Origin of the sequence: Nocardia thailandica NBRC 100428 (assembly GCF_000308795.1) — a bacterium.
Classification (GTDB): domain Bacteria; phylum Actinomycetota; class Actinomycetes; order Mycobacteriales; family Mycobacteriaceae; genus Nocardia; species Nocardia thailandica.
Genome location: NZ_BAGK01000097.1, coordinates 1 through 46,803, shown reverse-complemented (window position 1 = coordinate 46,803; position 46,803 = coordinate 1). Strand labels below are relative to the sequence as shown.

Below are 46,803 nucleotides of genomic sequence, written 5' to 3'. Positions count from 1 at the left end.
ACCACAGTTCGGCGCCGAGCAGCCGGCGGGCTGCGGTGGCGGGATCGGCGACGAGTTCGGATGCGCTCACCGCGCCATTGTCACCGATGCCCGTTCAGGCGTAGGAGCTGTGCTGCCCGGCGCGCAGGGTGAGCCGGTCGTCGGCGATGACCGCCGCGTAGGCGACCGCGACGAGGGCCGCCAGCTGCGCCCAGGCCACGCCGTAGACGCCGACCGGGACGGTCACCAGCACAGCGGCCGCGCTCGCCGCGCGCACCCAGGCCCGCGGCAGGCCCAGCGTGCGGCGGAAGAAGTACTGGCCGGCGAAGAACAGCGCGACCCCGCCGGAGAGCGCGGCCGCGGCGGCGGGCTCGGCCCGTTCGCCGCCGTGCGCGATGCTCATCTTGATCCCGGCCGCGGTCAGGATGATGCCGACCAGCAGCGGGTAGAGCGCGTACCCGTAGGCGTGCAGGGCGGGTCGCACCCGCTCGCGGTCGGGCACCGCCGCCAGCGCGTGCTCGCCGCGCTCATCGTCGAAGCCGAAGTAGGCCCACCACAGCACGTAGGCCAGGCACAGGCCGAGCGCGACCATCGCGACCAGCCCGACGGTCACCGCCTCCCCCGCCAGGCCCGCGCCGATGGCCACCACCGACTCGCCGAGCGCGACGATGACGACCAGCCCGTGCCGCTCGCAGAAGTGCCCGGCACGGACGACGAAGTCGCCGGTGTCGACCAGATACGGTCCGCCGACCTGGACCAGCAGCGCCAGCGCCCAGCACCCGTACTGCGCGGCGCCGTGGGCGAATCCGCCGCCGAGCACCAGCAGCGCGGCGAGGCCGTTGAACGGGCCGATGTGGCGGATCGCGGTCCGCACGCTGCCGCCGCCGCTGGTGGCGAACAGCGCGGTGTGCACCGCCGTGACCAGGACGTAGCCGAGGCCGAAGGCGATGCCGGTGCCGTGGAAGGCGTCCGGGATCGCCATGGCCAGCACGAAGAAGGCGAACATGCCGATCAGCAGCCAGGTGCGGCGGGCCGAACTGTTCGGCGCCACTTCGTTGGTCAGCCAGACGTAGCCGGAGTACATCCACCAGACCAGGCCGAACAACAGCGCGACCTGCAGCAGGGCCTCCCACCCGGGATGGTGGGTGAAGACGTGGGTGAGCTGGGTGATGGTGAGGACGAAGACCAGGTCGAAGAACAGTTCCAGGGTGGAGACCCGGACCTGGCCGCCGTCGGCCGCCGGTTCGATCGTGTTTGACTCGCTGAGCACGCGACGAGCGTAGGGGCAGGCCGCGTTCCGCGCGCGGTGGACCTTTCAGACCAGGTCGGTCCCCGCCCGCAGTCCGGCGACCTTGTGGGGGTTGACCTGGAAGCGCAGGTTGTGGATGTGGCCGCCGGACAGGTCGTAGGTGAACGCGCCGATCGAATGCTCCCCGAGCCGGGCCACCGCGCCCAGCTCGCCGTTGACGTACGCCGGTTCCAGCACCACCCCCGCGGACTCCGGCTTGGCCAGGACCCCGAGGATCCAGCGCGCGACGTGATCGGGTCCGTGCAGCGGCCTGCGCGCGGCGGTCACCACGCCACCGCCGTCGGACCAGCAGGTCACCTCGGGGGCGAGCAGGTCGAGCAGCGCGTTGAGATCGCCGCCCGCGCAGGCGGACAGGAACCGGCTGGTCACCTCGGCGCGGGACCGCTCGTCGGTGTCGAAGCGCGGGCGGCGCGCCTCGACGTGGTTCTTGGCGCGATGCGCGATCTGGCGCACGGCGGTGTCGGTGCGGCCGACCACGGAGGCGATCTCCGCGTGGCTGTACCCGAACACCTCCCGGAGCAGGAAGACCGCGCGCTCGACCGGGGTCAGGGTTTCCAGCACGACCAGCATGGCGGTAGAGACGGTGTCGGCCAATTCGGAGTCCTCCGCGATGTCGGGCGAGGTGAGGATCGGTTCGGGCAGCCAGGGCCCGATGTACTGTTCGCGGGTCGCCCGGGCCGAGGTGAGGCGGTTGAGCGACAGGTTGGTGACCGTGCGCACGAGATAGGCCTTGGGGTGGTCGACGCCCGCGCGGTCGGTGTCGTGCCACTTGATCCAGGCGTCCTGCAGGACGTCCTCGGCGTCGGTGACCGTGCCGAGCATCCGGTACGCGGTGGCGAACAGCAGCCGCCGGTGTTCGGTGAAGGGGTCCGGAAGCTCGGCTTCGGCGCTCACGCGAGATCTCCTGATTCGGGCGGGTGCGGGGGCGTGCACCATGGTGACGGGTCAGCCGCGACGGCGGGTGGCCCGCCCGCCCTTCGACAGCTGGACCGTCATGGGCATCCGCCTGCTCACCCGGAACGCGGTCAGCGGGCTCGACGACACGGTCTCCTTGTAACGGCACGCCGCCCAGCCGGTCAGCACGAAGCGGCCGGGGGTGTCGTCGGCGCGGGTGAACTGGATGACGGCGTCGCGGCGGCCCAGGCTGACGGGCTGGTGAAAGTAGCCGAACCGGAAGGGCCGCACCGTCTTCCCGCGCAGCTCGCGGGCGATGAGATCGGCGGTGTAGGCGGCGGTCGGCAGCCCCGACTGGCAGGTCCCGTGGACCGCTCCCCACGCCTGGCGGACCGCGGCCGCGTCACCGATCGCGTGGATCTCGGGGTGGGACACCGACTTCAGGGTCTCGTCGACCACGACGAGACCGCGGGCGTCGGTCGCGATGCCCGACCGGGCGGCGAGCGGCGAGACGCGCACGCCGGTGGTCCACAGCGTCAGATCCGCCGCGACGACGGCGCCGTCGGCCAGTTCCACGCCTGCGGGCAGCACCCGGACCACCCGCTGCCCGAGGTGGCGGACGATGCCGAGCCGGTCCAGCGCGCGGCCGAGGTGGGCGCGGGCCGACACGCCCATCATGGCGCCGGGTTCCCCCGCGCTGATCAGCACGACCCGCACGCCCGGGTGGCTCTCGGCGATCTCGGTGGCTGCTTCGATCCCGGTCAGCCCGCCGCCGCAGACCGCGACGGTGCCGCCGGTCGCGGCGAGTCCGGCCAGCCGCACGGCGAAGTCGTGGGCGGCGGGTCCGCCGTTCAGGGTCCAGGCGTGCTCGGCGGCGCCGGGGACCGTCGCGGTGTCGGTGGCCGAGCCGAGGGCGTAGACGAGTTCGTCGTAGGCGAGGTCGCCGTGGCCGTCGACGCGGACCGTGCGGGCGGCGGTGTCGATCGCGCTCGCCCGGCCGCGGACGAAGGTGACGCCGGTGCCCGCGAGCAGGTCCGGGATGCGGTGGACGGCGAGTTCCTGCCCCGCGGCGACCTGGTGCAGACGCAGCCGTTCGGTGAACCGGTCCGACGGATCGACCAGGGTGATCGCGACGTCGAGGCGCCGGGTGCGTTGCGAGAGGCGGATCGCGGCGAGCAGACCGGTGTAGCCGGCGCCGAGGACGACGATGCGGTGGGTGCTCATGGTGGCTCCTTGTTCCCGAGGGTGGTTCTGCACGAGGGACAAGCCGGGCGGCCGGAACGTGACAACTGTGAGCCGGATCACCACGGAGACGGGGGCGGTCTCGGGGACGGCTCGGGCGGATCTCCTGGCCGGGACCGGGGTTTCACCCGATGTGGGCGGCGCCGGGCGCCACCTACCGTGCCCGCATGTCTTCGAAAACCCGGCGCGCCTCCGTGTGGCGCCGTCTGTTGCTCGGCGCGGGCGCGCTGCTCGTCGTCATGGTTTGCGCGATCGCGGGAGCGGTCTACTTGACGTACGCGACCGCCGACGTGCGCGCGGCGGGCACGACGGAATTCGTGCGCCCCCTGGCGATCCCCCCGCTCGCGCCGTCCCGCCTCGCCGCGGACGGCACCCGGGAGTTCGACCTCACCCTGCGCGCGGGCACCCGCGAATTCCGTCCCGGGCAGGCCACCCGGACCTGGGGTTTCGACGGGGACTATCTGGGCCCGACGCTGCGGGCCGCGCGCGGGGAACGGGTCAGGGTGCACGTGCGCAACACCCTGCCCGAGTCCTCGACCGTGCACTGGCACGGCATGCACCTGCCCGCCGCCATGGACGGCGGCCCGCACCAGATGGTCGCGGCGGGCGCGGACTGGACGCCGGAGTGGACGGTGGACCAGCCCGCCGCCACGCTCTGGTACCACCCGCATCCGCACGGCGCGACCGAAGACCACGTCCGCAGAGGGCTGGCCGGGATGTTCCTGGTCGACGACCCGGCGAGCGCGGCGCTGCCGCTGCCGCGCGCCTACGGCGTCGACGACCTGCCGGTGATCGTGCAGGACGTGCGCCTGCGCGGCGACCGTCTCGACGGCGCGCACGCCGCCTTCCGCGACGTCGGGTTCCTCGGCGACGAGATCCTGATCAACGGCACCCTCGCCCCGTATGCCGAGGTCGGCGACGAGCTGGTGCGGTTGCGGCTGCTCAACGCCTCCACCGCGCGGATCTACACCTTCGGTTTCGCCGACGACCGCGAGTTCGCGCTGATCGGCACCGACGGCGGTCTGCTGCCCCGGACCGCGACACTGCGCGAGGTCCGGCTCTCTCCGGGTGAGCGCGCCGAGATCGTGGTCCGGGTGCGCCCGGGCGAGCGGGCGGTGCTGCGCAGTACCGAACTCGAGGCGGGACTGGACTTCTGGACCCAGCGCTTCGCCGGCGGTGACGACACCTTCGACATCCTCGAACTGCGGGCCGCGCCGGTCCTGCGCCCCTCCCCCGCGCTGCCCACCGAGCTCGTCCCCGCCGAGACGCCCGACGGGTCCGGCGCGGTGACCGAGCGCGCGTTCGAGCTGGAGTTCGGCCGGATCAACGGCGCGCCGATGGCGATGGACCGCGTCGACGCGGCGGTCACCCGGGGCAGCACCGAGATCTGGTCCGTGCGCAACGCCGACGGCGGACCGCACAACTTCCACGTCCACGACGTGCAGTTCCGGGTGCTCGACGTCGACGGCGCCCCGCCGCCGCCTGCCCTGGGCGGCCCCAAGGACACCGTGTTCGTGGCGCCGGATCAGACCGTGCGGCTGGCGCTGCGCTTCGACGGGCCCGCCGATCCGGACACGCCGTACATGTATCACTGCCACCTGCTCTGGCACGAGGACCTGGGGATGATGGGCCAGTTCGTCGTCGTGGAACCGGGGCGGGCGCCCGGCGCGCCGCCGCCGGGTCATCACCACTAGACGGACTCACCGGCCGCCGCCCCTTGCCCGGGGCGGCGGCCGCGCGCATAATTCATCACGTAGTGAATTCAACACTCGATGAATTGAGTCGCCATGACGCACTCTCCCACCGCGGCGCCCGCGGTCGCCGCCGCCGATCTCGTGGTTCGGCGCGGGAAATCCACAGTCCTGCACGGACTCTCCCTCGACATCCCCCGCGGGCGGATCACCGGGCTGCTCGGCCCGTCCGGCTGCGGCAAGACCACGCTGATGCGCGGCATCGTCGGCACCCAGATCGTCGAATCCGGCACGGTGACCGTGCTGGGCCTGCCCGCGGGCGACCCCGCGCTGCGCCGGCGCATCGGCTACGTCACCCAGGCGCCGAGCATCTACGCCGACATCTCCGTGCGCGAGAACGTCGCCTACTTCGCCGCGCTCTACGGCCGCGACCGCGCCGCGGTCGCCGACGCCCTGGACGCCGTCGGGCTCACCCGCTTCGCCGGGCAGCGCGGCGACGAACTGTCCGGCGGGCAGAAGACCCGCGTCTCGCTGGCCTGCGCGCTCGTCGCCCGGCCCGAGCTGCTGGTCCTCGACGAACCGACCGTCGGCCTCGATCCGGTCCTGCGGGTCGAGCTGTGGCAGCAGTTCCACGCCCTCGCCGACGCGGGCACCACCCTGCTGGTCTCGAGTCACGTGATGGACGAGGCCGAGCACTGCGACCGGCTGCTGCTCCTGCGCGAAGGCAGGCTGCTCGCGCAGCTCACCCCGGCCGAGCTGCGCGAACGCACCGGCGAGCAGAACCTGGAGACCGCCTTCCTCACCCTCATCACCGCCGGAGAGCCCGCATGACCACCCTGCGCCCCTACGCCGCCACCACCGGCCGCATCCTGCGCCAGCTGCGCAACGACCACCGCACCGTCGCCATGATCCTGGTCGTGCCCGCGGTCCTGATGACCCTGCTGTACTTCATCTACCGCGACACCCCGCGCTCGCCGCTGAATCCGCTGACCGTGTTCGACCGGGTCGGCATCACGATGCTCGGGATCCTGCCGTTCATCGTCATGTTCCTCATCACCGCCATCGCCATGCAGCGCGAACGGACCTCCGGGACGCTCGAGCGCCTGCTGACCACACCGTTGAGCAAGCTCGACCTGCTCGGGGGCTACGGCACCGCGTTCTCCCTCGCGGCCGCCGCGCAGGCCGCGGTCGCCTGCCTGGTGTCGTTCGGGCTGCTCGGCCTCGATGCCGCGGGCAGCCCGGGCTGGGTGGTGCTCATCGCGGTGGTCGACGCCGTGTGCGGGGTCGCGCTGGGACTGCTCGCGAGCGCCTTCGCGCGCACGGAATTCCAGGCCGTGCAGTTCATGCCGGTGGTCGTCGCGCCGCAGATCTTCCTGTGCGGCCTGCTCGTCCCGCGTGATCAGCTGCCGGACTGGCTCGAGAAGATCAGCGACGTGATGCCCCTCAGCTACGCCGTCGATGCGCTGCAACAGGTTTCGCGCTATCCCGAGCCGACCGCGGCCATGTGGCGCGACCTGGCCGTGGTGGCCGGTTTCGCGATCGTGGCGCTGGTCCTCGGCGCGGCGACGCTGCGCAGGCGGACGGCGTGAGTCCCCGATCCGGTCGCAGGCCGGGCAGTTCCGGTGCGCGCCAGGCGATCCTGGACGCCGCGCGCGCCCGGTTCGCCCGGGGCGGCTTCGACAAGACCTCGATCCGGGCGGTCGCCGCCGACGCGGGCGTCGACCCGGCCCTGGTGCACCACTACTTCGGCACCAAACAGGAACTGTTCGCCGCCGCGGTCGAACTCCCCATCGATCCCGAGGCGACCCTGCGCGCCGTCGACGCCGTGCCGGTGGACCGGATCGGGGAGACCCTGCTCTCGGGGGTGCTGCACGTCTGGGCCTCGCCCGCCGGGCCCGGCCTGGTCGCCGCCGCCCGGCGGATCCTGGGCGGCGGCGAGGTGGAGCTGGCGCGCAGCTTCCTGCTGCAGGTGGTCCTGGAACGCGTGCGCACCCGCATCGCCACCCCCGAGGACGACGGCCGCGAACGCGTCGCGTTGGTCGCCTCGCAGATGGCGGGGATTCTGGTGGCCCGCGAGATCATCGGGCTCGAGCCGCTGGCCTCGATGCCGATCGAGCGGGTCGTTGCGGCCGCCGGGCCGACGCTGCAGCGGTACCTGACCGGGGACATCGGCGCCGAGGCGTGAGCTTCCGGCTCGACGCGGGGCCGAGCGGGCTCAGCGGGCTCGGCGGGCTCAGCCCTGCGCGGTGAAGGCCTCGTGCTCGGCGTCGTCGACGTCGCGGGCCTCGTCGACCAGCAGCACCGGGATGCCGTTGTCGATCGGGTACGCGCGGCGCAGGCGCGGGTTGTACAGGACGCTGTCGCCACCGGCGGTGCGGACCAGGTGCAGCGGGCCCTTGTCCTGCGGGCAGGCCAGCAGGCCGAGCAGGGTGGCGTCCAGGGTCGTTTCGTTGGCCATGACCGACAACTTACCGGCCGCCGGCGGCGGTCGCGGTGGCCGGTCGCCTGCGGAACGAGATGTAGCGGTGGCCGAAGAAACTCAGCACCGCGACCAGGCCCATGACCACGACCGACGAGGGCGCCGCGGGCAGGCCGAACCCCGTCACCGCCAGCTCGAGCAGCACCACGTTGAGCAGCAGGCCGCCGGAGTTGACGCCGCAGAAGGCGACGAAATCGCGCAGCACGTGGCCGCGCACCCGGAACACCAGCGTGCGGTGCAGGACGAAGGCGACGGTGGTGCTGATCGCGTAGGCCAGCACCACCGCGAGGCCCGGCCGCCCGTCGCCGAGCACGGCCAGCCACGCGACCGTCAGCGCCATGCCGAGCAGCGTGTTGAACCCGCCGACCAGCGCGAAGGCCAGCTCCTGACGCTTGACCACCCGCAGCAGCGGGCCCGGCGTCTCGTGGACGCCGGGCGCCTGCTCGGTCCTCGTCACGGCCGCGCCTCGGCCAGGTCGGCGGCGGTCTCGTCGTCGGGCGCGCGCTCGTCCCCGGCCGCGTCGCCCTCCTCGTCGGGGCGGCGGCCGCGCAGGTACAGCCACTGCAGCACGCCGAGCCCGACCAGGCTCGCCGCGATCCCGGCCGCGCCGATCTTCCAGCCCGGCGGCCGCCAGGTCACCGCCAGGTCGCCGTTCACCGTGCCCGCGGGGATCTTCACCGCGACGAACGACTTGGCCACCACCTCGAACGGCACGTCCCTGCCGTCGAGGGTCACCCGGTAGCCCGGCCAGGCGAGGCGGGCGAACACGACCCGGCCGCCGGACTCGGAGCTGACCCGCACGCGGCTGGTCGTGTCGCTCTCCGACACCGAGGTCGCGGTGCCGCCCTCGACCGCCGAGACCCGGCCGTTGCGGGTGGACAGCAGCCCGGCGTCGCGTTCGAGCACGGCGATGTAGCGGGCCTTGTCCGGGTAGTCGGCCCAGTGCCAGCCCTCCGGCGCCTGCTCGGTGCCCGCGTTCGGATACAGCGCCTTCTGCAGCACGACCCGGTCGACGTTCATCAGGTCGACGATCGGCTTGCCGGTCGACGGCTCCACGGCGAAGGCCCGCCGGAACGCGTCGGGGCACACGCTGGTGTCCCAGCGCATGCACAGCATCTCGCCGAACCAGAAGTGCCCGTTGGGGGTGTAACCGCTGACGTAGGTCTTGTCCAGGTCCTTGGCGTAGTTGCCGAACACCAGCGCGCCGTAGGCGCCGTCGAGCGTGCGTTCGCCGGGCTGGATCAGCGCGCGGTCACCCAGCTGCAGGGTGGTGCCCGCGAACTCGGGGAAGGCGGCCTCGGCGGCGGCGCGGTCGCCGGGCAGGTTCCAGCTCATCGGGGTCGGCTGGGCGCGCTCGACCTGGATGTAGGCGATGGGCGCGACCGCCACGATCGCCAGCGCCACCGCGGCGCTCACGCCCCGGGTCCGGGCCAGCCACACCACCGCCGCGCCCAGCAGCGCGATGGCGACCGCCGCGACGACGTGCGCGAGCACGTGATGCGGGTCGGCGGAGAACGAGCGCACCCACACCACCGCGATCAGCACACCCGCGGCGACCGCGCGCGGCCGCCAGTCCTTGAACGTGGCGAACCGGCCGAGCAGCACGCACACGAGCAGCAGCAGGCCGAGCGCCACCATGGGCAGCACCCGGGCGGGCCAGCGCAGCGGGCCGATGGTGCCGGGCCCGGCGGTCCACATGACCGCAGCGAGGGCGAACAGCCCGATGGCGGTGAACTCGCGCCACGCCTGCCGCGCCCGCCCCCAGTCGACGAACGCCAGGGCCGGGATCAGGAACCACGCGATGTAGACGACCGGCATCGGCTGCACGTAGCCCCACCACGAGGTGAACGCGGGCAGGGTCGAGGGCAGGCTGCCGTTGAGCGATTCCGACCACGGGACCGTGAGGAACTGGTCGTTGTTGATCTGGGCGGTGCCCCGCCAGGTGACCTTGGCCGAGTACATCGACGGCAGATAGGTGGCGAGGCCGGCCAGCGCGGCCAGGCCCGCGACCACGGTCAGCCGCAGCGGGCCGCGCCAGGCCTTCTGGAAGACCAGTTCGCCGACGATGACCGCGCCGATCATCAGCCCGGCCTCGACGGCGGGGAAGATGTACTGGACGGAGATGGCCAGGTACAGGAAGACGAAGGTCGGGACCGGCCCGGAGTTGCCGCGCGCGTACTTCACCGCCGACGCCCAGGCGTGCACCGCCCACGCGGTCCCGGTGAACGCGGTCATCCAGCTGGCCTCGTCGAAGAACAGCAACCAGCCGGTGAACGGGAACGACACCCCCGCCAGCGCCGCCCACTGCACCCGCGACCCGTACACCAGGCAGACCCGGTAGACGCCGAGCCCGGCGATCACGGCGAAGATAAGCTTCACCACGGTCGCGTAGAGCACCAGGTTGTCCACCGACGGCGCGATCAGATCGATCAGCAGCTGCGGCGGATTCAGCAGGCCCGCTTCCTCGATGGCGTAGTTGCCCGCCATCCAGTGCTCGGGCACCAGCACCGGCAGGTCACCGTCGCGCAGCCGACGGCCGAGCATCTGCCACAGCGGCACGTACTGCGATTCCGTGTCGTCGGTGTAGAAGTGGCGAGAGTTGGCCAGCAGCACGGCGATATAACCGGCGATCACGCCGAGCGAGGTGTACAGGCCCCACAGGTAGACCTCACGACGGGCAGGGGTTCTACTTTCCACCACGAGCACCAGACCCTACAGGTAGCGCACGCGCTCGGCATCGTCCGCCGGTCCCCCGCGCTGGGGGCGACCGCGCCGCGTCGCGGTGTTAGAGTTCGCGGGTTCTCACCAGCACACATCGAACAGACCTCAGGGGCCGGCCCACATGCCTATCGATTCCGCTCGCAGCTCCGGCAACGGTCACGCGCATTCGGTGTCGGTGGTCGTGCCGGTCTACCGCGGCGAGCAGACCATCGCCGCGCTGGTCGCCGAGCTCGACCGGCTCGGCGGTCCGCAGACCACGCCCGGCGGCATCCGGTACGCGGTGCAGGAGATCATCCTCGTCCACGACAACGGCCCCGACCGTTCCGACGTCGTCATCGGCGAGCTGGCCGCCGCCTACCCCCAGGTGCGTCCGCTGTGGCTGAGCCGCAACTACGGGCAGGACGCCGCGACCATCGCGGGCATGGCCGCCGCGCGCGGGGACTGGATCGTCACCATGGACGAGGACGGTCAGCACGATCCCGCGTTCGTCGCCGACTTCCTCGACGCCGCCCTCGCCTCGCGGGCCGACCTGGTCTACTCCAAGCCGAGCAACACCCGCCCGCACGGCTTCCTGCGCAACCTGACCTCGCGGGGCGCCAAGCTGGTGCTGGCGACGGTGTTCGCCTTCCCCGACTCGACCCGGTTCGAGAGCTTCCGGCTCATCCGCGGCGACATCGGCCGCCAGCTCGCCGAGGTGGCCGCCAACGGCGTCTATCTCGACGTGGCCCTGACCTGGGTGGTCGGCCGGACCGTGTCGGTGCCGGTGGTGCTGCGCGCCGAGGGCCGCGACGAGTCCGGCTACAACTACCGCCGCCTGTTCTCGCTGTTCTGGAAGATGGTGCTGTGCAGCGGCACCCGCGGCCTGCGGCTGGTGAGCATGCTCGGGGTGACGCTCGCGCTCGTCGGCGTGGTCTGGGCCGCGGTCATCGCCGTGCAGGCGCTGACCCAGGACAACCACGATCCCGAGGGCTGGGCCTCGATCATCGTGGCGGTGCTGCTGTGCTCGGGCGCGACCCTGTTCTCGCTCGGGCTGATCGCCGAGTATCTCGGTGTGGCCCTGCACATCCTGGTCGGCAAGCCGCTCTACCTCACGGTGGACTCGCCGACGCCGCGGCCCGATACGATGCCCTCGCCGGCCCAGAACCGACGAGTCGACGCCGCGGTACCGGCAGCCGCGTCGGAGAAGGGCCGTCCGGAGTGACCGACCGCATCATCTTCAGCAGGCCGTTCCGCGCCGCCGCCGAGCGCGCGAACCTCTCGGCGGTGCTGGACTCCGATCACAGCCACGGCGACGGGCAGTTCACCCGCTCGGCCACCGCGCGGATCAAGGAGATCACCGGCGCCCCGCACGCCCTGCTGACCACCTCGTGCACGCACGCGCTGGAACTGGGCGCCCTGCTGCTCGAGCTGGGCCCCGAGGACGAGGTCATCGTCCCGTCGTTCGCCTTCACCTCCGCGGCCACCGCGATGGCGCTGCGCGGATCGACCTGCGTCTTCGTCGACATCGACGACAGCACCGGCAACATCGACCCCGCCGCCGCGGCGGCCGCGGTCACGCCGCGCACCAAGGCGATCGTGGTCATGCACTACGGTGGCGTCGGCGCGGACATGGCGCCGCTGCTGGCCCTGGCCCACGAGCACGGCCTCGCCCTGATCGAGGACAACGCGCACGGCCTCGGCGGCACCTGGCAGGGCAGGCAGCTCGGCACCATCGGCACGCTGGGCACCCAGAGCTTCCACGACACCAAGAACGTGCACTGCGGCGAGGGCGGCGCGCTGCTGCTGTCCGACGAGATCCTCATGGGCCGCGCCGAGATCATGCGGGAGAAGGGCACCGACCGGGCCCGCTTCCTGCGCGGCCAGGTCGACAAGTACTCGTGGCAGGACATCGGCTCGAGCTACCTGCCCAGCGAACTCAACGCCGCGGTCCTCGACGCCCAGCTGGCCGAGTTCGACACCATCCAGGCCCAGCGCCACCGCGTCTGGGACTTCTACGCCGCCGCGCTGCCGGACTGGGCCGCCGCCAACGACGTGCGGCTCATGACCGTGCCCGCCGACCGCGGCCACACCGCGCACCTGTTCTATCTGCGCATGCCCACCGAGGACAGCCGCGACGGTCTCATCGCGCACCTGGCCGAGCGCGGCATCGTCGCCCCGTTCCACTACATCCCGCTCGACTCGAGCCCCGCGGGCCTGAAGTACGGCCGCACCCCGGTCCCGTGCACCCGTTCGGCGCGCTTCTCGGCCACCATCGTGCGGCTGCCGCTGTGGCCGATGCTCGGCGCGGAACAGCTCGACCGGGTCGTCGACGCGGTCCGCGCCTACCGCGCCTGAGGCGCGAACGGCGAGGGCCCGGTGATCGCTCACCGGGCCCTCGCCGTTTCCGTCAGTTCCCGCCGTACAGATCCTGGGCGACGGCCTCCGTGAGGACCTCGTAGGCGTCGGATTCGGCGTTGTACCACCAGGTGTCCGGGCCCGGCGCGGGCAGGCCGCGGGCCTGGATGGCGACGGCCGACGGGCGGAAGCTGGGGCTGCGCGGGATGTCGTCGACGACGTGGACCAGGTCGGGTCGCTGCGCCCTCGGCAGCGCCCGCAGCGCTTCGGTCACGTCGTCGGGTTCGATGTCGAAGCCCTCGCGCACGCTCAGCGCCGCCACCGCCAGGGTGCGCCCGCCCGCGTCGAGGCCGTAGACCACCTCGAGATCGACCGGGGTGATGTCGTTGAGCACGTCGGTGACGGGCTGGGTGAACACCGGGCCGCGCGGGGTGCGGATGACGGTGTCGCGGCGGTCGACCAGCCAGTAGTCGCCGTCACCGTCGCGGCGGAACAGGTTCTCCGTCGGCCACCACGCGTCGCCCGCGTGGAAGACCCCGCGCAGGCCGCCGTCGGAGATGTCCCCGCCGTCGACGGCCTTGCCGAGCAGCAGGCCGGGCTCGTTGTCGGCGCAGCGGCGGGCGAACCCGTCGTCGCCGACCAGGATCTGCTCGCTGACCGGGTCGTAGGCGACCAGCTCGACCTTGGCCGTGCCGGGCACCGGCCTGCCCTTGGATCCGATCTTGATGCCGGGCACGTTGGCCAGCACGACGTCGCCGTCGATGGAGGCGTAGAACTCCAGCACCCGCGCGGGGGCGAACTGCTCGGTCGTGCGACGCCACAGGCCCGCGGGCATGCCCGACCCGATGAACAGCCGGATCGGGTGCGTGCGCCCGGCCGGGAAGACCTCGGCGTCGAGCAGGTCGCGCAGCATGGTCCAGGTGTAGGTGACGACCGTGACGCCGTAGCGGTGCACCTCCTCGGCGAACCGGCCGGGCCCCGAGGGCCGGGCCAGCGCGATCCGGCTGCCGCCCGCCACCGCGCCGCCGAGACTGACCAGCAGTCCCGAGGAGTGGTGCAGCGGCGCCAGGCAGTACACGGTGTCGCGGTGGTCGAGGTCGGCGGCCGAGGCGGTACCGAAGGCCGACAGCGCCCAGCGGTGGTTGGTGATGTACTTGGCCTCGAGGCGGTCGCCGGTACCCAGCACCAGCACGAACGCCAGTTCGCGGGCCAGGCCCGGGTTGGGCCGGTACCAGGCGGGCACGCGGACCTTGGCCGGGTCGATCTGCTCGAGGTCGACGATCCGGTCGCCGGTGGGCAGGTCGAGGGTGCGGGCGTCGCCGCCGCCGAGCACCAGGACGCGGCTGCCGGTGGCCGCGGCGGTGCGCAGGTTCTCCGGGTCGGTGATCAGAGTCTTGACCCCGGTCAGCTCGATGGCGCGATGCAGCTCGGCGCCGGGGGCGAGCAGGACCGCGACCGCGCCGAGCCGGGAGAGCGCCGCGACGGCGGCCAGGGCCGAGGGCCGGGTCTCCATGACCACGCCGACCCGGGTGGCCGGGCGGATCCCCACCGAGATCAGCCCGCGGACCACGTTGTCGATGCGCACGTCGACGGCGGCGTGGGTGTGCACGCGGTCGTCGAAGAGGAACAGGTCCTTCAGGGGGGCGCGCCGCGCGTGCTCGGCCAGCAGCTTGCCCAGCGAGATGCGGGTGTGCGGCTGGATCAGGCCGAGCCGGGTCAGGCGCGGCAGCGCCCGCGCGGCCTCGCCGGCGATCTCGATCGAGCCGCGGATCGTGTTGCCCGCGATGCCCTCGAGGGCCTTGCCGACCCCGACCCCCGCCTCGGCGAGGCTGGCGGCGGTGTGGATGACCCGGGTCGCGGCCGTACGCGGCGCCGAGCTCGCGGTGTGCTCGGCCATCGGCACGATCTCCTCGGGCAGCGGCCCCGCGCCCTCGAGCCAGCCCACCCAGTCCCGGACCAGCGGCCAGGTGTGCCGGGTGGCCATGCTGCCCGCGACCAGGCCGAAGTGCCCGGCGACCAGGCTGGCCTCGAACACCTCGGCGTTGGGGGCCGCGCGCACGATGCCGCGCACGGCGGCGGGCTGGCCGATGTCGTCGACCTCGCCGACGAAGGCGAGGATCGGGCAGCGCAGCTCGGCCAGGGAGATGGGGTGATCGCGGATCACGAAGCCGCCCAGCATCATCCGGTTGTGCGCGACGAACTGCTTGAGCAGGTCGGCCGCGGCCGGACCGGCGTAGCCGACCCAGCCGTCGCTGTTGAGGAAGCGGCGCTGGCGCTCCTTGGGCAGCAGCGCCTCGCGGTCGTGCAGCTGCAGGAGGAAGTCGACCCGGGACTTGGCGGTCTTGACCGGATCGAGCATCTGGAAGCCGAGGCGCACCATCGAGTCGGTGATGGGCAGCCGGTTGACCACGTGGTCGGCCAGGAAGTCGGCCACGTCCGAGACCAGCCCGTAGGGGAGGCCGAACGGCATGCCCGCGACGATGTCGACCGGGCTGCCGAAGGTCACGATGGAGGCGACGCCCTTGCCGTAGCGGTAGGCCGCGGCCTGGTAGGCGAACATGCCGCCCTGCGAGTACCCCATCAGGTGCAGCTGGGCCCCGGTGGCCTCGCCGACGGTGTCGATGGCCGCGTCGACGGCGAGCACGTGGTCGGCCAGGTCACGCTGCCAGCCGCCCTCCTCGCTGGCCGGCGACCCGAAATCGATGACCCAGCAGTCGATCCCGCCGGCGTGCAGGATGCCGACCGCGCCCTCGGCGGCGTTCACGTCCCAGATGTCGGCGTTCACCATGAGCGGCGGGATCAGCAGGGCGACCGGGCGGCCCGGCGTCGTGTCGTCGGGGAAGTAGTGGCGCAGCCGGTACATGCGCCTGCGCTCGACGACCTCGAACGGCGAGGACTCGACATCGTGTGACAGCCCGCCGAAGCGGATCACCTCCAGCCCGTTCTGCGCGGTCGCGAGCAACCGCTGCACCGAACCGGCCACACCTTTTGGACTGAAATCCACCGTTCCCACCTGGCCCACCTTCAAGACAGTGACGCACCTCACACACCCCGATGTGTTCTCCAGAGCTAACCACACCGGGACTCCATTATGTGTCGGCTGTGACTGGTCCCATGTTCCGGCGATTCGGGTCACACCGGGCGCGTCGCCCGGGCGGCGGCACGCGGCACCGACGGAACGGTCACCCGGGGCCGGTCCGGGGCCGGCGCATATTAACGGGGCGCCGCGGCACCGCGCCCGGAATCGCGATTTCCGGCACGATTCACCGGCACCTCGGCCCGGCATTCCGACACCCGCCCGATCACCGGCACCATTCATCCCACGACCCCGGAAGAATTGTTCGCATAGGCCGCAATACGTTGCGCGGCAAGCGGACCGGGGCCTACCATCGTTGTCGTCCGGAACACATTGCGTCACCGCACTTCTCGTGTACCGAGTTCTCTCTTCAGATGGCACATCCTTTCCGTCCGGCATCGCTGCCGGCGTGAATCGTCGTGCCTTCCGGACGGATTCGTCATGCTCTGCCGCTCTCCATCGTCGCGTCCAACGCACGACCCCGACCCGCCGGCCGATCGCCGGCTCGCATCGAGGTGAGGATCGCCCATGACCATCGAACTGCCGTTGCCCACCGAGACGGCTCCGCGCAAGAGCCTCAGTACCTCCGCCGCCGCCCAGCTGGCGCACACCACCAAGTCCGAGCCACAGATGCAGGGCATCAGCTCTCGCTGGCTGACCCGCATGCTGCCGTGGGTGCAGGTCAACGGCGGTGTGTACCGGGTCAACCGCCGCCTGACCCACACCGTGGGCAACGGCGAGGTCGAGTTCGTCATCGACGGCTCGACGGCCCGCGTCATCCCGCTGGAACTCCAGGAACTGCCGCCACTGCGCGGCTTCGACGACGAGGAGGTGCTGCGCTCGCTGGCCGACCGCTTCGTCCAGCTCGACATCGAACCCGGCACCGTCGTCGCCGAATTCGGCAATCCCATCGACCAGGTCCTGCTCGTCGTCCACGGCAAACTGGCACGGATGGGCTCCGGCGAATTCGGGGAGACCACCAAACTCGGCATGCTCACCGGCGGCGATCATTACGGCGCGGAAATGCTGACCGAGCCCTCGGCCATCTGGGACGTGACCGTCAAGTCCGTCACCCGGACGACCTTGCTCGCCCTGCCCCGGCAGGCGCTCGACGAGATTCTGGAGAATTCTCCGGAATTGAGCGAGCAATTGCAGGGTGCCTCGTCGGCGAATTCGCACGCGCAGAATTCCAAGGGCGAGGCGAATATCGAGATCTCCTCCGGGCACTACGGGGAGCCGCTCCTCGAGGGCACCTTCGTCGACTACGACGCGAGCCCTCGCCAGTACGAGCTCAGCCTCGCCCAGAGCGTGCTGCGCGTGCACTCGCGGGTGGCCGACCTGTTCAACGATCCGATGAATCAGGTCGAGCAGCAGCTGCGCCTGACCGTCGAGGCGCTCTACGAACGGCGCGAGAACGACCTGGTCAACAACCCCGAATTCGGCCTGCTCAACAACTGCGACCTCAAGCAGCGCATCACCACCGAGTCCGGCCCGCCGACCCCGGACGACATGGACGAGCTGCTGAGCATGCGCCGCAGCACCGCCTTCTTCCTCGCCCACCCCAAGGCCATCGCCGCCTTCGGCCGGGAATGTTCGAAGCGCGGCCTCTACCCCGACCCGGTCGATCTCGACGGGCACCGGGTGCCCGCCTGGCGCGGGGTGCCGATCCTGTCGTGCGGCAAGATCCCGGTGAGCGACACCGCGACGACCTCGATCCTGGCCATGCGCATCGGCGAGAAGAACCAGGGCGTCGTCGGCCTGCACCAGACCGGCATCCCCGACGAGTACGAGCCGAGCCTCAACGTCCGGTTCAAGGGCATCGACGACCAGTCGATCATCTCCTACCTGGTCAGCTGCTACTACTCGGCCGCCGTGCTGGTCCCCGACGCGCTGGGCGTGCTCGACAACGTCCTGGTCGCGCGCCAGGCCGACTGAGGGCGGCGAGGTGTCCGTGCTCCGCCGCGCGGCCGCGCCCGCCGCCGCCGGCGACCTGGCCGCGATCGTCGCGGCGCTCCTGCGAACCACCCACTCCACCGCTCCCCCGACGCTCTTCCGCCCCGCCGGACCGGCCACCGCGGCCACCATGACGGCGGGGACCGTGCCGCGCGGCCTGCTCGGGCCGAGCGGCCTGGGCAGCGCGGGCTTACGGCTGCCCCGGCCCGCCGGATCCCCGGCGGTAGGCGACGGCGTGCCCGCGGGTCCTCCCACCGGACGGCAGGCCCCCTCGTTCGCCGCGGGGCTGCATCCGCCGAGTCCCGTGGCCCGGCGGCACGCCCCGGACGGCGCGGGCGAGCGGGCGACGCGGTCCGGGCAGCGGATTCCCCCGCTGTACTGCCCGCCGCCCGAACGCGACGACCCGGCGTTGGCCGAGGCGGTCAATGTCGGACTGCTGGCGTGGGCCCGCGACATCGGGCTCTACGCCGGGCGGCTCGACGAACTGGAGAAGGCCGACTTCGGCCGGCTGATCATGCTCGCCCACCCCGACTGCGACGACCCCGATCCGCTGCTGGCCGCGGCCAAGGCGGCGGTGTCGGAGTGGTCGGTCGACGACTACTACTGCGAGGAGGACGCCGACGACACCGCTCCCGACGGCACCCCGTCCAGCGCCGAGGCCGAACTCGGCCCCCGGCTCGAGCTGGCGGCCGCCGCCATCGACCCCGTCCACCTGCCCGCCCGCTACGCCGCCCAGCTCGAGACGGCCATGCAGGCGGACCCGATCCTGCGTGCCTTCCGCACCTCCTTCGCCCATCTCGGCACCTTTTCGACCCCGCAGCAGCTGGGCCGCCTGCGCACCGAGATCGCGGGCTGGTTCATCGCGCTCGGTGCCGAGGCGGGCTGGCGGGCAGCGGGGCGGATGCCGCCGGTGTGGGAGTACCTGACCAACCGCCAGCCGCACAGCTTCCTGCCGTGCATGGCGCCCATCGACGCCGTCGGCGGCTACGAGCTCGGCGCCCCGGAGTACACCGACCCGGCCGTGCGCCGGGTCACCACCACGGCGGCCCTGGCCGCGCAGATGGTCAACGACCTGTATTCGATGGCCCGCGAGGACCTGTCGAACGGGCGCGAGTTCAATCTGCCGACCGTGCTGGCCGCCGAGGAGCGGTGCAGCCGCGCCGACGCGGTGGTCCGCACCGCCGAGGTGCACGACGAGCTGATGCACCGGTTCGAGCGGGAGGCGGCGCCGCTGGCGGCCGCAGGCTCGCCCGAACTCCGCCGGTTCCTGGCCGGCCTGTGGGCCTGGATGGGCGGCAACCGCGCCTGGCACGCGGACAGCCGCCGCTATCACGACGCCCCGAACGACGAGACCCCGTCCACCGATCCCCGTCCCCGAGAGGATGTGTCCGCATGACCACGATCGACCCGCAGGCCGACACCGTGCTGCGCACCAGCTACCAGCGTTCCGTCGCAGCGTACTGGAACGACAATCCCAACGACGACCGGGTCAACACCAAGCTCGGCGAGGTCGATGGGCTCTACCACCACCACTACGGCATCGGCGCGCCCGACTGGACCATCCTGGAGGGTCCCGAGGAGGGCAAGCAGGACCGCCTGGTCAAGGAGCTGCACCGCCTGGAGACCGACCAGGCCGACCTGCTGCTCGATCAGCTGGGCGACGTCCGCCCCGGCGACCGGCTGATGGACGGCGGTTCCGGCCGCGGCGGCACCAGCATCATGGCCAACCAGCGCTTCGGCTGCCGGGTGGACGGCGTGACCATCTCCGAGTACCAGGTCGGTTTCGCCAACGAGCAGGCCGAGCACCGCGGCGTGAGCGACAAGGTCCGCTTCCACTTCCGCAACATGCTCGACACCGGCTTCGAGTCCGGGTCGATGCGGGGCATCTGGACCAACGAGACCACCATGTACGTCAACCTGTTCGACCTGTTCGCCGAGTTCTCCCGGCTGCTGGAGCCGGGCGGCCGCTACGTGTGCATCACCGGCTGCTCCAACGACGTCACCGGCGGCAAGTCGGCCTCGGTCAGCTGGATCGACGCGCACTACGGCTGCATGATCCACCCGCGCAGCGAGTACTTCCGGGCGCTGTCGGAGAACGGGCTGGTCCCGATCCACGTGCTCGACCTGACACCCGACACCATCCCCTACTGGGAGATGCGCACCCACTCGGAGCTCGCCACCGGGGTGGAGCAGCCGTTCCTGACCGCCTACAAGGAGGGCAGCTTCCAGTACCTGATGATCGTCGCCGATAAGGTGAACAGGTGACCGATCCCCGTTCCGGCTCGTCGGCCGACCGCGAGGCCCTCCCGGTCGAGCTGGTCGACGAGTCGGGCAGGTCGGCGGGCACGCTGTCGGTGTCCTTGGCCCATCAGCCGCCCGGCCGGCTGCATCGCGCGTTCTCGGTGCTGCTGTTCGACCGGGCGGGCCGGGTGCTGATCCAGCAGCGGGCCGCGGTCAAGACCCGCTTCCCCCTGCAATGGGCCAACACCTGCTGCGGCCATCCGGCCCCCGGGCAACCCGTGCTCGAGGCGGGGCGCGTCCGGCTCGGCGAGGAACTCGGCCTCACCGCCGAGCTGCGCGAGGCGGGCACCTTCACCTACCGCGCGGGCGATCCCGGCACGGGCCGGGTCGAGTACGAGTACGACCACGTCCTCGTCGGCACCCACACGGGCCCGGATCCGGTGCCGGACCCGGACGAGGTCGCCGCGTTCGCCTGGACCGACCCCGCCGAACTCGCGGAGGCGGTCCGGGCGACGCCCGAGCAGTACACGCCGTGGCTCGCCGAGGTCCTCGACATCGCGGTGCGGGCGTACCGCACCGCGGGGTCCGCGGCCCGCTGACGCGCGGGCCCGCCGGATATTCCGGCGGGCCCCGTCCCCAGCTTTTTCCCGTCGCGATCCCCACGGCACCGGCCGCTACCAGCGCATAGCGTTCGATGCGCATATCGCCATAGGTGGATGCCCGCGAATCCTTGGTGAATTCACAGCATCGCCACAGTCCCGGGTCAGGCCGGACGCCGACCATGGACAGGGAAGTTCCTGTTCCGGACGTTGAGTGAGGTGCGCGATGGTCGAGGTCGAGGTCAGCGGGGACATGGTGACGGTGAACGTGCTCGGCGGTCACCGGCTGCTCGCGCTGCGCCAGCAGGTGGTCGTCGATCGCCGCGACATCGTCGAAGCCGTCCCCGCCGAGGTGGACCTGCGTCCGCCGTGGGTCCGGGCGCCCGGCACCTTCTTCCCCGGCGTCATCGCCGCGGGCGTCTATCGCGGCAAGGGCCGCAAGGAGTTCTGGGACACCACGTTCACCGGCCGCGCGGTCCGCATCGATCTCGAGGGCCGCGAATTCACCCGCCTGGTGATCGACGTCGACGACGCCGACGCGGTGCTGCGCGAGCTGGCGCCCGCCGCCGCCGCCTAGCCGTCACAGCGCGAACGGCGCCAGCATCCCCGTGTAGGGCTTGGCCGGTGGGGTCGCGAACTCTCCCCTCCCCGACTTGCGCAGTCCCTGGGTGAGCAGGGACTGCGCCGTGAGGGTAGCCGCCGCGACCCCGTCGATCACCGGGACCCCGATCTCGGCGGTGATGTGGGCGGTGAGGTCGGCCATGCCCGCGCAGCCGAGGACGACCGCGTCGGAGCGGTCCGCCGCCACCGCCGCCCGGCACGCCTCGGTGACGATCTTGCGGGCGTCGGGATCGGTCTCCAGGTCGAGCACCGGCAGGTCGCACGCGTGCAGTCCCCGGCAGAACCGGTCGACGCCGTAGCGCACCGTCAGATCCTCGGCGCGGCCCAGCGTGCGGGCCAGCGTGGTGACCACGCTGAACCCGCGACCCAGATGCGTCGCGGTGCGCAGGGCCGCCTCGGCCGTCCCGATCACCGGTCCGGCGGCCAGTTCCCGGGCGGCGTCCAGACCCGGGTCGCCGAAACACGCCACCACGTAGGCGTCCACGCCGTCGGCCTCCCCGCGCCGGATCTCCGCGAGCAATCCGGGCACGCTCAGCGCCTCGTCGTAGTGGCTCTCGATCGAGACCGGCCCGTCGGCCGAGGTGGCCGCGTCGACGCGGGTGCCGGGCGCGGCGACCGCGCGGGCGCAGCGCAGCGCCAGCGCGGTCATCGCGACCGTGGTGTTCGGGTTGACGACCCGGATCCGCATCAGTCCTCCCGCAGCGCGGCCCGCAGCCGGCCGGTGGTCAGGTAGTACACCGCGAACCCGAGGCCCGCCCCGATGAACCAGCTGTACTGGGCGGCCGTGTGCATGCCGGGCACGCCCTTGGCCAGCACCGGGAACACCGCGACGATCGCGCCCACCGCCGTGGCCAGCACCGCCGCGGGGTGATAGCCCTTGCGGTACCAGTAGGTTCCGCCCGGCGACATGGTGAACAGGTCGTCGACCCGCACCTTCTGCTTGCGCACCAGGTAGTAGTCGCAGATCAGCACCCCGAACAGCGGGCCGATGAAGGCGCCGAGCACCTCGAGGGTGTAGTGGATGACCTCGGGATTGTTGTACAGGTTCCAGGGCGTGATCAGCACCGAGCCGACGGCGGCGATCATGCCGCCCGCCCGCCACGAGATGCGCTGCGGGCTGACGTGGGAGAAGTCGAAGGCCGGGGAGATGAAGTTGGCGACGATGTTGATGCCGATGGTCGCCACGGTGAAGGTCAGCGCGCCGAGCACGATGGCGAAGGTGGAGTCGATGCGCGCCACCGTCTCCACCGGGTCGGTGATGAGCTCGCCGTAGACGGGCAGGGTGAGCGAGGCGGTGACCACGACCAGCACCGAGAACAGGAGGAAGTTGACCGGCAGGCCGAGGAAGTTGCCGGTCTTGACGGCGGCGAAACTGCGGCCGTAGCGGGAGAAGTCGCCGAAGTTCAGCATCGGGCCCGAGAAGTAGGACACCACCAGCGCGATCGCGCCCAGCATCACCGGGACCGACGCCCAGCCGGTGTAGGTGACCTCGCCGAGGTTCAGGTCGACGGCGCTCCAGCCCGCCTTCGCGAGCAGGTAGCCGCACAGCGCGAACATCACGACATAGACGGCGGGCCCGCAGAAGTCGATGAAGCGGCGGATGGAGTCCATGCCCCGCCAGAAGACGGCGGCCTGCACCACCCACAGGGCCAGGAAGCTGCCCCACCCGAGCAGCGAGAGGCCGAGGAAGCCGTGATCGGCGGTCACCGCGTAGGGCGCGAGCCCCGGGAACAGTTTCACCAGGACGACGTCCAGCGCGGCGGAGGCGAGGAAGGTCTGGATGCCGTACCAGGCGACCGCGATGAGGCCGCGGATGATCGCCGGGATGTTGGCGCCGAGCACGCCGAAGGCGCTGCGGCAGATGACCGGATAGGGCACGCCGGTCGCCTGGCTCGGCTTGGCGACGAGGTTGCAGAGCAGATAGACGATGCCGATGCCGATGAGCAGCGCAGCCAGCACCTGCCAGCTGGCCAGGCCGAGCGCGAAAAGGCTGCCCGCCGTCACGTATCCGCCGACGCTGTGCACGTCCGACATCCAGAAGGCGACGATGTTGTAGGCGCCCCAGCGCTGCTGTCTCAGCGGCGCGAGGTCGGCGTTGGTCAGCCGCGGGTCGTAGTCCGGCGCGGGCGCGGCCGGTGCGGGGGCGAGGATTTCGGTCATGGCATTCCCATCCGAGGGCGAACAAGCATCCCGACGATAGGATTCGGCTATTGCCCGGCGGTTTCTCCTCGATTGCCCGGCTATTGCGCCATCGATATATCGTCCGGCGCGAGCAGACCGGTGTCGGTGGGCAGGGTCGCGACGACGGCCTCGAGCCTGCGGTGGTGCAGTTCGGCCACCGCGCAGAGGGTCTCGGCGTCGCCGGCGAGGAAGGCGTCGAGCATGAGCAGGTGGTCGGCGTGTAGGTCGGCCCGGTCGCCGGGGTCGATGTGGACCATGGACTGCACGGGTTCGGTGACGTTCCAGGCGGATTCGAGCATGTGCAGCAGGCGGTGCATCCGCGACGGCCGGGTCAGCGCGACGTGGAAGGCCCGGGACTCGCGATGGTAGGCGGCCGCGTCGTCGTCGCGGATGGCCGCTTCCAGACGCTCGTTGATCTCGCGCAGCGCGGCGCGGTCGGCCTCACCCGCGTAGCGGGCCGCCGCCCGCAGCGAGGCCGCCTCCAGGGTGTCGCGGACGACGTACATCTCCCGCAGCTCGCGCGCGGTGAGCTGGGCGACCTCGTACCCGCCGTGCGGCCGGTGGGTCACCAGCCCCTCCCCCACCAGCGTCTTGAGCGCCTCGCGGACCGGGATGTGGCTGACCCCGAACAGCACCGCGACATCGCGCAGCGGGATGACGGTGCGCGGCGGCACCGCGCCGTCGAGGATCACCCGCCGCAGCTCACCGAGGATCACCTGCGGGCGGCCCGGTGAGTCCACGACAAGCCTGGCGAGCAGCGCCGATCGTCGTCTGGGTGGCATGCGCACACGCTATGGTCCCGATGTTGCGCCCACGCTGCCCGAGATGACGGTCAGGCAACGATCACCGTACCGACCGGTCGCGGTGTGCGGCGCGCCGGCCTGGCATCCTGGACCGGGACGAGTGGAGAGTGAGCGGAGAAGTGACAGTGACCCCGACAACGCAGTCGGTGGACCGCCGGTTCGTCGACCTGGTGTCCATGTTCGACCGGCTGTTCCGCAAGCCGTCGCAGGGCGGCGGCGCGCTCTGCGTCTACCTGCGCGGCGAACCCGTGGTCGACGTGTGGGCGGGCGAGGCGGCGCCGGGCGTGCCGTGGACCGAGGAGACGGTGGCGCTCGGGTTCTCCACCGGCAAGGGCGTGGCCTCGACGGTGGTGCACATGCTCGCCGAGCGCGGCCTGCTCGACTACGACACCCCGGTCGCGCGGTACTGGCCGGAGTTCGCGGCGGCGGGCAAGGACCACATCACCGTGCGCGACGTGCTCACCCATCGCGCGGGCCTGCACCGGCTGCGCGGGCTGCTGCCGGGCCCCGAGGACGGCTTCTTCGACGACGCCGCGGTGACCGCCGCGCTCGCCGCGGCCGCCCCCGATCCCCGCCACCGCGAGACCAGCGGCTACCACGGCATCAGCTACGGCCACCTCACCGCCGAACTGGTCCGCCGGGTCACCGGCCGCTCGTTCACCGAGGTGGTCCGCACCGAGCTGGCCGAACCGCTGGGCGCCGAGGAGCTCTGGTTCCGGGTGCCCGCCGACCAGCGCCACCGCATCGCGACCACCTTCCCCCGGCTGACCGCGTTCGGCCTGGACTGGGACCGGGGCTCGGATCTGGTCGCGGGCCGCCGTTTCGGCGCCGCCGCCGAGACCACCCCGCGCGGTTTCGCGAGCCTCATCGTCGACCCCCGCGTGCACGATTCGGTGATGCCCGGCGTCAACGGCGTCTTCTCCGCCCGCGCGCTGGCGCGGCTGTACGCGCCGCTCGCCGGCGACGGCACCCTCGACGGCGTGCGGATCCTGACCCCGGAGACCATCCGGCGCCTGTCCACCCGCCAGGTGTTCACCCCCGACTACGTCCTCGCCTTCCGCATCCCGTGGGCGATGGGCTACCACGGGGTGCCGATGAAGCCGTCCAAGGCCGATCCGGTGTCGGCGTTCGGGCACTTCGGCCTCGGCGGCTCGGGCGCGTTCGCCGACCCGGCGACGGGGATGTCGCTGGCCTTCGTCACCAACCGGCTCGGCAGCAAGCTGACGCCGCTGGGCGACGCCCGGCTGGCCCGGCTCAGCGCGCTCGCGCACCATCTGGCGAAACGGGCCTGACGCCGCCGCGTCGCAACCGGGCCGCGGCCCCGGAGGCTGGCAGCATGGCAGCCGTGGACGACCTCGATCCCGACGCGGTCACGGCGGCGGCGCGGCTGCTCGCCCCGGTCATCCGGCACACGCCGGTGGTGCGGTCGCGGGTGCTCTCCGACCGGGCGGGCGTGCCGGTGTGGCTCAAGTGTGAGAACCTCCAGCGCACGGGCTCGTTCAAACCGCGCGGCGCCTACAACCGCATCGCCCGGCTGGACGAGGCACGGCGTCGGCGCGGGGTGGTCGCGGCCAGCGCGGGCAATCACGCGCAGGGGGTGGCCTGGTCGGCGGGCGCGCTCGGCATCGACGCGACGGTGTTCATGCCGACCGGCGCCTCGCTGCCCAAGCTCGCCGCGACCCGCGCCTACGGCGCCGAGGTCCGCCAGGTCGGCGCCACCATCGACGAATCCCTCACCGCCGCCGAGGAATTCGCGGAGCGGACCGGGGCGACGCTGATCCATCCGTTCGATCATCCCGACATCGTGGCCGGGCAGGCGACGGTGGCGGTCGAGATCCTCGAGCAGGTGCCCGACGTCGCGACGATCGTCGTCCCGACCGGGGGCGGCGGGCTGCTCGCCGGCACCGCGCTGGCGCTACGCGACCGCGCCCCCGGCGTCGAGGCGATCGGGGTGCAGGCGGCCGAGGCGGCGGCCTGGCCGGACTCGCTCGGCGCGGGCAGGCCGGTCCGGCTCGAGCGCATGGCCACCATGGCCGACGGGATCGCGGTCGGGCTGCCGGGCGCGGTGCCCTTCGCGCACGTGGCCGCCCACGTGCGGCGCATCGTCACCGTCGACGAGGACGCGCTGTCGCGGGCGCTGCTGCTGTGCCTGGAACGGGCCAAGCTCCTCGTCGAACCCGCGGGCGCGGCGGGAGTGGCCGCCGTGCTCACCGGCGCGGTGCGCGAGCCGGCCGGGCCCCTGGTGGTGATCCTGTCCGGCGGCAACATCGATCCGCTGCTGCTGACCCGGGTGATCGGGCACGGGCTCAGCGCCGCGGGCCGCTATCTGGCCGTGCGAGTCACCATCGCCGACCGGCCGGGCGCGCTCAGCGCGCTGCTGTCGGTGGTCGGCGCGGCCGGGGCCAGCGTCGTCGACGTCGTGCACTCGCGCACCGGGATGTGGCTGGCGGTGGACGAGGTCGAGGTGTCGCTGACCGTGGAGACCCGCGGTCCCGCCCACCGGGACGACGTCCTCACGGCCTTGCGCGACGCGGGATTCCGGGCCCACGCCGAGCTGTGAGGCCCGGACGCGGTGACCGGTTCACGCGCGCCCGGTCCGCCTGCGCACCGCCTCGGCGACCGCGTCGCGGCGCTGCCAGGCCACGGCGAACGCCGCGACGGCGGCGATCAGCAGGCCGCCCGCGATGACGGCGGTCAGCAGCAGGCCGGCCGAGGCGGCGGGCCGCGCGCCGACGTGGGCGCGGATGATCATCGCCGCCACCATCGGGCCCACCGCCACCAGGACCGGGATCAGCAACACCAGCCCGACCGTGATCAGATCGTCGGTGTCCAGACGCGCGCCGGACAGCATGCGGGACCTGGTCCCCACGCCGCGGCCGGCCGGACTCCCCGCCACCGTGCTCATACCCGTACCTCCCGATCCACCGAGAAAGACGTGTCACGCACCGGGTCCGAGGCTACCGCCGCGCGGGCGGCCGCCCGCGCTCCCGCGCCGGAGCGGAGGCACACTGTTCAGTGGATCTCCGCGCCGCCGCGCCCCGCCGTCAGCGGAGCCGGTCGCGCGCGGCGGCCGCCGCGGCCCTGACCTCCTCGAGTTGGGCGGCGACCTGCACGCCCGCGGTGCCGCCGCGGGCGTTGCGCGAGGCGATGGAGCCCTGGACCGTGAGCACGTCGCGCACGCCGGGAGTCAGCGCGGGGTCGACGGCGGCGAACTCCTCGTCGGTCAGCTCGTCGAGTCCGACGCCGCGCGCCTCGGCCGCGCGCACGCACGCGCCCGCGGCCTCGTGGGCGACCCGGAACGGGACGCCCTGGCGGACCATCCATTCGGCGATGTCGGTGGCGAGCGTGAAACCGGCGGGCGCGAGTTCGGCCATCCGGTCGGTGTGGAAGGTCAGGGTGGCGACCAGGCCCGCGATGGCGGGAAGCAGCAGCTCGAGCTGGGCCACCGAATCGAACAGGGGTTCCTTGTCCTCCTGCAGATCCCGGTTGTAGGCCAGCGGCTGGGCCTTGAGCGTGGCCAGCAGCCCGGTCAGGTTGCCGATGAGCCTGCCCGCCTTGCCGCGGGTCAGCTCGGAGACGTCGGGGTTCTTCTTCTGCGGCATGATCGACGACCCGGTGGACCACGCGTCGGCGAGGGTGACGTAGCCGAATTCCGGAGTGCTCCAGATGATGACCTCCTCGGCCATCCGGCTCAGGTCGACCGCGATCATGGCCAGCACGAAGGCGGCCTCGGCGGCGAAGTCACGGGCGGAGGTGGCGTCGATCGAATTGGCCGCGGCCGCGTCGAAATCCAGCTCCGCGGCGATCTGCTCGGGGTCCAGCCCCAGTGAGGAACCCGCCAGCGCGCCGGAACCGTACGGGGAGATCGCGGCGCGGCGGTCGAAATCGCGCAGCCGGTCGACGTCGCGCAGCAGCGGGTGGGCGTGGGCGAGGAGGTGGTGGGCCAGCAGCACCGGCTGGGCGGCCTGCAGGTGGGTCTTGCCCGGCATGACGGCGTCGGGGTGCGCGGCGGCCTGGGCGACCAGCGCGTCGACCACGTCGAGCACGCCCGCCGCGACGCGGCGCGCGCCGTCGCGCAGCCACATCCGGAACAGCGTGGCGACCTGGTCGTTGCGGGAACGGCCCGCGCGCAGCCTGCCGCCGAGCTCGGTGCCGACCCGGTCGATGAGGCCGCGTTCGAGCGCGCCGTGCACGTCCTCGTCGGAGTCGGCGGGGCCGAACGCGCCGGAGGCGACGTCCTCGGCGAGCCGGTCGAGCCCGGCGAGCATCCCGGTGAGGTCGGTGTCCGACAGCAGCCCGGCCTTGTTCAGCACGCGGGCGTGTGCCTTGGACGCGCGGATGTCGTACGGCGCCAGCGCCCAGTCGAAGTGGGTCGACTTGCTCAGCGCCGCCATCGCCTCCGCGGGACCGGAGGCGAACCGGCCGCCCCAGAGCGCGCCTTCGTTGGTGCTGCCGCTCTGCGTCATCGTGTGCTGTCTCCTCCGGGTCGTCGGGCGGTGAACAAATAGTGGGTCTTCAGGCGGGCGGCGGCGTCGGCGGGGACCGCCCGGCCCCTGGCGAGCAGGACCTCGGCCGGGTCGGCCCTGGTCACCGTCCAGCCACGGGTGGTGAACCAGTCGATCGGATCGCTGCGGCCTTCATCGGAATACCAGAGCGCGCCGACGTCGACGGTGACATCGACACCGGCGTCCCGAGCGTCCTGCTGGGCCGCCGCGTCGGGCGCGGCGCCGGTGGAGCGGTAGACCGCGACGCGGCTGCCCGGGGCGCTGAGTGTCACCATGTCGGTGAACAGCCGGTCCTGGGCGTCGGCGGGCAGATATCGCAGCAACCCCTCCACCAGCCAGGCGGTCGGCCGGTCATGATCGAAACCGTTGTCGCGCAGGGCGGCAGGCCAATCGTGACGCAGGTCGACCGCGATCGCTCGCCGCCGTGCCGACGGAGTGACCCCGGCCAGCGCGCGGTTCTTGAACTCCAGCACCTTCGGCAGGTCCAACTCGAAAACCGTGGTCCCGCTGGGCCAGTCGATTCGATAGGCCCGTGCGTCCAGCCCGGCGGCCGGGACCACGATCTGACGGATGCCGTCGGCGGCGGCTTCGCGCACATAGTCGTCGAGGTAGCAGGTCCTCGCGATCAGTGCCGAGATGATCGGCCCCAACCCGGAGAGAGCGGCTTCGTCGAGATCCGGCACCTCGCCGCGCACGATCCGCGTCCACGACGGCGAGCCGACGGCGGACACCAGGACCTCGGCGTAGGGGTCGTGGAACAGCGCGTCCGGGCGCCTGCTCTCCGCGGCCCGCATGGCCGCGACGCCGAGGGCGGTGGCCCCCACGCTCGATTCGATGTCCCAGCTGTCGTCGTCGGTCCGCACCGCGCTCCCTTCGGGCGGGCCACCGCACGGCCCGCCCGTCGAGCCTATCGGCCCCGGCCGTGACGGCCGGGGCGCGCTCGCTACTTCTGGTTCAGGTCCCGGCGGGCGGCGACCTTCGACGACAGGCCGTGGATCTGGACGAAGCCCTTGGCCAGCGACTGGTCGAAGGTGTCGCCCTCGTCGTAGGTGGCCAGGTTGAAGTCGTAGAGCGACTGCTCGGAGCGGCGGCCGTTGACGACCGCGGAGCCGCCGTGCAGCACCATGCGGATCTCGCCGGTGACGTGCTCCTGGGTGTCGGTGACGAAGGCGTCGAGGGCGCGCTTGAGCGGGGAGTACCAGAGGCCGTCGTAGGCCAGCTCGCCCCAGCGCTGCTCGACCTGGCGCTTGTAGCGGCCCAGCTCGCGCTCGAGGGTGACGTTCTCCAGGGCCTGGTGCGCGGTGATCAGCGCGATGGCGCCCGGGGCCTCGTAGATCTCGCGGCTCTTGATGCCGACGAGGCGGTCCTCGACCATGTCGAGGCGGCCGACGCCCTGGCGGCCGGCGCGGGTGTTCATCTCCTCGATGGCCTGCAGCACGGTGACCTGACAGCCGTCGATGGCGACCGGCACACCCTTGTCGAAGGTGATGATGACCTCGTCGGGCGCCTCGAAGTTGACCGTCGGGTCGGCGGTGTAGTCGTAGACGTCCTTGGTGGGGGCGTTCCACAGGTCCTCGAGGAAGCCGGTCTCGACCGCGCGGCCCCACACGTTCTGGTCGATGGAGAACGGCGACTTCTTGGTGACGTTGATCGGGAGGTTGTTCTCCTCGGCGAAGGCGATGGCCTTCTCGCGGGTCCAGGCGTAGTCGCGGACCGGGGCGATGACGTTCAGGTCGGGCGCGAGCGCGCCGATGCCGACCTCGAAGCGGACCTGGTCGTTGCCCTTGCCGGTGCAGCCGTGGGAGACGGTGGTGGCGTTGTGGAACTTGGCGGCCTCGACGAGGTGCTTGACGATCAGCGGGCGGCTGATGGCCGAGACCAGCGGGTACTGGCCCATGTAGAGGGCGTTGGCCTGGATGGTGGGCAGGCAGTACTCGTCGGCGAACTCGTCGCGCGCGTCGACCACGATGGCCTCCACGGCGCCGCAGTCCAGCGCGCGCTGGCGGACCACGTTCATGTCCTCGCCGCCCTGGCCGAGGTCGATGGCAACGGCCACCACCTCGGAGCCGGTCTCCTTCGCGATCCAGCTGATGGCGACGGAGGTGTCCAGGCCACCGGAGTAGGCGAGTACGACGCGATCGGACATGTCTGCGGTGCTCCTTGCGAAAGTGGTGCGGTTCGATGTTCTGGCGCGGTGTGCCCTGACAGCAGTATGCGGCTGCGGGCTGCCGCGTCGGCTCGCGCCGTTGCTGCAAATGATTATGCACGATGATGCAATCTCATTCATAACCGGGGTGCGGGCACGGCCCCGGCGATCCCCGAAATCGCGCCCTACCTGCGCCGACACCGTGCGGCAACTTGGCAGCATCCGGCGTGTGTGAGACGCTGGTCACATCAGTTGATCACCGTGGTCGGGGCCGGAGGAGTGTTCGTCATGCAGCAGCTGCGGGATTTCGCCCAGGACAACTACGACACCATCCAGTGGGTCGTGGTCGGGCTCGGTAACTGGGGGTTGTCGGTCGCCAAGACCGTCATCGATCTCGGTACCCCCATTCTCCAGGGCTTCTTCGCCTGAGCCGGAAGGACACCCGACATGGACGAGGTACTGCAGTTCCTGTCCGATCACTACGAGGGCACCGTCACCGCCGGGCTCGGCATCGGCCGGGTGCTCTTCGACCTGACGGCTCCCCTGGCGATGGCGATCCTGAACTTCCTCGCCTCCTGAGCGGGCCGGGCGTCGTGTCGGCCCGGTCCGGCGCCCGCCCGGCGTTACGGTGTGGCGCATGGCAGACGACGACGTGCGCCTGCGCGCCGACGGCGCGACCGTGACGGTGTCCCCCACCGACGGCGGCGCGATCCACAGCCTCACCGTCGACGGCACCGAACTGCTGCGCCAGGGACCGGGCCACGGCAGTTTCGTGATGGCCCCCTGGGTCAACCGCCTCGGCTACGGCAGGCTCGCCTGGGGCGGGCACGAGTACGAGTTCCCGATCGACGCTCCCCCGCACGCGATCCACGGGACCGCGCGGCACGGGATCTTCGAGGTGCTGGCCCGCGACGAGACCCAGGTGGTGCTGCGGCACCGGCTCACCGATCCGTGGCCGTTCCCCGGCACGGTCACCCAGCACCTGAGCCTGGGCGACGGCGGCCTCTGCCTGCGCATGCGCATCACCGCCGACGACGAACCGTTCCCGGCGGCAGGCGGCTGGCATCCGTGGTTCCTGCGGCAGGTGCCCCCGGCCACCGGCCCGCTGCGCCTCGCGTTCGAGGCCGCCTGGCAGGAGGAGCGCGGCCCCGACCATCTCCCGACCGGCGTCCGCGTCCCGCCGCGCCCCGGCCCGTGGGACGACACCTTCGGCATGCCCGGCGGAGTGCGGGCGGTGCTGACCTGGCCCGGCTTCCTCGAGCTCACCGTCTCGAGCCCCGAGCGGTACGCGGTCATCTGGACCCTGCCGGAGGAGTCGCTGTCGGTCGAGGCGCAGTCCGGGCCGCCGAACGGTCTCAACACCGCGCCGCGCCCGGTCACCCCGGACGACCCCCTCGACGTCCGCGTCGACTGGACCTGGCGGCGGACCGGCTGAGCGCATCGGCGGCGGCGGGCCCGGTGGGCGCCTAGCCTGGGATCGACACGAGACAGCGAAAGGCCACCGCATGGACAGCTCCTCGCAGACCACCGACGCCGCCGTCGTCCTCGCGCCCGTCTGGAAGGACGTCCTCGGCGCGTCCCACCGCGCGCTGACCGCCGCGGTCGCCGGTGTCACCGGCGACGCGTGGCACGCGCCGACCCCCTGTTCGGAGTGGAACGTCACCCAGGTCATCCAGCACGCGGCGGGCGATCAGCTCGCCTACGCCGCCGCGCTCGGGGTCGGCACGGGCCCGGCCGAGGACCCCTTCGCGCCGTCGGGTTCGCTGACCGGCAGCGCGGCCGACCTGGTCAGCGGCGCGATCTCGGAGACCGCCGCCGCCTGGGCCACGGTCACCGACGACAGCGGCACCGTGCCGACCCCGCTGCCGCACGGCGTGCTGCCGGCGCCGGTGGCCGCGGTGCTGTGCGCCCTCGACGCAGGCGTGCACGCCTGGGACATCACCGTCGCCACCGGTCAGCCCTCCCCGCTGACCGACGAGCTGGCCGCGGCCTACCTCACCGCGGCGACCGGCCTGATCGAGCCGCTGCGCCGGTGGGGCGCCTACGGGGCGGTGGTCGACCCGGCACCCGGCGACTCGACCGCGGACACCCTGCTGCGCTACCTGGGCCGCGACCCGCGCGCCTGAGCGGGTCAGGCCACGCAGCTCCCGGCCTCGCCGGCGACCCGGTCCACGCCCGACAGCCCGGTCCAGCAGAGCGCGGTGGCGGTGTCGACGGCGTCGGCCTTGGGGATCGGGCGACCCGCGTCGCGCCACTGCCGCGAGGCCAGCCGCGCCGCGCCGACGACGCCGAAGGCGACCATGCGCGCACGCGCCGGTTCGGCCCGGTCCGCGCACAGCCGCTTGCCGATCAGGGTCGCGCAGACCGCCATGCTCTGCTTGACCCGCCATTCGATGCACGGCTCGCTCGGCACCGCCGAGGAGAACACCAGGTCCTGGGCGCCGGTGCCGTCGCCGTCGACGATGTCGAAGAACACCGCGATCGCGCCGCGCACGGCGGCCCGGTCGTCGGCGACGGCCAGCGCCTCGCGCAGCCCGGCCACCATCGCGTCCAGGTACTGCTGCAGCACCGCGAGGTAGAGGTCGAGCTTGCCCGAGAAGTGGCTGTAGAGCACCGGCTTGCTGATCCCGGCGCGCACGCCGACCTGCTCCATGCTGACGCCGTGGTAGCCGTGGACGACGAAGGCCTCCCTGGCGGCGTCGAGCACGGACTCCCGCCGCCACCGGCGGGCGGCGGCCGAGCCTCGGGTCGAGGGTGATGCGGTGGCGGCGGCAGTGGTCATGACGCTCCTGGGTCAGCGGTGGGTGAAGCGGGGTGGCCGCTTCTCGACGAAGGCTGCCATGCCCTCGGCCTGGTCGTCGAGTGCGAACAGCGAATGGAACACCCGGCGCTCGAAGAGCAGGCCCTCGGCGAGCGTCGTCTCGAGCGCCCGGTTGACCGCTTCCTTGGCGATCATGGTGACGGGCAGCGACTTGGCCGCGATGCCCTCGGCGACCTCGCCCGCCACGTCGAGCAGCTCGGCGGCGGGCACCACCCGCGACACGAGACCCGACCGTTCGGCCTCCTCGGCCCCGATGGTGCGCCCGGTCAGGACCAGGTCCATCGCCTTGGCCTTGCCGACCGCGCGGGTCAACCGCTGGGAGCCGCCGATGCCCGGGATGACGCCGAGCTTGATCTCGGGCTGGCCGAACTGGGCGGTGTCGGCGGCGATCAGCAGGTCGCACAGCATGGCCAGTTCGCACCCGCCGCCGAGCGCGTAGCCCGCGACCGCGGCGACGGTGGGCTTGCGGAAGCTCGCGAGCCGGTCCCAGCGGGCGAAGTAGTCGGCCAGGAACATGTCCATGTACGACTTGGGCTGCATCTCCTTGATGTCGGCGCCCGCCGCGAACGCCTTGGCGGAGCCGGTGATCACGACCGCGCCGACGGCGCCGTCGCCCTCGAAGCGGTCGAGGGCGGCGATGATGTCGTCGAGCACCTGGGCGTTGAGGGCGTTGAGCGCCTCCGGCCGGTTGAGCGTGATCCAGCCGACCCGGCCGCGGGTCTCGACGAGAATGGTGGCGTAGTCGCTCATCCGGCGTTCTCCTGTTCCGAGCGGGCCCGGATGTCGGTGACGATGGCCGAGAAGTCCCGGTGCGCGTCGGTTTCGGCGAACCGGGCGTAGACGGCGGCGGCGAGGGCGCCGAGCTGCCCGTCGACGCCGTTGGCGCGCAACGCGTTCGCGGCGAGGGTCAGGTCCTTGCTCATGAGCGCGGTGGCGAAGCCCGGCTGGTAGTCGTTGTTGGCGGGGCTGGCGGGCACGGGGCCGGGGACGGGGCAGTAGCTGGTCAGCGCCCAGCTCTGGCCGGAGGCGGTGGACACCACGTCGAAGAACGACTGGTGCGAGAGCCCGAGCTGTTCGCCGAGAACCAGCGCCTCCGACAGCCCGATCATGGAGATGCCGAGCAGCATGTTGTTGCAGATCTTGGCGGCCTGGCCGACGCCGGCCGCGCCGCAGTGCACGACCTTGCCACCCATGACGTCGAGCACCGGCCGCGCGGTGTCGAAGTCGGCCGCCTCGCCGCCGACCATGAAGGTCAGCGTGCCCGCGGTGGCCCCGGCGACGCCGCCGGAGACCGGCGCGTCCAGGGCGCGGTGCCCGGCCGAGACCGCGCGCGCGGCAGCCTCTTTCGCGTCGGCGACGTCGATGGTCGAGCAGTCGACGAACAGCGTTCCGGGTTCGGCGGCGGGCAGCAGTTCGGCGTAGACGTCGAGCACCAGCGCGCCGTTGGGCAGCATGGTGATCACCAGGTCGCGGCCCGTCGCGGCCGCGGCCGCGGTCTCGGCGACGGTGGCGCCGTCGGCGGCCGCGCGCTCGCGCGCGGCGGGCACCGGGTCGAAGGCGACCACGTCGTAGCCGGCGCGGACGAGGTTGGCGGCCATGGGCGCGCCCATGTGGCCGAGGCCGAGGAAGCCGATCCTCTTGGTCATCTACAGTCCTTCCGGCGTGGTCAGGCCCAGTTCGTCGGCGCCGAGCGGGGCGAAGTAGCTCGCCACCTCCACCTCGGTGACCGCGGCGAGGTCGGCGGGCCGCCACCGGGGGTCGCGGTCCTTGTCGATCACCTGGGCGCGGATGCCCTCGACCAGGTCGTGGGTGGCCAGCGAGGCGATCGAGACCCGGTATTCGGAGTTCAGCACCGCCTCCAGGCTCGGCAGCTCACGGGCCCGCCGCAGCGCGCGCAGCGTGACCTTGCACGCCACCGGCGATTTGGCGAGGATGTCGGCGGCGGCCCGCGCCGCCTCGGGCGCGTCGACGGCACGGAGCCGGTCGACGATCTCCTCGACGGTGTCGGCGCTGTAGCAGGCGTCGATCCAGTCGCGCTGGGCCAGCAGCGGCGAATCCGGCACCGCGGCGGCGAATTTCGCGATGGCCTCGTCGACGTCGCCGCCGCGCAGCGCGTCGAGCAGGGCGGGGATCTCCGCGGACGGCACGAAGGTGTCGGCGAATCCGGCGCCGACGGCGTCGCCCGCGGTCATGCGCGCGGTGGTGAGCGCGACGTGCGTGCCGATCTCGCCCGGGGCGCGCGAGAGCAGATAGGTGCCGCCGACATCGGGCACGAAGCCGATGCCGACCTCGGGCATCCCGATCTTGGCGGTCTCGGTGACGACGCGGTGGCTGCCGTGCCCCGAAAGGCCGACGCCGCCGCCCATCACGATGCCGTCCATGATCACGACATAGGGCTTGGGGTAACGGGCGATGAGCGCGTTGAGCACGTACTCGTCGCGCCAGAACCGCCCGGTCGGCGACTGGGCGCCCGCGGTGCCGGTCTTCGCGTCGGCGTGGATGGCGACGATGTCGCCGCCCGCGCACAGCCCGCGCTCCCCCGCGCCGGTCACGACGACCGCGCGCACGGCGTCGTCGTCCGCCCAGGCGCGCAGCGCGTCGGTGATGGCCAGCGCCATCGCGTGGTTGAGCGCGTTGATGGCGCGCGGGCGGTTGAGGGTGATCCGTCCCAGACCGCCGTCGACGGTGACGATCACTTCGGGTTCGTCGGTCATGCCGCTCCTGTCAGTGCGCGGGCGACGACCACCCGCATGATCTCGTTGGTGCCCTCGAGGATCTGGTGTACGCGCAGGTCGCGCACGATCTTCTCCAGGCCGTACTCGTGCAGGTAGCCGTAGCCGCCGTGCAGCTGCAGCGCCTTGTTGGCGACCTCGAACCCGGCGTCGGTGGCGAAACGCTTGGCCATGGCGCACAACTCGACCTTGTCGGGGGCGTCCGCGTCGAGCGCGGCCGCGGCCCGCCACAGCAGGGTGCGGGCGGCCTCGAGCTCGATGCGCATGTCGGCGAGCTCGAAGCGCAGGGCCTCGTTGTGCACCAGCGGTTTCCCGAACGCGTGGCGTTCGGTCAGGTACGGCACCGTCTTGTCCAGCGCCGCCTGGGCACCGCCGATCGAACAGGCGGCGATGTTGAGCCTGCCGCCGTTGAGGCCGTTCATGGCGATCCCGAACCCGGCGCCCTCGGCGCCGAGCAGGTTGGCGACCGGCACCCGGGCCTCCTCCAGGATCACCTGGCGGGTGGGCTGGGCGTTCCAGCCCATCTTGTGCTCGTTGGGGCCGACGCTGAGGCCGGGGGTATCGGCGGGCACGATGATCGCCGAGACGCCGCGCGCCCCGGCGTCACCGGTGCGCACCATCATCACGTACAGGTCGTTGGCCCCGGCGCCGGAGATGAACTGCTTGGACCCGGTGAGCACGTAGTGGTCTCCGTCGCGGATCGCCCTGGTGCTCAGGGCCGCCGCGTCCGAGCCGACGCCCGGTTCGGTCAGCGCGTAGCTGCCGAGCAGTTCCATGGTGGCCATGCCCGGCAGCCAGCGCTGCCGCTGTTCCTCGCTGCCGTAGGCGTCGATCATCCAGGCCGCCATGTTGTGGATGGAGATGTAGGCGGCCACGGCCGGGCAGCCGGTGGCGAGCTGTTCGAAGATGCGCACCGCGTCGAGGCGGCGCAGGCCGGAGCCGCCGACGTCCTCGCGGACGTAGATGCCGCCGAAGCCGACCGGTCCCGCCTTGCGCAGCACGTCGACCGGGAAGTGCTTGTGCGCGTCCCACTCCAGCGCGTGGGGCGCGAAGTACTCGTCGGCGAACTGGCGCGCGGTCTCGGCGATCGCGCGCTCGTCGGAATCGAGTGCGAACATGCCCGCTCAGTCCATCGTCGGGATCACGAAGGCGTTGGACTCCTTCAGACCCGCGGGCCAGCGCTGGGTGATGGTCTTGGTCTTGGTGTAGAAGCGGATCGAGTCCGGGCCGTGCTGGTTGAGGTCGCCGAAGCCCGAACGCTTCCAGCCGCCGAAGGTGTAGTAGGCGATCGGGACCGGGATCGGGACGTTGATGCCGACCATGCCGACCTGCACGCGGGCGGCGAAGTCGCGGGCGGTGTCGCCGTCGCGGGTGAAGATGGCCACGCCGTTGCCGTATTCGTGTTCGTCGGCCAGGCGAAGGGCGGACTCGTAGTCGTCGGCGCGGACCACGGTGACCACCGGGCCGAAGATCTCCTCCCGGTAGATCCGCATGTCGGCGGTGACCCGGTCGAACAGGGTGGCGCCGACGAAGTAGCCGTCCTCGCCGCCCTCGACGGTCAGGCCACGCCCGTCGACGACGAGTTCGGCGCCCTCGTCGATGCCGATCTGCACGTAGTCGTTCACCCGCGCCACGCCGTCGGCGCCGACCAGCGGCCCGAAGTCGGCGCCGGGGTCGTCGGAGCGCCCGACGTTGAGCTTGTGCACCCGCTCGGTCAGCTTCGCCACGAGGCGGTCGGCGGTCTCCTCGCCGACGGGCACGGCCACGGAGATGGCCATGCAGCGTTCGCCTGCCGAACCGTAGCCGGCGCCGATGAGCTGGTCGGCGACGTCGTCGAGGTCGGCGTCGGGCATGACGACGGCATGGTTCTTGGCGCCGCCGAAACACTGGGCCCGCTTGCCGTTGGCGGTGGCGGTCTCGTAGATGTACTGCGCGATCGGGGTGGAGCCGACGAAGCCGACGGCCTTGACCCGGGGATCGGTGAGCAGCACGTCGACGGCGTCCTTGCCGCCGTTGATCACGTTGAACACCCCCGGCGGCAGGCCCGCCTCGAGGAACAGCTCGGCCAGGCGCAGCGGCACCGAGGGGTCGCGCTCGGACGGCTTGAGCACGAAGGCGTTACCGCAGGCCAGCGCCGGGCCGGCCTTCCAGAGCGGGATCATGGCCGGGAAGTTGAACGGGGTGATGCCCGCGACGACGCCGAGCGGCTGACGCATGGAGTACACGTCGATGCCGGTGCCCGCGCTCTCGGAGTACTCGCCCTTGAGCAGGTGCGGGATGCCGACGGCGAACTCGATGACCTCGAGGCCGCGCTGGATGTCGCCCTTGGCGTCGGCGAGGGTCTTGCCGTGTTCCGAGGACAGCAGCGCGGCGAGGCTGTCGATCTCGTCGTTGACCAGCGACAGGAACTTCATCAGCACCCGGGCCCGCTTCTGCGGGTTGAACGCGGCCCACACGGGCTGGGCCTCGGCGGCGTTCGCGATGGCGGCGCGCACCTCGTCGGCGTCGGCCAGGGGCACCCGGGCCTGGACCGCGCCGATGTTCGGGTCGAAGACGTCGCCGAAGTCGCCCGAGGTACCGGGCACGTGCCGCCCGCCGAGGAAGTGTGTGAGTTCGCGAACCATGCCAGTCCTACTCCGTAGTGGTCGTCTGCGCCGCGCGGGTTCCTGCCGCGTGCCAGTTCATGGGTTATCCAATAGTTGGATGTCCATGTATTTGCACTCTCGCATTCCACCCGGGACTTGTCAACGGCACGAGCACACCTCCGATCTCGTATTGACAGTACGCCAATAGGGGGTCACCCTGGTGGCCGGTCACCGACGACTGACGAAAGGACCCCCATGACTGCCACCGAGACCGGCGCCGACGCCGAGCTGCGCGGCCTGGCCGAACTCGCCCGATCCTTCTTCACCGAGCAGGTCGCCCCGCGCCGGGAAGAGTTCGCGGAGCAGGGTTTTCCCGACCGCGAGGTCTACCGCAAGGCGGGCGAGCTCGGCCTGCTGTGCATGTCGGTGCCCGAGGAGTACGGCGGCGGTGGCGGCACCTTCGCCCACGAGGCGGTCCTGTTCACCGAGCAGGTCAAGGGCGGCGATTCGTCGATGCAGCTGGGCGTGCACACCGGCATCGTGCCGCACTACATCCTGTCCTACGCCTCGGAGGACAACAAGAAGCGCTGGCTGCCCAAGCTCGCCTCCGGCGAGTGGGTCGGCGCCATCGCCATGACCGAGCCCGGCACGGGCTCGGACCTGCAGAACATCGCGACCCGGGCGGTGAAGGACGGCGACGACTACCTGATCTCGGGCGCCAAGACCTTCATCTCCAACGGGCGCAACTGCGACCTGCTCATCATCGCGGTCAAGACCGACCCGACCCAGGGCGCCAAGGGCGTGTCCCTGGTGGTGGCCGAGGTCGCCGACGACACACCGGGTTTCGAGCGCGGCCGGATCCTGAAGAAGGTGGGCCAGAAGGGCCAGGACACCACCGAGCTGTTCTTCGACAACCTGCGCGTGCCGCGGGCGAACCTGCTCGGCGCGGCCGAGGGGCTCGGCTTCTTCCAGCTCATGGAGCAGCTGCCCCAGGAACGGCTGATCTGCGGCGTGGCCGCCGCCGCGGCGATCGAGGCCGCCGTGGACGAGACCCTGACCTACACCAAGGAACGCACCGCGTTCGGCAAGCCGCTGTTCGCGTTGCAGAACACCAAGTTCGAGCTGGCCGACTGCGCCACGATCGCCACCGTGGTGCGCACCTTCGTCGACGACGCGGTGGCCAAGCACCTGCGCGGCGAGCTCGACGTCAAGACCGCCGCCATGGTCAAGTACTGGACCACCGAGCAGCAGACCCAGGTGGTCGACCGCTGCGTGCAGCTGCACGGCGGCTACGGCTACATGGAGGAGTACCCCATCGCGCGGATGTGGACCGACGGCCGCATCGCGCGGATCTACGCGGGCGCGAACGAGGTCATGAAGGACCTCATCGCCCGCTTCCTGTGAGGCGCGGGCTCAGCGGGTGAGGATGGGCACGATGTAGGCGCGCGCGAACTCCGCGAGCGCCTCGTCGGAGCCCAGGTCCAGGGTGCCCACCGGCTGCAGGATCAGCGAGTGCACCACCCGGCACGCCACCTCGACCCGGGAGACCAGGTCGGGGATCTCGGGAAGCCGGTTGTCCGCGAGCACCTTCCGCAGGATCTCCACGGTCGCGGTGACCGAGAGGACGAACGGCGGACCGCCCTGCACGGTGAGCTGCGGCAGCAGGCGGTCGGCCTCGAGGGTGAGCATCCGCTCGACCAGCGGATGGTTGCGCCAGCGCACGATCACGGTGGTGAAGACCTCGGCGACGATCGTGTCGAAGTCCTCGTGGCGGTCGGGGATCCCGGCCAGTTCGGTCAGCAGCCTGCGCACCTCGCGCTCGGTGACCGCGTTGACCACGTCGTCGCGCGAGCCGATCCGCCGGTACACCGTCGCCCGGTCGACCTCGGCCTGACGGGCGATGTCCTCGATGGTCGTCTTGCGCACGCCGACCCGTTCGAACTGGATCAGGGCGGCGTCGAGGATCCGGTCCTCGATCGAGTCGGTGGTCGGATACCCCGAGGTGGTGGCGGTCGGCAGCACGCATCCGACGGTAGCAGGCGGCCTGGGTCCGGCACCGATCCGCTCTGCAACATTGCAATGATATTTGTTGCACTGTACGGTCGACGTATGGCTGATAACAGTGCAACGGCGCGCTCCTATCAGGAAGAAGCGCACGCTATCCAGGCGCGGGATGTGCATTTCGACTTCTCGTCGGTGCCCCTGCACTACATCCCCGGCGAGGTCCTGGCCACCCACGTCACCAACGTCATGCACCTGGTGCTGCCCGAGGGCGAACGGGCGATGGCCGCCTGCCTGGGCGAGGCGCTCCCCCACATCGACGACCCGCGCCTGCGCGAGGAGGTCACCGGCTTCATCGGCCAGGAGTCGATGCACGCGGGCAGCCACGAGGGCGCGCGGCGACACCTCCAGGAGATCGGCCTCGACGTCGAGGGGTTCGTGGCGGGCGTGGCCTGGCTCGTCGACCGGGTCCTGGGCGATCAGGGGCTGGCCGGGCGCGCCAAGGAGGAGTGGCTCAAGGAGCGGCTCGGCCTGTTCGCCGGCATGGAGCACTTCACCGCCGTCATCGGCGAATGGCTCCTCGAATCGGAGGTGCTGGCCGAACTCGGCATGGACGAGACCATGCTCGACCTGGTCCGCTGGCACGGCGCCGAGGAGGTCGAGCACCGCAGTGTCGTCTTCGACGCCTACATGCACGTCGACGGCGGCTACCTGCGCCGGGCCCGCACCGGCCTGGTGGCCAGCGGGGCGCTGCTGTCGCTGTTCCTGATCTCGACGGCCTACCTGTACCGCAAGGATCCCAGCGCGGACAAGGGCCGGTTCTGGCCGCGCCAGTTCGTCAGCGCCACCGTGCGCGGGGTGATCCCCAGCTTCACCACCTTCTTCACCGAGATGCCGCGTTACCTGCGGCCGGGTTTCCATCCCTCCCAGCTGGGTTCGATGGACAACGCCCTGCGGTACCTCGCGCACTCGCCGGCGGCGCGCGGGTGAGCGCGGTGGAGGCCACGCCGCGCGGCCTGGCCGCGCTCGGCGCCGCGATGGACGTCTACAAGAAGGTGTTCACCACGGCCGCCCTCTCGCCGCCGCGGCCGGTGCGCCACACCGGTTTCGACCTCGACGTGGTGATCGAGGAGGTGCGCGAGGAGGCCACCGACGTGGTGAGCCTGCGCCTCATCCGCCCGGGCAGGCTCCCGCTGCCCGCCTGGCGTCCGGGGTCGCACCTCGACGTGTTCCTGCCCTCGGGGGCGCAGCGGCAGTACTCGCTGTGCGGCGATCCTCGCGACCGGGGCCGCTACCGGATCGCGGTGCGCCGCCTCGCCGACGGCGACGGCGGCTCGCGCGAGATGCACACGCTGCGGGTCGGCGACCGGGTGCGGATCCGCGGTCCCCGCAACGCCTTCACCTTCGTCGGCACCGCCCCCTCGTACCTGTTCGTGGCGGCAGGCATCGGCATCACCCCCCTCCTGCCGATGGCGCGGGCCGCGGGCCCGCGCGGCAGGCTGGTGTATCTCGGCCGATCCCGCGCGACCATGCCGTTCCTCGGCGAGGTGCCCGCGGGCACCGAGATCCTGGCCGACGACGAGACCGGGACCCCGGACCTCACGGCGATCCTGGCGACCGCGAGACCCGGTGCGGCGGTGTACGTCTGCGGTCCCCCGCCCGTGCTGGACCACGCCCAGCGCGCACTCTTCTCGCTGAACCCCACGGCCTCGCTGCACACCGAGCGCTTCTCCGCGCGCCCGGTCACCGACGGCCGGGAGTTCGACATCGTGCTGGCCCGCAGCGGCACCAGGGTCCGGGTCGGCGCCGCCGAGACCGCCCTCGACGCGCTGCGCCGGGTCTCCCCCGACGTCGTCTACTCCTGCCGCCAGGGCTTCTGCGGCACCTGCCGCACCCGGGTGCTGGCCGGCGAGGTCGACCACCGCGACCGGCTACTGACCGACGGCGAGCGCGCCGACCACCTGCTCACCTGCGTGTCCCGGGCCGACGGCCCGCTGACCCTTGACCTCTGAGACCGAAAGGCCGACGGTCGCATGACCCCTCGTCCGTCCACCGTGGACGCCCCCACCTTCTTCGATGTGCACGACCCCGCCACCGGCGCCGTGGTCGGCCGCTACCCGATCGCCGACGCCACCGCCGTCGAGGCGGCCGTCGCCCGCGCCGAGACCGCGGCGGTCTGGTGGCGCGCGCTCGGTTTCGCGGGCCGGGCCCGGCTGCTCGACCGCTGGCGGGCCGAGATCACCCGTGGCCGCGCCGAACTCGCGCACGTGGTCGCCGCCGAGACCGGCAAACCGATCTCGGACGCCCGCCTGGAGATCGTCATGGCCCTCGAGCACCTGAAGTGGGCCGCCCGCAATGCCGAGCGCGTGCTCGGTTCCCGCTCGGTGTCGCCCAGCCTGCTGACGATCGATCACGCCTGCCGCCTGGAGTACCGGCCCTTCGGCGTGGTCGGGGTCATCGGCCCGTGGAACTACCCGGTGTTCACCCCGCTGAGCTCGATCTCGTTCGCGCTCGCCGCCGGGAACACGGTGGTCTTCAAACCGAGCGAGTACACCCCGGGGGTCGGCGTCTGGCTGGCCCAGGCGTTCGACCGCGTGGCGGGCGAGCGGCCGATCCTGCAGACCGTCACCGGTGACGGCGCCACCGGGGCGGCCCTGTGCCGCAGCCGCGTCGGCAAGATCGGCTTCACGGGCTCCACCGAGACCGGCAAGCGGGTCATGGCGGCCTGCGCCGAACGCCTCACCCCGGTGCTCATGGAATGCGGCGGCAAGGACGCGCTCCTCGTGGCCGCCGACGCCGACCTCGGCGCCGCCGCCGACGCCGCGCTGTGGGGCGGCCTGGCCAACGCCGGCCAGACCTGCCTCGGCGTGGAACGGATCTACGTGCACACCGACGTGTACGACGCGTTCCTGACCGAACTGCTGGATCGGGCACGCGACCTGCGGGCCGGCGCCGCCCCGGCCGAGATCGGGCCGATCACCATGCCCAAGCAGCTGGCCGTGATCCGGCGGCACATCGAGGACGCCGTCGCCCGCGGTGCCACGGTGCTGCTGGGCGGCCCGGACGCGGTGCGCGGCCAGTTCGTCCAGCCGACGATCCTCACCGACGTCCCCGAGGACGCGGCCGCGGTGGTCGAGGAGACCTTCGGCCCGACCCTGGTCGTGGCCAGGGTCGGCTCCATGGACGAGGCCGTCGAGAAGGTGAACGCCACCGAATACGGCCTGGGGGCCACGGTGTTCGCGCGCCGCGGCGGCGACGCCATCGCCGACCGCCTCCGCGCGGGCGGCACCTCGATCAACGCCTTCGTCGCGCACGCCACCGTTCCCGGACTGCCGCTGGGCGGGGTCGGCGCCTCCGGCTTCGGCCGCGTGCACGGACCCGACGGGCTGCGCGAGTTCACCTACGCCAAAGCGACCACGCGACGGCGCTTCCCGTCCCCGCTGCCCTTGACCACATTCGCCCGCGGCGTGCGCACCGACGCGCTGATCGACCGGCTCGTCGGCGTGCGGCACGGAAGGATCGGCTGACCCGTGACCACCACCCACCACCATCTCGTCGTGCTCGGCGCGGGCTTCGGCGGCATCGGCCTCGCCGTGAAGCTGCGCGAGGCGGGTTTCACCGACTTCGTCGTCCTGGACCGGGCCACCGAACTCGGCGGCACCTGGCAGGCCAACACCTACCCCGGCTGCGCCTGCGACGTCCCCTCGCAGCTGTACAGCTACTCCTTCGCCCCCAACCCGGACTGGTCGCGCACCTACGGCAGGCAGACCGAGATCCTGGACTACCTGCGCGACGTGGCCCGGCGCTTCGGCGTCGTCCCGCACCTGCGCCTGGACACCGAACTGATCGACGCCCGCTGGGACGAGACCCGCGGCCGGTGGCACGTGCAGACCTCGCGCGGCACCTACACCGCCGACTACTTCCTCTGCGCGGCGGGCATCTTCGCCGAGGCCAAGTACCCGGAGCTGCCCGGTCTCGACACCTTCGCGGGCACCCGCTTCCACTCCCTGCACTGGGATCACGACCACGACCTGACCGGCGAGCGCGTCGCGGTGATCGGCACCGGCGCCTCGGCGGTGCAGTTCGTGCCGGAGATCGCGCCGAAGGTGCGGTCCCTCACCGTGTTCCAGCGGTCCGCGCCGTGGATCGTGCCGCGCATGGACCGCCCGACCCTGGGCCTGGAGCGGCTGCTGCTGCGCCGCGTCCCGTTGGCCGGGAAGGCGATCCGGGGCACCTGGTACACCCTCATCGAGGGCTTCGGCCTGGTCGGCTTCGTCGACAATCGCTTCCGCCATCCCTACGAGCTGCTCGGCCGGATGCAGCTGCGCCGCCAGATCCGCGACCCCGAACTGCGCGCCAAGGTGACCCCGGACTACATGATCGGCTGCAAGCGGGCGATCTTCTCCGACGCCTACCTGCCCGCCCTCGACCGCGACAACGTCGACGTGGTCACCGACGGCATCGCCGAGGTCCGGCCGCATTCGATCGTGACACGGGGCGGCGCGGAGATCGAGGTCGACACGATCGTCTTCGGCACCGGGTTCACCTCCTTCCCCACCGCTTTCGAACGGATCACCGGTCGCGACGGCAAGACCGTCTCGGCGCTGTATCACGAACGGCCGCAGGCCTATCTGGGTGCCGCGATCGCGGGGTTCCCGAACTTCTTCACCACGCTCGGGCCCTTCGGCGCGGCGGGCAACCAGTCGGCGGTCTACATGATCGAGTCCCAGATCGCCTACATCGTCGACGCGCTCACCACCCTGCGCGACCGCGGCGAGCACCGGGTGGAGCTGCGTCCCGAGGTCCAGGAGGAGTTCCTGGCGGAGATGGCCCGGCGCAGCGCCGACACGGTCTGGCTGACCGGCGGCTGCACCAGCTACTACACCACCGCCGAGGGCGGCAATGCCGGGCTGTATCCGAACTGGAGTTTCGAATACCGCCGTCGCACCGCCCGTTTCGACATCGACGCCTACGAGGTGACCGCATGAGCGCGCTCGATCCCCGCACGTGGCTTGGCCCGCGCTACGACGTGGCGGGCAAGGTCGTGCTGATCACCGGCGCCGGTCAGGGCATCGGCCGGGCGCTGGCCGGGCTGCTGCACAGCCGGGGCGCGACCGTGGTCGTCGCCGACGTCGACGGTGACGCGGCCCGCCGCGCCGCCGTCGACCTGTGGACGCGGGCGCACCCGATCGCCGCCGACGTCGCCGACCGGGGCGCGATGACCGTCGCCGTCGCCGAGATCGTCGACCGCTTCGGCCGTCTCGACGTGGTCGTCGCCAACGCGGGGGTGACGCCGACACCGTCGACCGTGCGCACCATGGACCCCGCCGACTTCGACCGGGTGCTGACGATCAACCTCACGGGCGTGTTCAACACCGTGCACCCCGCGCTGGACCACATCGTGGCCGCCCGCGGGCACGTCGTCGTGGTCTCCTCGTGCGCGGCCTTCGCCCCCGGGATGGGCGGCTCGCCGTACATGGTGAGCAAGGCCGCCGTCGAGCAGTTCGGGCGCGCGCTGCGCGTGGAGCTGGCCGGCGCGGGCGCCACCGCGGGTGTCGCCTACTTCGGCGTCGTCGACACCGCCATGACCCGCGACATGCTCGACGCCGACGATCTCGGCCGTCGCATCGACGGCCTGCTCCCCTGGCCCCTCGACGTCCGCATCTCCGCCGACGACGCGGCCCGCAGCATCGCCGACGGCATCGCCCGCCGCGCGCCGCGCACCATCGCGCCCGCGGGCTGGGAGCCCTACGCCCTGCTGCGCGGACTGGTCAACGTCGTGCTCGACAACCGCCTCGCCGCCAGCGGGACCGTGCGCGAGCTCATCGACGCGATCGAACGGCGCCGGTGAGCGGGGTCGCGCCGGGCGGACCGGACGGCACGCCACCGG

Annotated in this window: 44 protein-coding genes; 23 read left to right on the top strand and 21 right to left on the bottom strand. The window is 72.0% G+C overall.

Going from position 1 to position 46,803, the window contains the following annotated elements; genetic code table 11:
• Nucleotides 1-94: 94 nt before the first annotated feature.
• From ON36_RS10240 to ON36_RS10230, 3 genes are read right to left on the bottom strand one after another with little or no spacing between them, the layout of a single operon-like run.
• A complete protein-coding gene (locus tag ON36_RS10240) occupies nucleotides 95-1,249 on the bottom strand; it encodes a low temperature requirement protein A (RefSeq protein ID WP_052313837.1) in 1,155 nt (384 codons plus the stop codon).
• Nucleotides 1,250-1,294: 45 nt separating this feature from the next.
• Nucleotides 1,295-2,182 carry an RNA polymerase sigma-70 factor gene (locus tag ON36_RS10235; protein WP_043650739.1) on the bottom strand — a complete coding sequence of 296 codons (888 nt, stop codon included), beginning with the start codon at nucleotides 2,180-2,182 and terminating at the stop codon, nucleotides 1,295-1,297.
• 51 nt (nucleotides 2,183-2,233) lie between these two features.
• Nucleotides 2,234-3,406: an NAD(P)/FAD-dependent oxidoreductase gene (locus ON36_RS10230; RefSeq protein WP_043650738.1), complete on the bottom strand. Its 1,173-nt coding sequence runs from the start codon at nucleotides 3,404-3,406 to the stop codon at nucleotides 2,234-2,236.
• A gap of 185 nt (nucleotides 3,407-3,591) precedes the next feature.
• Between ON36_RS10230 and ON36_RS10225 the strand changes: the two genes are divergently transcribed.
• The 4 genes from ON36_RS10225 to ON36_RS10210 all read left to right on the top strand — a co-directional run bounded on the left by ON36_RS10225 (nucleotide 3,592) and on the right by ON36_RS10210 (nucleotide 7,300).
• Nucleotides 3,592-5,118, top strand: a complete 1,527-nt coding sequence (locus tag ON36_RS10225) for a multicopper oxidase family protein (RefSeq protein WP_174377556.1) — start codon at nucleotides 3,592-3,594, stop codon at nucleotides 5,116-5,118.
• Between the two features lie 93 nt (nucleotides 5,119-5,211).
• Nucleotides 5,212-5,946, top strand: a complete 735-nt coding sequence (locus tag ON36_RS10220) for an ABC transporter ATP-binding protein (protein WP_043650737.1) — start codon at nucleotides 5,212-5,214, stop codon at nucleotides 5,944-5,946.
• A complete protein-coding gene (locus ON36_RS10215; RefSeq protein WP_043650736.1) occupies nucleotides 5,943-6,704 on the top strand; it encodes an ABC transporter permease in 762 nt (253 codons plus the stop codon). Before ON36_RS10220 ends, ON36_RS10215 begins: the two co-directional genes overlap by 4 nt.
• Nucleotides 6,701-7,300 carry a TetR/AcrR family transcriptional regulator gene (locus tag ON36_RS10210; RefSeq protein WP_043650735.1) on the top strand — a complete coding sequence of 200 codons (600 nt, stop codon included), beginning with the start codon at nucleotides 6,701-6,703 and terminating at the stop codon, nucleotides 7,298-7,300. Before ON36_RS10215 ends, ON36_RS10210 begins: the two co-directional genes overlap by 4 nt.
• Before the next feature lie 48 nt (nucleotides 7,301-7,348).
• Here ON36_RS10210 and ON36_RS10205 read toward each other — a convergent pair whose 3' ends face one another.
• The 3 genes from ON36_RS10205 to ON36_RS10195 are packed head-to-tail and all read right to left on the bottom strand — an operon-like array spanning nucleotide 7,349 to nucleotide 10,291.
• Nucleotides 7,349-7,573, bottom strand: coding sequence for a Trm112 family protein (locus ON36_RS10205; protein ID WP_043650734.1), 225 nt, complete (start codon nucleotides 7,571-7,573; stop codon nucleotides 7,349-7,351).
• A 10-nt stretch (nucleotides 7,574-7,583) separates the two neighbouring features.
• A complete protein-coding gene (locus ON36_RS10200; RefSeq protein WP_043650733.1) occupies nucleotides 7,584-8,051 on the bottom strand; it encodes a GtrA family protein in 468 nt (155 codons plus the stop codon).
• The gene (locus tag ON36_RS10195; protein WP_043650746.1) at nucleotides 8,048-10,291 is read right to left on the bottom strand and encodes a membrane protein; all 2,244 of its coding nucleotides are present in this window, start codon (nucleotides 10,289-10,291) and stop codon (nucleotides 8,048-8,050) included. The genes ON36_RS10200 and ON36_RS10195 overlap by 4 nt, the downstream gene beginning before the upstream one ends.
• 145 nt (nucleotides 10,292-10,436) lie before the next feature.
• On the opposite strand from ON36_RS10195, the gene ON36_RS10190 reads away from it, so the two are divergent.
• Together ON36_RS10190 and rffA are read left to right on the top strand one after the other, a co-directional pair.
• On the top strand, nucleotides 10,437-11,516 hold the full coding sequence (locus tag ON36_RS10190; RefSeq protein WP_052313835.1) for a glycosyltransferase: 1,080 nt from the start codon (nucleotides 10,437-10,439) through the stop codon (nucleotides 11,514-11,516).
• Nucleotides 11,513-12,649: a dTDP-4-amino-4,6-dideoxygalactose transaminase gene (gene rffA, locus ON36_RS10185; protein ID WP_043650732.1), complete on the top strand. Its 1,137-nt coding sequence runs from the start codon at nucleotides 11,513-11,515 to the stop codon at nucleotides 12,647-12,649. Before ON36_RS10190 ends, rffA begins: the two co-directional genes overlap by 4 nt.
• A 52-nt stretch (nucleotides 12,650-12,701) precedes the next feature.
• On the opposite strand, the gene ON36_RS10180 is transcribed toward rffA, so the two are convergent.
• Nucleotides 12,702-15,653, bottom strand: coding sequence for an AMP-binding protein (locus ON36_RS10180; protein WP_043650744.1), 2,952 nt, complete (start codon nucleotides 15,651-15,653; stop codon nucleotides 12,702-12,704).
• A 600-nt stretch (nucleotides 15,654-16,253) separates the two neighbouring features.
• Between ON36_RS10180 and ON36_RS10175 the strand changes: the two genes are divergently transcribed.
• The 5 genes from ON36_RS10175 to ON36_RS10155 all read left to right on the top strand — a co-directional run bounded on the left by ON36_RS10175 (nucleotide 16,254) and on the right by ON36_RS10155 (nucleotide 21,095).
• Nucleotides 16,254-17,660, top strand: a complete 1,407-nt coding sequence (locus ON36_RS10175; protein ID WP_043650731.1) for a family 2B encapsulin nanocompartment shell protein — start codon at nucleotides 16,254-16,256, stop codon at nucleotides 17,658-17,660.
• A gap of 10 nt (nucleotides 17,661-17,670) precedes the next feature.
• Nucleotides 17,671-19,074, top strand: a complete 1,404-nt coding sequence (locus tag ON36_RS10170) for a family 2 encapsulin nanocompartment cargo protein terpene cyclase (protein ID WP_052313834.1) — start codon at nucleotides 17,671-17,673, stop codon at nucleotides 19,072-19,074.
• Nucleotides 19,071-19,943 carry a geranyl diphosphate 2-C-methyltransferase gene (locus ON36_RS10165; RefSeq protein WP_043650730.1) on the top strand — a complete coding sequence of 291 codons (873 nt, stop codon included), beginning with the start codon at nucleotides 19,071-19,073 and terminating at the stop codon, nucleotides 19,941-19,943. The genes ON36_RS10170 and ON36_RS10165 overlap by 4 nt, the downstream gene beginning before the upstream one ends.
• Entirely contained in the window at nucleotides 19,940-20,518 is a 579-nt protein-coding gene (gene idi, locus ON36_RS10160; RefSeq protein ID WP_043650729.1) for an isopentenyl-diphosphate Delta-isomerase, read from the top strand. Before ON36_RS10165 ends, idi begins: the two co-directional genes overlap by 4 nt.
• A 226-nt stretch (nucleotides 20,519-20,744) precedes the next feature.
• Complete coding sequence (locus ON36_RS10155; RefSeq protein ID WP_043650728.1) at nucleotides 20,745-21,095, top strand: hypothetical protein; 351 nt, start codon at nucleotides 20,745-20,747, stop codon at nucleotides 21,093-21,095.
• Nucleotides 21,096-21,098: 3 nt separating this feature from the next.
• On the opposite strand, the gene ON36_RS10150 is transcribed toward ON36_RS10155, so the two are convergent.
• The 3 genes from ON36_RS10150 to ON36_RS10140 form a co-directional block, all read right to left on the bottom strand.
• Nucleotides 21,099-21,827 (bottom strand): aspartate/glutamate racemase family protein, encoded by a 729-nt coding sequence (locus ON36_RS10150; RefSeq protein WP_043650727.1) that lies wholly within the window; start codon nucleotides 21,825-21,827, stop codon nucleotides 21,099-21,101.
• Nucleotides 21,827-23,299, bottom strand: a complete 1,473-nt coding sequence (locus ON36_RS10145; protein ID WP_043650726.1) for an NCS1 family nucleobase:cation symporter-1 — start codon at nucleotides 23,297-23,299, stop codon at nucleotides 21,827-21,829. The genes ON36_RS10150 and ON36_RS10145 overlap by 1 nt, the downstream gene beginning before the upstream one ends.
• An 80-nt stretch (nucleotides 23,300-23,379) precedes the next feature.
• A complete protein-coding gene (locus tag ON36_RS10140) occupies nucleotides 23,380-24,102 on the bottom strand; it encodes a GntR family transcriptional regulator (RefSeq protein ID WP_043650725.1) in 723 nt (240 codons plus the stop codon).
• A gap of 197 nt (nucleotides 24,103-24,299) precedes the next feature.
• On the opposite strand from ON36_RS10140, the gene ON36_RS10135 reads away from it, so the two are divergent.
• Both ON36_RS10135 and ilvA read left to right on the top strand, forming a co-directional pair.
• Nucleotides 24,300-25,415, top strand: coding sequence for a serine hydrolase domain-containing protein (locus ON36_RS10135; RefSeq protein ID WP_083885043.1), 1,116 nt, complete (start codon nucleotides 24,300-24,302; stop codon nucleotides 25,413-25,415).
• Nucleotides 25,416-25,459: 44 nt separating this feature from the next.
• A complete protein-coding gene (ilvA, locus tag ON36_RS10130; protein ID WP_043650723.1) occupies nucleotides 25,460-26,683 on the top strand; it encodes a threonine ammonia-lyase in 1,224 nt (407 codons plus the stop codon).
• 21 nt (nucleotides 26,684-26,704) lie between these two features.
• On the opposite strand, the gene ON36_RS10125 is transcribed toward ilvA, so the two are convergent.
• From ON36_RS10125 to ON36_RS10110, 4 genes are all read right to left on the bottom strand, one after another.
• Nucleotides 26,705-27,028, bottom strand: coding sequence for a hypothetical protein (locus ON36_RS10125; RefSeq protein ID WP_157224833.1), 324 nt, complete (start codon nucleotides 27,026-27,028; stop codon nucleotides 26,705-26,707).
• Between the two features lie 139 nt (nucleotides 27,029-27,167).
• The gene (argH, locus tag ON36_RS10120) at nucleotides 27,168-28,589 is read right to left on the bottom strand and encodes an argininosuccinate lyase (protein ID WP_043650721.1); all 1,422 of its coding nucleotides are present in this window, start codon (nucleotides 28,587-28,589) and stop codon (nucleotides 27,168-27,170) included.
• Entirely contained in the window at nucleotides 28,586-29,491 is a 906-nt protein-coding gene (locus tag ON36_RS10115; protein ID WP_043650720.1) for an SAM-dependent methyltransferase, read from the bottom strand. Before ON36_RS10115 ends, argH begins: the two co-directional genes overlap by 4 nt.
• An 80-nt stretch (nucleotides 29,492-29,571) precedes the next feature.
• A complete protein-coding gene (locus tag ON36_RS10110; protein WP_043650719.1) occupies nucleotides 29,572-30,774 on the bottom strand; it encodes an argininosuccinate synthase in 1,203 nt (400 codons plus the stop codon).
• Between the two features lie 288 nt (nucleotides 30,775-31,062).
• Here ON36_RS10110 and ON36_RS35430 point away from each other — a divergent pair, with 288 nt between their 5' ends.
• From ON36_RS35430 to ON36_RS10100, 4 genes are all read left to right on the top strand, one after another.
• Nucleotides 31,063-31,203, top strand: coding sequence for a hypothetical protein (locus ON36_RS35430; protein WP_169334691.1), 141 nt, complete (start codon nucleotides 31,063-31,065; stop codon nucleotides 31,201-31,203).
• 18 nt (nucleotides 31,204-31,221) lie between these two features.
• Nucleotides 31,222-31,353 (top strand): hypothetical protein, encoded by a 132-nt coding sequence (locus ON36_RS36570; RefSeq protein ID WP_281004842.1) that lies wholly within the window; start codon nucleotides 31,222-31,224, stop codon nucleotides 31,351-31,353.
• 58 nt (nucleotides 31,354-31,411) lie between these two features.
• A complete protein-coding gene (locus ON36_RS10105; protein ID WP_043650718.1) occupies nucleotides 31,412-32,209 on the top strand; it encodes an aldose epimerase family protein in 798 nt (265 codons plus the stop codon).
• 70 nt (nucleotides 32,210-32,279) lie between these two features.
• The gene (locus ON36_RS10100; RefSeq protein WP_043650717.1) at nucleotides 32,280-32,900 is read left to right on the top strand and encodes a TIGR03086 family metal-binding protein; all 621 of its coding nucleotides are present in this window, start codon (nucleotides 32,280-32,282) and stop codon (nucleotides 32,898-32,900) included.
• Between the two features lie 5 nt (nucleotides 32,901-32,905).
• Here ON36_RS10100 and ON36_RS10095 read toward each other — a convergent pair whose 3' ends face one another.
• The 6 genes from ON36_RS10095 to ON36_RS10070 are packed head-to-tail and all read right to left on the bottom strand — an operon-like array spanning nucleotide 32,906 to nucleotide 38,951.
• Nucleotides 32,906-33,556 (bottom strand): TetR/AcrR family transcriptional regulator, encoded by a 651-nt coding sequence (locus tag ON36_RS10095; RefSeq protein ID WP_043650716.1) that lies wholly within the window; start codon nucleotides 33,554-33,556, stop codon nucleotides 32,906-32,908.
• A gap of 12 nt (nucleotides 33,557-33,568) precedes the next feature.
• Nucleotides 33,569-34,345, bottom strand: coding sequence for an enoyl-CoA hydratase (locus tag ON36_RS10090; RefSeq protein ID WP_043650715.1), 777 nt, complete (start codon nucleotides 34,343-34,345; stop codon nucleotides 33,569-33,571).
• Nucleotides 34,342-35,241: a 3-hydroxyisobutyrate dehydrogenase gene (gene mmsB, locus ON36_RS10085; protein ID WP_043650714.1), complete on the bottom strand. Its 900-nt coding sequence runs from the start codon at nucleotides 35,239-35,241 to the stop codon at nucleotides 34,342-34,344. The genes ON36_RS10090 and mmsB overlap by 4 nt, the downstream gene beginning before the upstream one ends.
• Nucleotides 35,242-36,309 carry an enoyl-CoA hydratase/isomerase family protein gene (locus ON36_RS10080; RefSeq protein WP_043650713.1) on the bottom strand — a complete coding sequence of 356 codons (1,068 nt, stop codon included), beginning with the start codon at nucleotides 36,307-36,309 and terminating at the stop codon, nucleotides 35,242-35,244.
• On the bottom strand, nucleotides 36,306-37,445 hold the full coding sequence (locus ON36_RS10075) for an acyl-CoA dehydrogenase family protein (RefSeq protein WP_043650712.1): 1,140 nt from the start codon (nucleotides 37,443-37,445) through the stop codon (nucleotides 36,306-36,308). Before ON36_RS10075 ends, ON36_RS10080 begins: the two co-directional genes overlap by 4 nt.
• A 6-nt stretch (nucleotides 37,446-37,451) precedes the next feature.
• Nucleotides 37,452-38,951, bottom strand: coding sequence for a CoA-acylating methylmalonate-semialdehyde dehydrogenase (locus ON36_RS10070; protein ID WP_043650711.1), 1,500 nt, complete (start codon nucleotides 38,949-38,951; stop codon nucleotides 37,452-37,454).
• A 216-nt stretch (nucleotides 38,952-39,167) separates the two neighbouring features.
• Here ON36_RS10070 and ON36_RS10065 point away from each other — a divergent pair, with 216 nt between their 5' ends.
• Nucleotides 39,168-40,316, top strand: coding sequence for an acyl-CoA dehydrogenase family protein (locus ON36_RS10065; protein ID WP_043650710.1), 1,149 nt, complete (start codon nucleotides 39,168-39,170; stop codon nucleotides 40,314-40,316).
• 9 nt (nucleotides 40,317-40,325) lie between these two features.
• Here the strand turns inward: ON36_RS10065 and ON36_RS10060 are convergent, their stop codons facing one another.
• Entirely contained in the window at nucleotides 40,326-40,934 is a 609-nt protein-coding gene (locus ON36_RS10060) for a TetR/AcrR family transcriptional regulator (protein WP_052313831.1), read from the bottom strand.
• Between the two features lie 87 nt (nucleotides 40,935-41,021).
• Here ON36_RS10060 and ON36_RS10055 point away from each other — a divergent pair, with 87 nt between their 5' ends.
• From ON36_RS10055 to ON36_RS10035, 5 genes are read left to right on the top strand one after another with little or no spacing between them, the layout of a single operon-like run.
• Nucleotides 41,022-41,903 carry a metal-dependent hydrolase gene (locus tag ON36_RS10055; RefSeq protein ID WP_043650709.1) on the top strand — a complete coding sequence of 294 codons (882 nt, stop codon included), beginning with the start codon at nucleotides 41,022-41,024 and terminating at the stop codon, nucleotides 41,901-41,903.
• 47 nt (nucleotides 41,904-41,950) lie between these two features.
• Nucleotides 41,951-42,925: a PDR/VanB family oxidoreductase gene (locus ON36_RS10050; RefSeq protein WP_052313838.1), complete on the top strand. Its 975-nt coding sequence runs from the start codon at nucleotides 41,951-41,953 to the stop codon at nucleotides 42,923-42,925.
• Nucleotides 42,926-42,946: 21 nt separating this feature from the next.
• Nucleotides 42,947-44,440 (top strand): aldehyde dehydrogenase family protein, encoded by a 1,494-nt coding sequence (locus tag ON36_RS10045; RefSeq protein ID WP_052313830.1) that lies wholly within the window; start codon nucleotides 42,947-42,949, stop codon nucleotides 44,438-44,440.
• Nucleotides 44,441-44,443: 3 nt separating this feature from the next.
• Nucleotides 44,444-45,901 (top strand): flavin-containing monooxygenase, encoded by a 1,458-nt coding sequence (locus ON36_RS10040; protein WP_043650707.1) that lies wholly within the window; start codon nucleotides 44,444-44,446, stop codon nucleotides 45,899-45,901.
• Nucleotides 45,898-46,764: a short-chain dehydrogenase/reductase gene (locus ON36_RS10035; RefSeq protein ID WP_052313829.1), complete on the top strand. Its 867-nt coding sequence runs from the start codon at nucleotides 45,898-45,900 to the stop codon at nucleotides 46,762-46,764. Before ON36_RS10040 ends, ON36_RS10035 begins: the two co-directional genes overlap by 4 nt.
• Nucleotides 46,765-46,803 lie beyond the last annotated feature (39 nt).

What these genes read in the sequence shown, in the direction of transcription:
- mmsB (WP_043650714.1), bottom strand. Translation starts at nt 35,241, where the DNA reads ATGACCAAGAGGATCGGCTTCCTCGGCCTCGGCCACATGGGCGCGCCC.
- ON36_RS10055 (WP_043650709.1), top strand. Translation starts at nt 41,022, where the DNA reads ATGGCTGATAACAGTGCAACGGCGCGCTCCTATCAGGAAGAAGCGCAC.
- ON36_RS10080 (WP_043650713.1), bottom strand. Translation starts at nt 36,309, where the DNA reads ATGACCGACGAACCCGAAGTGATCGTCACCGTCGACGGCGGTCTGGGA.
- ON36_RS10045 (WP_052313830.1), top strand. Translation starts at nt 42,947, where the DNA reads ATGACCCCTCGTCCGTCCACCGTGGACGCCCCCACCTTCTTCGATGTG.
- ON36_RS10190 (WP_052313835.1), top strand. Translation starts at nt 10,437, where the DNA reads ATGCCTATCGATTCCGCTCGCAGCTCCGGCAACGGTCACGCGCATTCG.
- ON36_RS10035 (WP_052313829.1), top strand. Translation starts at nt 45,898, where the DNA reads ATGAGCGCGCTCGATCCCCGCACGTGGCTTGGCCCGCGCTACGACGTG.
- ON36_RS10075 (WP_043650712.1), bottom strand. Translation starts at nt 37,445, where the DNA reads ATGTTCGCACTCGATTCCGACGAGCGCGCGATCGCCGAGACCGCGCGC.
- ON36_RS10100 (WP_043650717.1), top strand. Translation starts at nt 32,280, where the DNA reads ATGGACAGCTCCTCGCAGACCACCGACGCCGCCGTCGTCCTCGCGCCC.
- ON36_RS10145 (WP_043650726.1), bottom strand. Translation starts at nt 23,299, where the DNA reads ATGACCGAAATCCTCGCCCCCGCACCGGCCGCGCCCGCGCCGGACTAC.
- ON36_RS10230 (WP_043650738.1), bottom strand. Translation starts at nt 3,406, where the DNA reads ATGAGCACCCACCGCATCGTCGTCCTCGGCGCCGGCTACACCGGTCTG.
- ON36_RS36570 (WP_281004842.1), top strand. Translation starts at nt 31,222, where the DNA reads ATGGACGAGGTACTGCAGTTCCTGTCCGATCACTACGAGGGCACCGTC.
- ON36_RS10110 (WP_043650719.1), bottom strand. Translation starts at nt 30,774, where the DNA reads ATGTCCGATCGCGTCGTACTCGCCTACTCCGGTGGCCTGGACACCTCC.
- ON36_RS10220 (WP_043650737.1), top strand. Translation starts at nt 5,212, where the DNA reads ATGACGCACTCTCCCACCGCGGCGCCCGCGGTCGCCGCCGCCGATCTC.
- ON36_RS10105 (WP_043650718.1), top strand. Translation starts at nt 31,412, where the DNA reads ATGGCAGACGACGACGTGCGCCTGCGCGCCGACGGCGCGACCGTGACG.
- ON36_RS10090 (WP_043650715.1), bottom strand. Translation starts at nt 34,345, where the DNA reads ATGAGCGACTACGCCACCATTCTCGTCGAGACCCGCGGCCGGGTCGGC.
- ON36_RS10140 (WP_043650725.1), bottom strand. Translation starts at nt 24,102, where the DNA reads ATGCCACCCAGACGACGATCGGCGCTGCTCGCCAGGCTTGTCGTGGAC.
- ON36_RS10125 (WP_157224833.1), bottom strand. Translation starts at nt 27,028, where the DNA reads ATGAGCACGGTGGCGGGGAGTCCGGCCGGCCGCGGCGTGGGGACCAGG.
- ON36_RS10070 (WP_043650711.1), bottom strand. Translation starts at nt 38,951, where the DNA reads ATGGTTCGCGAACTCACACACTTCCTCGGCGGGCGGCACGTGCCCGGT.
- ON36_RS10065 (WP_043650710.1), top strand. Translation starts at nt 39,168, where the DNA reads ATGACTGCCACCGAGACCGGCGCCGACGCCGAGCTGCGCGGCCTGGCC.
- ON36_RS10155 (WP_043650728.1), top strand. Translation starts at nt 20,745, where the DNA reads ATGGTCGAGGTCGAGGTCAGCGGGGACATGGTGACGGTGAACGTGCTC.
- ON36_RS10175 (WP_043650731.1), top strand. Translation starts at nt 16,254, where the DNA reads ATGACCATCGAACTGCCGTTGCCCACCGAGACGGCTCCGCGCAAGAGC.
- ilvA (WP_043650723.1), top strand. Translation starts at nt 25,460, where the DNA reads ATGGCAGCCGTGGACGACCTCGATCCCGACGCGGTCACGGCGGCGGCG.
- ON36_RS35430 (WP_169334691.1), top strand. Translation starts at nt 31,063, where the DNA reads ATGCAGCAGCTGCGGGATTTCGCCCAGGACAACTACGACACCATCCAG.
- ON36_RS10150 (WP_043650727.1), bottom strand. Translation starts at nt 21,827, where the DNA reads ATGCGGATCCGGGTCGTCAACCCGAACACCACGGTCGCGATGACCGCG.
- ON36_RS10205 (WP_043650734.1), bottom strand. Translation starts at nt 7,573, where the DNA reads ATGGCCAACGAAACGACCCTGGACGCCACCCTGCTCGGCCTGCTGGCC.
- ON36_RS10135 (WP_083885043.1), top strand. Translation starts at nt 24,300, where the DNA reads ATGTTCGACCGGCTGTTCCGCAAGCCGTCGCAGGGCGGCGGCGCGCTC.
- ON36_RS10095 (WP_043650716.1), bottom strand. Translation starts at nt 33,556, where the DNA reads ATGACCACTGCCGCCGCCACCGCATCACCCTCGACCCGAGGCTCGGCC.
- ON36_RS10165 (WP_043650730.1), top strand. Translation starts at nt 19,071, where the DNA reads ATGACCACGATCGACCCGCAGGCCGACACCGTGCTGCGCACCAGCTAC.
- argH (WP_043650721.1), bottom strand. Translation starts at nt 28,589, where the DNA reads ATGACGCAGAGCGGCAGCACCAACGAAGGCGCGCTCTGGGGCGGCCGG.
- ON36_RS10225 (WP_174377556.1), top strand. Translation starts at nt 3,592, where the DNA reads ATGTCTTCGAAAACCCGGCGCGCCTCCGTGTGGCGCCGTCTGTTGCTC.
- ON36_RS10050 (WP_052313838.1), top strand. Translation starts at nt 41,951, where the DNA reads ATGGACGTCTACAAGAAGGTGTTCACCACGGCCGCCCTCTCGCCGCCG.
- ON36_RS10215 (WP_043650736.1), top strand. Translation starts at nt 5,943, where the DNA reads ATGACCACCCTGCGCCCCTACGCCGCCACCACCGGCCGCATCCTGCGC.